Raw genomic sequence first — 57671 nt, 5'->3', positions numbered from 1 at the left:
TGTTTTTCAGTGCTTCCTTGATCGTATCAAGGTTGCGGTCGTCGATGAGTTTTTCAGTGACCACCGTGACGGATTGCGGAATGTCCCGCAACTCCTGGTTGCCCTTGCCGATGGTGGAGCGGTTCACCCGCAGCGAGTCCTTGCCGTTGTCGTCAGCTTTTTCCCGCACCACGACAGGCGTCAGGGTATCGGTTGGCGAGACCTTGGCTGCGGGAGCGGTAGCGGGGGCGGTGCTGGTTTGTGCCCAGCTGGAAAAGGAAGCGGCCAGCATGAGCGCGCCCAAGGGCAGCAGGGCTTTGCCAGTGGGGGCTGACGCGGCGGGTGTTTGCACAGCAGCATTGGCGAAGCGTTTTTTTTTGTGACGCGCTGAACGTGCGGCGCGTGTAGAAGGGTTTGCCACGATGGCCTCCAAGCGTGGTCCGGCCGGTTTCGGCAGCGGACCTGGTTTTCATGAAATGGCTTGGCTGTGCTCGGGGCTGCCCGGAGGGGTGCGAGTTGGCTGGCTGACTGGGTAAGTTACCGAGTGTATGTCAAATGATAATGATTCGTAATAACGTGTGAGGGCGCCGGCCAGAAATTTTGAAAAACAGGGCGTTGCTGTGGCGTAAAAGCCATGCGCCAATGAAAAGCGCTTCAGCCTGGTGGTGAGCGGCGTTTTTTTGCCCAGTGAACCTGGTGTTCTTGTGCTGGCGGACGGGCGCCTGCGCTGGCGCAATTGCCGCAGGCCGAGCCGCAACCGGCGGGGTCCCGGGTTGCGGCCTGCAGGGTGCTCCATGCTTGCAGGCGCGGGAAGCGGCGCAGCAGGGCATTGGCCATCCAGCGTTTCATGGTCGCCGGCATGAACAGCCAGACACAGTAGACCGCGCAGAAGGCGACTACCGTATAAACCACCACGGCTTCCAGTTGCGTTGGCATCATGTGGTCAACCCCAGCACGGCGCGGTAGGTGACAAAAGACGCGGCGTAGGCCAGCGCAAACAGGTAGGCGGCCATCAACAGCGGGTAACGCCAGGAATTGGTTTCGCGTTTGACCACGGCCAGCGTCGAGATGCACTGGGGCGCAAAGACATACCAGGCCAGCAGCGAATAAGCAGTGGCGACCGACCAGCTCTGCGCAATCAGCGGACTCAGCGCTTCGGCCGCATCGTCACCGGCGGCGGACAGCGAATACACCGTGCCAAGTGCGCCCACCGCCACCTCGCGCGCCGCCATGCCAGGCACAAGCGCAATCGAGATCTGCCAGTTGAATCCGATCGGTGCAAACACCACCTCGAGCGCCTTGCCAATCATGCCGGCAAAGCTGTACTGGATGGCCGCGCCGGTGGCGCCGTCGGGTGGGCTGGGGAAGGTCGAGAGAAACCACAGGACCACCATCAGCGAGAAAATAATCGTGCCCACGCGGTGCATGAAAATTTCCACCCGTTGCCACAGTCCCAGCAACAGGTTTCGCAGGTTGGGCAAACGGTAGGGCGGCAGTTCCAGCATCAGCGGCTGGTAGCTGCTCTTGGCCCAGGTGCGCTTGAAGACCCAGGCCACGGCCATGGCCGACACGATGCCGAGCAGGTAAAGCGCAAACAGGGTCAGGCCCTGCAGGTTGAAGAAGCCGACTTCGCGGTTTGGAATGAAGGCGCCTATCAGCAGCGCATACAGCGGCAGCCGGGCCGAGCAGGTCATCAGCGGGGCGATCATGATGGTGGCGAGCCGGTCGCGCCAGTGCGGAATGGTGCGTGTGGCCATGATGCCGGGAATCGCGCAGGCAAAACTCGATAGCAGTGGAATGAAGGCGCGGCCTGAGAGCCCGACCTTGCCCATGAGGTTGTCGAGCAGGAAGGCGGCTCGCGGCAGGTAGCCCGAGTCTTCCAGCAGCAGGATGAAGAAAAACAGAATCACGATCTGCGGCAGGAAGACCAGCACACCGCCCACACCGGCAACGATGCCGTCAACCAGCAGGCTTTGCAGCAGGCCGGGTGCGACGTTCGCCTGGACCAACGCGCCAGTGGTGGCAACGGCCTCCTTGATCAGGTCCATCGGCAGGTTGGCCCAGGCAAACACCGCCTGAAAAATCAGGAAGAGCACAGTGGCCAGCAGCAGCAGGCCAGCCACCGGGTGCATCACGACAGCATCGATGCGGTGGTTGAAACGTTTGACCTGGCCGGCATTGGGCACGGCCACAGCCAGGATGGCCCGTACCCGCGCCTGCAGGGCGATCGGGTCTTGTGCTTCAATTGCTATGTTTTTAGTAGCTGATTGCGCCCGTGGAATATGGGCTGAGGCCGAAAATGATGCATTACCCGATGCTGAAATGGCCTTTTGGGCGGCTTGCAGCAGCGCCTCCCGTCCGCTTTGCCCGGCCTTGCCGCGCAAGGCAGCAAACCAGGGGTTGTGCACCGCCACGGTTTCCACCACAGGCATGCCCAGTTCCGCCGAGAGCCGCGGGATGTCGATCTGCAGGCCGCGTGCGCGAGCCACATCCATCATGTTGAGCGCCAGCACCATGGGCCGGCCCAATGCGCGCAGTTGCAGTACCAGGCGCAGATTCATGCGCAGGTTGGTGGCGTCCACCACGGCGATGATGCCGTCGGGCGGGCTTTCACCTTCGCGCAGGCCCATCACCATGTCGTGCGTGACCGCTTCATCGGTGGTGGCCGGGTTCAGGCTGTAGGCGCCGGGCAGGTCCATCACCGCCAGCTCGCGGCCATCGGGCAGGCGGGTGCGGCCTTCCTTGCGCTCAACGGTGACGCCGGCGTAGTTGGCAACCTTCTGCCGCGCGCCGGTGAGCAGGTTGAAGAGGGCGGTTTTGCCGCAGTTGGGGTTGCCGACCAGGGCAATGCGCAGGGGGCGCAGGGAGGCGGCGTTCATTGCGGTGCCTTCACCTGGACGAAGCCGGCCTCATGGTGACGCAGCGCAAACACCGTGTCGCCGACCTGCACCGCGATGGGCTCGCGCCCGCCCGGGCCGCGCTGCAGCACGCAAATGCTTTCGCCGGCCATGAAACCCAACTCGGCCAGCCGGTGCAGTACAACAGCACCGGCCTCGCCGCCACGGGCAGCAAGGCCGGTGATGGTGGTAGGCCGGTGCGCCGCCAGCTCGGCCAGACAGATGCCGCCTGCGTTGTCTTGAGGGTGGAGGGGAAGGGGGGCGGCGTCAGTGGTCAGGCCGTTCGCGGCGCGCGCAGAAGACAAGAGGGTCATGCACTGGGCTCCTTGCAATGCCCATTCTTGATGAGAATCATTGTTATTTGCATTGTATGACAGTGGAGCCAAGCCGGAAAGGACTCCTGTCCCCTTTTTGAGCCCTCCTCAGCCTTTTGCACTGGCGTCTGATGTATATCAATTGCCTGTGCCGCTCTATGGGCGCCCAGAGCGTCAAAGGGCCGGTCTGTACCGGCTGGGATGGGTGCCCGCCTTGCGCATCAGGCGGCGCAGCGCGGTGGCGTCCCCATAGCCCACTTGCTCGGCCACCCGCTCGATGGTCATCCGGCTCGACTCAATCAGCATGCGGGCGCGATTGAGCCGCACGCTTTGCACCAGGGCCATCGTGCTTTTGCCGGTGGCTTCGCGCACATGGCGTGAAAGCGTTCGCTGGGACATTGCGAATTCCTGGGCCAGAGCTTCCACGCTGGGCGGCTGCGGCAAGGCTGATTCAATCCGCGCCACCAGGCGGGCCACCAGCTCGTTTCCGTTGGACAGCATTCTCGGCACCACGAAAGGCGATTGCGCCTGCCGCCCGTCGATCAGCAGGATCCGCCCGATGGCGTCGGCCAGGGCGGCACCGAACTGGACCCGCAGCAGATGAAGCATCAAGTCAGTTTGCGCAAATGCAGCGCCTGCCGTGCTCACGGCACCGTCGGCGCAAACCATCCGGTCGGCGTCGACGATGCAGCGAGGCTCTAGTCGCCGCAACTCTGCTGCCAGCCACCACGAGGTGGTGACCCGGCGCCCGGGCAGCAGCCCGGCGGCCTGAAGCAGGAATACTGCAGAGCAGGAAGCAGCCACCCGGCCGCCCGAAGCCGCATGCGCGGCAACAGCGGCGATCGCCCGCTGCGCGCCCGCGCTCGCCAGGCCGGTTGCGAGCGCCTGGGCATTGTCCAGTCCCAGTCCCGGCACGATCCAGGTGGATGTGTCGGGCCGATGCCGTTTGGGCAATGCCGTGGTTGCCAGGTGCATGCTGCTGCTTAAAGGTACGGAGCCGCCGGATGGCGACATGACACGCCATGTTGGGCGCGCCAGCTTCAGGCGCGGCGCCAGGGCCGACGCTGCATGCAGGACATCCAGCGTGATGGCTACGCTGGCGGCGTAGGCCCCAGGCAGGACCAGAACGGTGAAATCTGTCATTGGCTGAAAACGCATCAAACATGTCGAAATAGACACTCGCAGTTTAGCGGCAAGCTGCATCTAATTCAGGTATCCCATCACCCAAGGAACCCGATGACCCACCGCAGCATGAAAGATGACGATGCCCTCGAAGATTTCAAAGTCCGCGAGATCACCCTCGACAGTGTGACGAAGAAGGTCTACGTGGGCGGAAATGCCGGCTTGGGCCCGGCGGTGATTGTGATGACTGAAATGCCGGGCATCAGCCCGCACGTCGCGCGGTTTGCCCGATGGGTGCGCGATGCGGGTTTCACCGTCTACATGCCCTCGCTCTTCGGGCGTGACGGCGCGGTTCCCGGCGCGGAGGAGGGTGCGGCGATCTTTCAGCGCGCCTGTGTCAGCGCCGAGTTCCGTGCTTTTGCGGGCAAGGGGGGCGTCAATGCCTCAAGTCCGGTGACGAGATGGCTCAGGGCGCTGGCAAGGCTGGCACACCAGGAATGTGGCGGCCCCGGCGTCGGCGCCATCGGCATGTGCTGGACCGGTAATTTCGCGCTTTCCATGATGCTGGAGCCCGCCATGCTCGCGCCCGTGCTGTGTCAGCCTTCGCTGCCGTTCGACAACCCGGGTGGCATCGAGATATCGCCGGAGGAAGTCAAGATGGTGCGCCAGCGGCTTGACCAGGAAAACCTCACGGTGTTGGCTTACCGGTTTGAAGGCGACAAGTTCTGCAGGGCCCAGCGTTTTGCGGCTTATGCCGAGGCGTTGGGCGACCGCTTCGAGCCGCGGGTGCTGCCGGACCAGGCTGCCAACCCTGATGTACCGCCTTTCTTTGCACAACATGTGACGACACCTCACAGCGTTGTGACAGCCCACCTGATTGATGAGGCAGGCCAACCCACATTGGCTGCAAGGGACGAGATTCTCGGGTTCTTCAGCCGGCGTCTGGTCGGGCAGACGCCGGCGCCCGACTGAAGCGCTGGCAGCAATCCGCGGTGGCAGGCAAAGAAAAAGCGGGGCCAGGCCCCGCTTTTTGCTTAAATGAATGCGCCAGCTTCAGCTCAGCTCGCCCATCTGGCTTTGCAGGTAGTTCTGCAGGCCGACTTTGCCCACCAGCTCGATCTGGGTTTCCAGGAAGTCGATGTGCTCTTCGGTGTCGTCCAGGATGCCTTGCAGCAGGTCGCGCGACACGTAGTCGCGCACGCTTTCACAGTGGGCAATGCCGTCCTTGATGGTCGCCTGGGCGCCGGTTTCGGCTTTCAGGTCACAGGCCAGCGCTTCCGGAACGTCTTCGCCGATCATGAGTTTGCCGAGGTCCTGCAGGTTGGGCAGGCCGTCGAGCGTGAAGATACGGTCCATCAGCTTGTCGGCGTGTTTCATCTCGCCGATGGATTCTTCGTATTCCTTCTTGGCCAGCTTGTCCAGGCCCCAGTGCTTGTACATGCGGTAGTGCACGAAGTACTGGTTGATGGCGGTCAGCTCATTTTTGAGTTGAGCCTGCAGGTGTTTGATGACTTGTGCGTCGCCTTTCATTGCTTATCCTTTTTTTGTTTTGAATGCGCTGATTGTCCGCACGGAACTCCCATTGGGCAAGAAGAAATGCATAACCCTTGTACGCGGTCTGAGCACGAATGGGATTGATAGGCGTTCTTCTTTGCCGGCATGAAGCGGTGCCCTGCACACCGCTTCATGCACTGTCAGGCCACCGGTGCCGAGGTCCGGATCAAATGATCGAAAGCGCCCAGCGCCGCCTTTGCGCCGTCACCGGCCGCAATGATGATCTGCTTGAAGGGCACCGTGGTGGCGTCGCCCGCTGCAAACACGCCGGGCAGCGAGGTCTGGCCCCTGGCATCCACAATGATTTCGCCGTGCCTGGACAGCTCGACCACACCCTTGAGCCAGTCGGTGTTGGGCACCAGGCCGATCTGGATGAACACGCCTTCCAGCGGCACGGTTTTCAGCTCGCCGGTCGCGCGGTCCTTGTAGATCAGGCCATTGACCTTCTGGTCGCCGGTGATCTCAGTGGTCTGTGCGTTGGTGAACACATCAACGTTTTTCAGGCTCAAAAGCTTGCGCTGCAGCACAGCATCGGCGCGCAGCGCGGTGTCGAACTCGATTAGCGTCACGTGGCCAACGATGCCCGCCAGGTCAATCGCCGCTTCGACACCCGAGTTGCCGCCGCCGATCACCGCCACGCGCTTGCCCTTGAACAGCGGCCCGTCGCAGTGCGGGCAATAGGCCACGCCCTTGTTCTTGAACTCCTGCTCACCGGGCACGTTGATGTTGCGCCAGCGCGCGCCGGTCGAGATGATCACCGACCTGCTTTTCAGCGAGGCGCCGCTTTCCAGCTGGATCTCGATCATGTCTTTGCCCGGGCCGCTGTTGGGCACCAGTGCCTTGGCACGCTGCAGGTTCATGATGTCCACGTCGTAGTTGCGCACGTGTTCTTCCAGCGCGTGGGCGAATTTCGGGCCTTCGGTTTCCTTGATCGAGATGAAGTTCTCGATGCCCAGCGTGTCCAGCACCTGGCCGCCGAAACGCTCGGAGGCCACGCCGGTGCGTATGCCTTTGCGCGCCGCGTACACGGCCGCTGCCGCTCCGGCCGGGCCGCCGCCGACGATCAGCACGTCAAACGGTGTCTTTTCAGTGATCTTCTTCGCTTCGCGCTCGACGCCGCTGGTGTCGATCTTGGCAAGGATTTCTTCCAGACTCATGCGGCCATTGCCAAACATGGTGCCGTTCAGGAAGACCGTGGGCACGCCCATGATCTCGCGCTCCTTGACCTCATCCTGGAAGGTGCCGCCTTCGATCATGGTGGTCTTGATGCGCGGGTTCTGCACCGCCATCAGGTTCAGGGCCTGAACCACGTCGGGGCAGTTGTGGCAGGTCAGCGAGACGTAGATTTCGAAGTCGAGGTCGCGGTCGAGCGCACGGATCTGCTCGAGGATGGCCTGCTCGACCTTGGGCGGGTAGCCGCCGATCTGCAGCAGCGCCAGGATCAGCGAGGTGAATTCATGGCCCATGGGCAGGCCGGCAAAACGCGGGCCGTGGTTTTCGCCCGGGCGGTTAATCGAGAAAGACGGCTTGCGATGTGGGTCGTCCCGGCTTTCGGTCAGCTTGACCAGCGGCGACGACTCGGCCACGTCTTTCAGCAGCGACAGCACTTCGCCAGAGGCTTCGCTGTCGTCCAGTGAAGCGACGATTTCGATGGGCGCGGTGGCGCGTTCGAGGTAACTTTTCAGTTGGGCTTTGGTGGCGTCGTCGAGCATGGCGGACTCACTTTCGGTATCAATATCGTGTCAAAAGGGAACAAAAAAGCCCGGGTCGCACACCGAGGTGTGCATCGCCCGGGCTTGGACCGCGGGGGCTTAGATCTTGCCGACGAGGTCGATGGACGGGGCGATTGTCTTGGCGCCTTCGTTCCACTTCGCAGGGCAGACCTGGCCGGGGTGCGCGGCGGTGTATTGGGCGGCCTTCAACTTGCGCAGGGTTTCCTTGACGTCACGTGCGATCTCGTTGGAGTGCACTTCAGCGGTCTTGATGATGCCGTCCGGGTTGATCACGAAGGTGCCGCGCAGTGCCAGGCCTTCTTCGGGAATGAACACGTCAAATGCCTTGGTCAGCGTGTGGGTCGGGTCGCCCACCAGCGGGAACTTGGCCTTGCCGACGGCGGGGGAGGTTTCGTGCCACACCTTGTGCGAGAAATGGGTGTCGGTGGTCACGATATAAACCTCTGCGCCGGCCTTCTGGAATTCGGCGTAGTTGTCGGCGGCATCTTCGACTTCCGTGGGACAGTTGAAAGTGAATGCGGCCGGCATGAAGATCAGGACCGACCATTTGCCCTTCAACGATTCGTCAGAAACGTCGATGAACTTGCCATTGAGAAAGGCTTGAGTTTTGAAAGGCTGGACTGGGGTATTGATCAGGGACATCTAGATAGCTTCCTATAGGCTGGTTAAAAATACTTGCGAAACGATAGTATAACTCTTGAAGTTGATGTAAGTCGATAGTCGTTGGCTATTTGTGAAATAGACATCACGCACCGGGCCCGGCCATTCGGCTTCTGTACCCGTCAGCGGTGCTGCGACGGCGCATACGACTGCAACCCCCGTTCTATAAGAGAAAATGGCCGGTAGCCCTTGTCGGGCGGGCGCAAACAGCTATAAAAAGAAGAGCGGCGAGTGCTGTCAGTACTCCAGCCGCTCGGGCCGGATTTCCTGCAGGATGGTGGTGGCGATTTCCTCAATCGACTTGGTGGTGGTCGACAGCCAGCGAATGCCTTCGCGCCGCATCATGGCTTCGGCTTCGTGGATTTCCTCGCGGCAGTTCTCAAGGCTGGCGTACCTGGAGTTGGGCCGGCGTTCGTTGCGGATCTGCGCCAGGCGCTCGGGCGCAATCGTCAGGCCGAAGATTTTTTTGCGATGCGGCACCAGCGCCGGCGGCAGCTGGCGGCGCTCGAAGTCTTCCGGAATCAGGGGGTAATTGGATGCCTTCAGGCCGTATTGCATGGCCAGGTAAAGCGTGGTCGGCGTTTTGCCGCTGCGGCTCACGCCCACCAGGATCACGTCGGAGCCCGCCAGGTCCTTGTTGCTCTGGCCATCGTCGTGCGCCAGCGAGAAGTTGATGGCCTCGATGCGGTCGTCATATTCCTTGCTTTTGGAGGCATCCGAAAAGCGGCCTACCCGGTGGTTGGACTTGATGCCCAGCTCGATTTCCAGGGGCGCCACAAAGGTGCCGAACATGTCCAGCAGCATGCCGTGGCAATGCGCCTTGATGACCGCCAGAATCTCCATGTTGACCAGCGTGGTGAACACAATCGGCCGCGTGCCCTCCACCGTGGCCGCATGATTGATCTGGCGGATGACCTGATGCGCCTTGTCGACACTGTCGATAAAAGGCAGGCGAACATGGCGTGCCTTGAACTCGAATTGCGCCAGGATGGCGTTACCAAAGGTTTCGGCGGTGATGCCGGTGCCGTCGGAAATGAAAAATACGGTGCGGTTTGGCATGTCTGGGCTTCAGGGTTATGAAAGGTGGGGGCGGCTGCCAGAGGCGGCAGGCCCCTACAATCGAGGCAATTATCCAGATTCTCAAGCCATGCCCCGCACCAACCCCCTAGAACAACAACAAGGTTGCCCGCCGCGCATGCGCCACGTCCCGGTTTTTAAACCTCCCGGAGTATTTTCATGTCCAAGCTATTTGAGGCGACCGCCCTGGTCGTGCCGTTTGAAAACCTGAGGATGACAGACGTCGAGGCTGTCGGCGGTAAAAACGCCAGCCTCGGCGAAATGATCTCGCAATTGCCTACCGGGCCCAAGGGCGTGCAAGTACCCACCGGTTTTGCCACCACCGCCCACGCTTTCCGCATTTTCCTGGCCCACGATGGCCTGGACAAAAAAATCAACGCAGTGCTCGATGCACTCAACACTGATGACGTGCGTGCGCTTGCCGTCGCCGGCGCCCAGATTCGCGGTCTGGTCGAAGCCCAGCCTTTCCCGAAAGAACTTGAAAAAACTGTCCGCGACAGTTTTGCGGCGCTGAGCGCAGGCAACCCCCAGGCCAGCTTTGCCGTGCGTTCCTCCGCCACGGCCGAAGACCTGCCCGACGCCTCATTTGCAGGGCAGCAGGAGACCTTTCTGAACGTGGTGGGCATCGAGGACGTGCTGCACAAGATGAAGGAGGTATTTGCCTCTCTCTACAACGACCGCGCCATCAGCTACCGCGTGCACCAGGGCTTTGCCCATTCCGACGTGGCCCTGTCGGCCGGCGTGCAGCGCATGGTGCGCAGCGACATCGGCGCGGCCGGCGTGATGTTCACCATCGACACCGAAAGCGGCTTTGAAGACGTGGTCTTCATCACCTCCAGCTACGGCCTGGGTGAAACCGTGGTGCAGGGCGCTGTGAACCCCGACGAGTTTTACGTGCACAAGCCCATGCTCAAGGCCGGCAAGCGCTGCGTGATTCGCCGCAACCTGGGCAGCAAGCTGTTGCAGATGGAGTTCACTTCGGCTGAAGAAAAGAAAGCCGGCGGCAAGCTGGTCAAGACCACCGATGTGCCGGCCGAGCTGCGCAACCGTTATTCGCTGACCGATGCCGACGTCGAGCAACTGGCGCGTTACGCGGTGATTATCGAAGACCACTACGGCCGTCCCATGGACATTGAATGGGGCAAAGACGGTACCGACGGTCAGCTGTACATCCTGCAGGCGCGGCCCGAGACGGTGAAGAGCCAGTCCAAGGGCAAGGCCGAACAGCGCTACAAGCTCAAGGGCACCGGCACCGTGCTAGCCGAGGGCAGGGCAATTGGCCAGAAAATCGGCACCGGCCCGGTCCGCATCGTGCGCGACATCAAGGACATGGACCAGGTCCAGCCTGGCGACATTCTGGTCACCGACATGACCGACCCGAACTGGGAGCCGGTCATGAAACGCGCCAGCGCCATCGTGACCAACCGCGGCGGGCGCACCTGCCACGCGGCCATCATTGCGCGCGAGCTGGGCATTCCGGCCGTGGTCGGCTGCGGCGACGCCACCGAGTCGCTCAAGGACGGCATGCTGGTGACTGTCAGCTGCGCTGAAGGCGATACCGGCAACATCTATGACGGCCTGCTCGAGACCGAAGTGACCGAAGTGCAGCGCGGCACCATGCCGCCCATCGACATCAAGATCACGATGAACGTCGGCAACCCGCAGCTGGCTTTTGATTTTTGCCAGATTCCCAACCACGGCGTCGGCCTGGCGCGGCTGGAGTTCGTCATCAACAACAATATTGGCGTGCATCCCAAGGCCATCCTTGACTACCCGAATGTTGATGCCGACCTGAAAAAGGCAGTTGAAAGCGTGGCGCGCGGCCATGCCTCGCCGCGTGCTTTTTATGTCGACAAGGTGGCCGAAGGTGTAGCGACGATTGCTGCAGCTTTTTGGCCCAAGCCGGTGATCGTGCGTTTGTCGGACTTCAAGTCCAACGAGTACCGCAAACTCATTGGCGGCTCGCGTTACGAGCCCGAAGAAGAAAACCCGATGCTCGGCTTTCGCGGTGCATCGCGTTACCTCAGCCCCGATTTTGGCGAAGCCTTTGCGATGGAGTGCGAGGCGCTGCGCCGCGTGCGCGACGACATGGGCCTGGTCAATGTCGAGGTCATGGTGCCGTTTGTCCGCACCCTCGGGCAAGCAAAAAAGGTCACCGACCTGCTGGCCCAGCATGGCCTGAAGCGCGGCGAAAAAGACCTGCGCGTGATCATGATGTGCGAGGTGCCGAGCAACGCCATCCTGGCCGATGAGTTCCTTGAATTCTTCGATGGGTTCTCGATCGGTTCGAACGACCTGACCCAGCTCACCCTCGGCCTGGACCGCGACTCCGGGCTGGCCATTCTGGCGGAAGACTTCGACGAACGCGACCCGGCTGTCAAGGCCATGCTGAGCCGCGCCATCCAGGCCTGCAACCGTCAGGGCAAGTACGTTGGCATCTGCGGTCAGGGGCCCAGCGATCACCCCGACTTTGCGTTGTGGCTCAAGGAGCAGGGCATTGGTTCGATCTCGCTCAATCCCGACACCGTGATCGACACCTGGAAGCAACTCGCCTCCTGAACCGGCTAAGCACCCTCCGCATCGCCCCGGCGAACCCGCGCGAGCACAGACCGCAGGGGATTTGCGGAGGTCCTTAAGCCCTTGGTTTTACAGCCGGCCGCTTCAGCGGTGTGAATCGGCTGAAACCAAGGGAAAGTCCTAGGAGGGTTTGAACGGGGGCTGTCAGCCTCTGCGTCAATTTGTAAGAAGTCGGTAAGGACCGGGGCAACAATCAAGCCATTGTTGCCAAAGGCCCTATGCTTTTCTTCGCATCCACTCTCAAATTGATAGCTGAGATTGCCCTGTTGGCGTTGCTCGGGCAATGGATACTTGGGTTGCTCGCAGGCGCCAGGAAAGACACCAATCTCTTCTACCAAATCCTGCAGATCGTTGGCAAACCCTTTGTGGTGGCCTCCCGCTTCATCACTCCCAAACAGATCATTGACCGCCACGTACCGCTCGTGGCGTTTTTGTTGCTGCTCTTCATCTGGATCGCTGCAACCCTCATGAAAATCCGCATTTGCCTGGAAATCGGCGTGGAGCTGTGCAAATGAACGCCGTTGCCGCTTATTGGTATCTCAAACTCCAGGCGCTTGTCCTGCTGGTATTCGGCAGGCAGGCGGCAGCCCTGGAGAAGTTCACCCAGATGCTGCTGGTGCGCCCCGGCGACCGTTACGCGCTGGCGAGTCGTGCCCATGTGCTCGCGCAGCTGGGCGACAAGCACGGTGCCATTGAAGCCCTGCGCGAGCTGGCGGCACGCTTTCCCGATACCGCCGCGGCTTGGTTCAACCTGGCCTACATGCTGGAAGACATAGGCGGCCATCCGGACGCTGAACCCGCTTTTCGCCGCGCGCTGGATATCGAGCCCAAGATGGACCGGGCCTGGTACGGCCTGGCACTGCTCCTCATTCGCGACCGCCGCTTTGACGAAGCGGTGCAGGCGCTCAAGAAAAACACAGAACTGCAGCCCATGAGCCCGTTCGGCTGGTATCAGCTGGCGCGGGTTCATGTTGACAGGCAAGACCCTGAAGAGGCGGTGAAAGTCATTCGCCACCTCAAAAGGTTTGAGCCTAAAGTGGCCGCCCAGCTGGAGCGCGAGACGGGGCTGAGCATCGCTCAGCCTTCCTGAACGCAAACCAACTGGGCGGGTATTTGAAGGCCAGGGTCCTGCCCAGGCTTATAAGACGCGATCCGGCTTGCAGGCCACGCCGGGACTGGTGGTGATCGCGATGTGCCCGAAAGGGCGTTGTTGATGGAGGCAAGTGTTATGCAGTTGACTGACAACCATCGCCGTTATTGGCGGAAGAACCTCAACGTCACGGGCATCCTGCTCGTGATCTGGTTCGTCGTGACGTTCGTCGTGAGTTATTACGCACGTGAATTGAACTTCAATTTCTTTGGCTGGCCCTTTAGCTTCTGGATGGGAGCACAAGGGGCTTTGGTGATTTACGTGGCGATCATCGGGTATTACGCCTGGTACATGGGCAAGCTCGATATTGAGCACGGCGTCCAAGAGAGCGAGGAATAATCATGGCTGGAATGTTTGGTTCTGATAACGGCGGCGGTAACACCAAGGCCTCCAACGCCGCGTTCAAGTCTGGCTTGAACAAGGTTTACAAGTGGTACACCGGGGGCTTTCTCGCCTTCGTGGTGGTACTGGCCGTCCTCGAGCAGATGGGCTTGTCCCGTCAATGGATCGGCTTGATCTTCCTGCTGGCCACCATTGGCCTGTATGCCGGCATCGGCATCATGAGCCGTACAACGGACGCTGCCGAGTATTACGTGGCAGGCCGCCGCGTACCGGCTGTGTACAACGGCATGGCCACGGGTGCTGACTGGATGTCTGCCGCCTCCTTCATCGGTATGGCCGGTACGCTCTACCTGACAGGTTACAGCGGCCTGGCCTTCATCATGGGGTGGACGGGCGGTTACTGCCTGGTGGCCCTGTTTCTTGCGCCCTACCTGCGTAAGTTCGGCCAGTTCACGATTCCCGACTTTCTGGGTGAACGCTACGGCGGCAACCTGCCGCGATTCATCGGTATCGTCGCTGCGATTCTGTGCTCCTTCACCTATGTGGTTGCGCAGATTTATGGCGTCGGCATCATCACGGCCCGCTTGACGGGTGTGGCTTTTGAGCTGGGGATTTTCCTGGGCCTGGGCGGTATTCTGGTTTGCTCTTTCCTGGGCGGCATGCGTGCTGTGACCTGGACACAGGTGGCCCAGTACATCATCTTGATCGTGGCCTACATGATTCCTGTGGTGTGGTTGTCGGTCAAACAGACCAGCGTGCCGGTTCCGCAGGCCATCTACGGCTTCCAGCTGCAAAAAGTGACGGCCAAAGAAAAAGAGCTGACCACCAACGCCAAAGAAGTGGAAGTTCGCGAGATCTTCAAACAGCGTTCGGCAGCCCTGGCCGCCAAGCTGAAAGATCCTGCTGCGGCGCTGGCTGCAGACAAGGCAGCGGCGGAGAAAACCGTGGCTGATCTGAAGGCTGCCAATGGCGCGCTGTCGGAGATTTCTGCCGCTGAAAAAGCGCTTGCTGCTGTGCCGAAAGATGCTGCCGCTGCCACGAAAACCTGGACGGCCGCCAAGGCTGGGGCTGACGCTAAAGCCAAGCCGCTCAACGGCATGCCACCGCACGCCCAGCAGTTTGCTGGTGATCCGAACGGCGATGCGGCTGCCCAGAAGGCTTACGACGTGTCACGCCGTAACTTCCTGGCGCTGATCTTCTGCCTGATGGTGGGCACTGCCGCGTTGCCGCACATCCTGATGCGCTACTACACCGTTCCAAGCGTGAAAGAAGCACGGCAGTCGGTCACCTGGTCGCTGTTCTTCATTTTCCTGCTGTACTTCACTGCGCCGGCCCTGGCCGTGCTGGTGAAATACGAGGTCTTCACCCTGGTGGTGGGAACACCGTTCAACGCACTGCCGGAATGGATTACCGCCTGGAACAAGGTTGACCCGACCCTGCTGTCGGTGGTGGACATCAACAAGGACGGCTTGCTGCAACTCAACGAAATGTCCATCGGTGGTGACATCATCGTGCTGGCGGCTCCCGCGATTGGCGGCCTGCCTTACGTGGTGTCCGGCTTGGTGGCTGCCGGTGGTCTGGCCGCTGCTCTGTCTACTGCTGACGGCCTGCTGCTGACGATTGCCAACGCGTTGAGCCATGACCTGTACTACAAAATGATCGACCCGAACGCCTCCACCGCACGCCGCGTGACCATCTCCAAGGTCTTGCTGCTGGTGGTAGCCCTGTGTGTCGCTTATGTGGCGGCGCAGAAACCGGCCGACATTCTGTTCCTGGTCTCTGCGGCGTTCTCGTTCGCTGCGGCTGCGTTCTTCCCGGCCCTGACATTGGGGATCTTCTGGAAACGCGCCAGTGGCATTGCTGCCTCCCTGGGCATGGCAGCCGGTCTGGGTACCACGTTCTATTACATGATCACCACCCAGCCATGGATGCGCGGCCTGTTCGGCATCACCTCCCCGATCCAGCTCTGGTGGGACATTCAGCCGATCTCGGCCGGCGTGTTCGGCGTGCCGATCGGCTTCGCTGTGATCATCCTGGTCAGCTTTGTGACCCCTGCGCCCAGCCGCAAGGTCCAGGAGCTGGTTGAGCATGTACGCTACCCAACCCTGCGCGCGGCCTGATATGGCCCCGCATATGACCTGAACCGAAGCTGTTCAGGTTCAAAAGCCCGGCAACGCAAGTTGCCGGGCTTTTTTATTGGGGCTTGGGAGTTTGGGCCGCAGGCGCAGCGCCCCCTAGGGGACACCTTTCGACAAGCTCAGGACGATCGGTAAAAAGGCAACCTCCGCAAGGGCTCTCCAGCCAAGCAGGGGCCGCGGGTCCGGCTTTGCCGGCCCGCAGGCGCAGCGGCCCCCTCGGGGGGGGCAGGGAGCTACACGCAGTGAGCGACCGTGGGGGCAATATTCCGGTGGTATATAATCATGGGCTTCGCCTTGCTGCACCCTTAACGACGCTGGGGCAGCTTTCATTAACCACAAGGAGAGTTTATGCGTCACTACGAGATCGTCTTGCTGATCCACCCGGATCAAAGCGAGCAAGTCCCAGCCATGCTGGAACGTTACAAGGGCATGATCACTGCCGGCGGTGGAAAAATCCATCGTGTTGAAGATTGGGGCCGCCGCCAGCTGGTGTACCTGATCCAGAAACTGGCCAAAGCCCATTACCTGTGCATCAACATTGAAGCCAGCCAGGCCGTCATGGACGAAATTGAACACGCGTTCAAGTTCAACGACGCCGTGCTGCGCCACCTGACTGTTGTGAAGAAAAAGGCCGAAACCGGTCCTTCCCTCATGATGCGCAATGTCGAGCGTGAAGAGGCCCGCAAGGCCCAGCAGCAGGAGTATGCGGCGTCGTAATACGCCAATGCTGTTGAACGACTCGTTGCTGCCGAATAATCTGCAGTGAACCGCGTTGAATTGACCGCCTGTATCGCCGAGGTTAGTCCTCTTCGCTACACGCCCGCTGGAATCCCCGCCGCCAACTTCGTTCTCGAACACGAGTCTGAAATGGAGGAAGCAGGTTCCACCCGGCAGGTCAAATTGACAATGAAGGCGGTGGCTTTTGGAACGCTGGCTGAACAAACAGGCCGGCTGACTTTAGGCAAACCCTTCAGGTTTACCGGATTTCTGGTTAACGCCCGTGGCAGCAAAAGTGTCGTGTTTCACATCCAAGCTTTTCAACCAGTTTCTGAACAAGTACTGAACCCTATTTAAGGAGTCCATCATGCCCGGACCAAAACGTTTCAATAAAGACAAGCGCCCCAAGCGCAATACCCAATCCCTGCTGTTCAAACGCAAGCGTTTTTGCCGTTTCACAGCTGCTGGCGTTGAAGAAATCGACTACAAAGACATCGACACCCTGCGCGATTTCGTAGCCGAAAACGGAAAAATCATCCCCGCACGCCTGACCGGCACGCGCGCGATTTTCCAGCGCCAGATCAACACCGCCGTCAAGCGCGCTCGTTTCCTCGCGATGCTGCCTTACAGCGACCAGCACCGTAGCCTGTAAGGAGCACGAACATGCAAATTATTCTGCTCGACAAAGTCGTCAACCTGGGCAACCTGGGTGAAGTCGTCAAGGTCAAAGACGGTTACGCACGCAACTTCCTGATCCCTTCCGGCCGCGCCCGTCGCGCAACCGCAGCGGCCATCAAGGAATTTGAAGTCAAACGCGCTGAACTTGAAAAAGCCGCCGCTGCCAAGCTGGCCGCATCGCAAGCCCAAGGCGAAAAGCTCGGCGGTACCACCGTCAAGCTCACGCAAAAAGCTGGCGTTGACGGTCGTCTGTTTGGCTCCGTGACCAACCACGACATTTCTGCCGAACTGACCAAACAGGGCTTCCCTGTGGCCAAGTCGCAGATCCGCATGCCAAACGGTCCGTTGAAGACTGTGGGCGACCATGCCGTCAGCGTGGCACTGCACACCGACGTGACAGTCGACATCACCGTGACTGTGTACGGCGAATCCGCTTAAAACATTCGCTCTCCCGAAAAAGCCGCTCGCTGAGCGGCTTTTTTCTTTGCGATTGCATTTTTCGGGTTGTGCACACGCCCAGTCACGATTTACACCGTATTTCCCACGTTTATTCACAACCTTGTCCACAGCCGTTCAGGCCGTGGCGGCGTAGTATTTAGCACCTCTCAGGAAACCCATGTCCGCCGTACTTTCCACCATCGACGACTCCCGCTACAGCGCTGACAAGCAAATCGCACAGTTGCGCATTCCCCCGCATTCCATCGAAGGCGAATCCAGCGTGCTGGGTGGCCTGCTGCTCGACAACGGCGCTTGGGACCGGGTGGGCGACCTGCTGGTGGACGAGGACTTCTACCGTTACGAACACAAGCTGATCTACGCGGCCGTGGGCGCCCTGATCAACGCGACCAAGCCGGCCGACGTGATCACGGTGTACGAGCATCTGCAGAACCAGGGCAAGGCCGAAGAAATAGGCGGTCTGGGCTACCTGAATTCGCTGGCCCAGTACGTACCCAGCGCCGGCAACATCCGCCGTTATGCCGAGATAGTGCGTGAGCGCTCCATCCTGCGCAAGCTGGTAGCCGCCAGCGACGAGATTGCCACCCAGGCCTTCAACCCGCAGGGCAAGGCCGTGGCCATGATCCTCGACGAGGCCGAGCAGAAGATCTTCAAGATCGGCGAGCAGGGCTCGCGCATGAAGCAGGGCTTCCAGAGCATGGACACCCTGGTGGTCAGCCTGCTGGACCGCGTGACTGAAATGTCGGAAAACCCGAACGACGTCACCGGCGTGCCCACGGGTTTTTATGACCTCGACAAGATGACCTCCGGCTTTCAGGCTGGCGATTTGGTCATCCTGGCAGCACGCCCGTCCATGGGCAAAACCGCACTGGCCATCAACATTGCCGAACACGTGGCGCTCAACGAAGGCCTGCCGGTGGCGGTGTTCTCCATGGAAATGGGCGCCTCACAACTGGCCGTGCGTATCGTCGGCTCCATCGGCCGCATCGACCAGACCCATCTGCGTACCGGCGCCCTGACCGACGAAGAGTGGCCGCGCCTGACCGAAGCGATTGAGAAGCTGCGCAACATCTCGCTGCACATCGACGAAACCCCGGGCCTCACCGTTAGCGAACTGCGCGCCAACGCCCGGCGCCTGGCCCGCCAATGCGGCAAGCTCGGCCTGATCGTGGTCGACTATTTACAGCTCATGAGCGTGTCTTCCAGCATGAGCGAAGAAAACCGCGCCACCGCCGTCGGCGAAATCTCGCGCGGCCTGAAGATGCTGGCCAAGGAACTGCAGTGCCCCGTGATTGCCCTGTCACAGCTGAGCCGGGGGGTGGAGTCCCGCACCGACAAGCGTCCCATGATGAGCGATCTGCGTGAGTCCGGCGCCATCGAGCAGGACGCCGACATCATCATGTTCATCTACCGCGACGAGTACTACACCAAAGACGCCTGCAAGGAACCTGGGGTAGCCGAGGTCATCATCAGCAAACAGCGTAACGGCCCGACCGGCACAGTGAAGCTCGCATTCATTAATCGGATCACAAAGTTTGAATCGCTTGCGCATGGCGGTGGTGGCGATTTCTGACACTCCGTCATTACAAGCAGGCCGTCTTGCGGCCGACTTTTCCAGAGGGAAAATGAGTTTCGAGCCTTCTCATCTACAGGGATAGCTTCTTCAGCTCAGCGACCTTCAAAATTGCGCAGCCGGTGAAGACGCCGCCGTGGAATTCGCGCAGTTCTTCATCAATCATGAGAAAGCGAGGAGCTCATTTTCTTTACTGCGGAGCTGTTCCCACTCGCGCTTTAGCCTCTGTTTTCGAAGCACGTCTTCATTGTATTTTCAGAAAATTTGAAATGAAAAATAGAAGACACTCCTTGGAAAACTTTTCTGAGCGTTTTGAAAGTGGCTGGCTCAAGCTTGGAATGAACCGGCAACTGGGGTGAAAAGTTCCCGATAAAAAGAGGGTGTGCCGGCTCGTGTGCCAGTCGGTTTCAGAGGGGAAAGCGGGTAGGCACTAAAAGAATTCATACCAATAAAAAGATATAAAAGCATCTGTGCCAGTTATTTTTTTGTTGCCAGTTCTCGGTTACCACACATTTCCATCCGGTCCCTCTTTTTTCAGGTGCTGCACACCTCATCTTGAAGATCTCCCCCAATGGGATCGCGAAGAATTTTCTTTTTGGCCTAGACCTTTCTGGCTATTGCCAGATAGGTTGGCGAATGACGGCCAGAAAGTTTGATAGGGGGTTCTGAGACCTGCGCAGGGGGGGGGGCTTGGCCCTTACCCGTGGCTGCTAGGCTCGGTTTGAGATCAGGCTTGGGTCAAAGGGCATGGCCCATTTTTTGCGGGAGGTTGCTACCCTGGCGCCAAAGCTGGCCAAATCGGATTTTGAAATGGGCACCTGAAGCGACCCGTCGATGGTCGGATACGCAAAGCGGCAATCTGATGAGATGAGTGTAGGATTCCCGTAGTGGCATCAAGAATGGTCTGCTGCCGGAGTAGGCGCCACAGGTCATTGAGGCGGGATATGTAAGATCGGCTGATTATGTCGAATTGGGCCGGTTGCTAAGGAGCATTGATGTGTTTTAGTTATGCTAGGAGACCTACGGCCTGTTAGGGCTTGTCCCAATTATTCCCTTATATAGAGGCTATCGTGGCACATAATCTTGATCGGCTTGACGCGGAGGAACTCTTTTCTCTGGCTTTGGAAAGAGTAAACAGCAATGCCCACGGCGAAGCAATTGACTATCTCAAACGTGCTCTGGATTTGAATCCTTCCGATGCCGGGGCTTGCTATTTGCTCGGCGCTGAATACGCTCAGATCGGCATGATGGATCGTGGGCTGGAATTTATGGCCAAGGCAGTCAAGCTGGATCCTCAATTACATACAGGGGTTTTCCAATTGGGGTTGTTATATCTCTCATCGGGGCGGCAAGCTGAAGCGGCGATTACCTGGCAAGGCCTGGATGGTCTGGGAGAAGATCACCCGTTGGTATTGTTTAAATCCGGTCTTGAAGCCCTGGAACGGAGTGAATTTGATATCTGCCGCCAAATGCTGGAGCGCGGCATCAAAGGTAATATGGTAAATCCTGCGTTGAATGTTGATATGACTCGGGTACTTGAGAAGCTGAGCACAATGCTTGGTAACCAAGCTGTCGTTGGCGACAACGAAGCTTCCATTCCCGGCGCGAAACCTGAAGCGGCGGTCCCGGGCGAGCATTTCTTTATCTCTGCCTATCGTGATAAAGAGTCTCACTGAGCTAGCAGGGTACATTAATCAGGCTAACCCTGCTTAAACGCGTCTACGTGTATCTATGTGCCTCGCATAAATAACGCAAATTTATGACTATAAATTCTGTTTCACATGTTGCCCAGTTAATCGAAGTCCTGCGGCGCGAGATGGGTTCCGTCAAAGAATCCCAGAAGGCTGCACCAACCGAGCAGATTGCGCGTCAAATGCTGGCGCTGGGAAACCCCCGCTTTGACCTGGAGGCTCTTGAAAAGAAGATGCGAGCACGCATCCAGAAGCTGTCGCCCGATGTGGATCGATCTCTTGATGCCTCAGTGCGGGTATTCATCGAAGGTGTGTTGTTGTGGGAGTTCGGTGACGATCTGAATCAGGATCCACATTTTTATCAAATGCTGGATGAAATTGTGCCCAAAATTTGTGAGAACAAGGACTTGGCGAATAAATTCCATCAGCTATTTTCTGACATGCAATCCAGGCAACGCTGAAGCCAAAAGCCCGCAGAGGGGTTAGAAGAACTTCCTGAAAATCCATAAGGGTTATTCAGGGGATGGAGTGATTGGACCAAGGGAGTTCCCTTATTTCGTCGGTATGTCTACTTGGGTACACTAATCGCCTCTGTTAGATCGTGAGACTTTGGCGAAAGGGCTTAGCGGTTTATCAAGAATAATTAGTGTAACGATACAGATGCCGGGCCATATAAGAAATACCGTTGCAACGGTATTTTGAAAAACTTACGAGGAGGAGCGAGCTATGGGAAGTGATCTAGCGCTTCAACTCATGGGAGAAATGCTGTGGACGGCGGTGCTCGTATCCGCGCCGATGCTGTTGGGTACTTTGCTCATAGGCCTCTTTATCAGCATATTCCAGGTTGTGACCCAGATTCAGGAAATGTCTTTGGCGTTTGTTCCAAAGCTCATTACAGCGGTAATAACGCTTGTGGTATTTGGGCCATGGATGCTGCGGAGGATGATTCAGTTCTCCACCTCTGTCATTAGCAACATTCCCCAGTACTTCTGATACCTGATACGCGCCGTGCATCTAACAGTCGCACTGTCGGTCGTCTTAGCAACACTTCTGGTTAGTGTCAGACTTTCTCCGCTTTTTATTCTCGCGCCCGTGTTCGGGAGCATGCAGGTTCCAGCACACCTGCGGGTTTTCCTGATATTGGCTTTGTCATTGCTGATGGCATTGGCCCTGCAGTTGCAGCCGGTAAGTTTTCCGCTGACTCCGGGAGCATTGATAATCGCAATGGCCGGTGAACTCCTGGTTGGAGCAGCACTTGCTGCGGGAGTGATGATTCCTTTCGCCGCTTTTTCCTTCGGGGGACGCCTGCTCGATTTACAAATTGGTTTCGGGGTGGCTTCGCTGCTCGACCAAGCGACTCGCGCTGCCACACCTTTGATTGGTACAGCCTTGCAGATGATGGCTGTGGCAATGTTCTATCTGCTGGATGCGCACCATGTCCTGATTCGTGGGGTCGCATTTTCATTTGAACGCATTCCGCTCGCCAGCGGAATTGCACATCTGGATATCGGTTTTCTCGTTGCATATGGTGGGACGCTTTTTTCGCTGGGCTTTATCCTGATTGCACCTGTAGTTGCGGTACTGTTTTTTGTGGATGTGGGAATGGCCGTGATGTCCAGAACCATGCCACAAATGAATATTTTCGCTTTGGGTATTTCGGTCAAGGTCTTGGTCGGCATGATCCTTCTTGCCATGAGCATCCGATATATGGGGGGCGTTGCGATGAAGATATTCATGGCGACATTTCAGTTCTTTGACCGGGTATTGCAGTAATGGCCGAACAAGAACAAAACCCTAGCGAAAGCGCCACGCCCTACAAGCTTGAGCAGGCACGCAAGCGCGGCTCTGTCTCGCGCAGTCCGGAAATCACTACTGTGGCCATCATGTTGTGGGTAGCTGCGAGTACGCTGTTCATGGGCCACATACTTGTGCGCAACTCCCTGGATATCTCAAGTCAACTATTCAATCAAGCTGGCCGGCTCAGTTTTGCGGAAACGCAGGTTGGACACTGGTTTCCAGGCGTCATACGAGATGGAGCCATGCTGATCATTCCCTTTCTTTTGGGTACCGTGATTGTCGGGATACTCATTAATTTCATCCAATCCGGTCCCGTCTTTACTACCTATCCGCTGAAACCTGATTTCAACCGCATTAACCCCATAGCCGGATTTAAAAAAATTCTTACCGTCCGGATATTTGTGGAGGCATTCAAAACCACGCTTAAAGCCGTCCTGATGGGGACGGTGCTCTACTTTTTCATTCTGGGGATTTTGCCTTTGGTTACCCGCATGTTTCAGGCGGAGATTGTGCAGTATCCGGCTTTCCTGATCGACAAAAGTAGCGGATTGCTATTCAGATTGGTTGCCATACTTGCGGTTATTGCCCTGCTTGATTTGATTTACACGCGCTGGGATTTCGCCAAGCGCATGCGAATGAGTCGCAGAGAAGTACGCGATGAGCACAAGCAGCGTGAGGGAGATCCGCGCATTCGCCAGAAAATTCGCGAGTTGCAGCGTGAAATGCTCAAACGCGCATCAGGACTTGGAAAAGTAAAGGACGCAGATGTTCTGATTACCAATCCAAGACGTCTTGCCATTGCATTGCAATACAAGCGTGGTGAAATGGCTGCTCCCAGAATTGTTGCCAAGGGAGCAGGTGAATTGGCGGATCATATCCGGTCGATGGCAAGGCGGCATCGAATTCCCATCGTTGAAAACAGAAAGCTGGCGCGTGCCCTTTTTCGGGATAGTGGAATTGAACAACCATTGAAGGAAAAATATTTCTCGGAGGTTGCCCGGATTCTGGTCTGGGCAGAAACCCTGCGTAAGCAACGTAATGCTTCCGCTCTTGAGGTCACGGCATGATCGACGCATTGAAAAAGGGGTTCGGGCGAAACACCGACATGATTCTGGTCGCGATTCTGATCGGGATCATTGTGGTTTTGTTTGTACCGATCCCGACATATCTTCTAGATATTCTGCTGATCGCAAATATCAGCTTTGCGCTGCTCATCCTTCTGCTGACGTTCTACATGGAACGGCCGGTGGAATTCTCCACATTCCCATCACTGTTGCTGGTAGCCACTTTATTCCGGCTGTCGCTGAACATTGCCGCTACGAGATTGATTCTGGGCGGTGCTGATGCGGGGAAAGTTATTGAGACAATTGGCAGCTTTGTTGTTGGCGGTAATTACGTTATCGGTCTTATCGTTTTCTTGATTCTCGTTGTCGTGCAATACGTGGTTGTTACGAGCGGTGCGCAAAGGGTCGCTGAAGTTGCCGCGCGATTTACGCTGGACAGCATGCCGGGCCAGCAAATGAGTATTGATGCCGACTTGAACATGGGTTTCATCGATCAGGTTGAGGCCCAGAGACGCCGCAAGAACATCATGAAGGAAGCGAACTTCTATGGCTCCATGGATGGAGCCAGCAAATTTGTAAAAGGCGATGCGATCGCCGGCATCATCATTCTGTTGATCAATATCGTGGCTGGTCTGGCAGTTGGTGTTGCGCAAATGGGCATGCCATGGCTTGAGGCACTGCAGACATTTACATTGCTGACGATCGGTGACGGAATCGTGACCCAGATACCGGCTTTGATTATTTCCATCGGTACAGGGATCATAGTGACCCGATCGGGAGCCGATACCCATCTGGGTCAGGAGGCGCTTGATCAGGTCACACATTTTCCAAAGACGCTGTTTATTGTCATGGGCATGCTGTGCATTCTGGCTGTGTTGCCGGGAATTCCAGTCCTCCCCATTCTTGTTCTGTTACCCATTTTTGGTGGCCTGGCCTGGTATGCAACCAATCGGGCCACGGAGCACGCGCTGGAAGATGAAACAGAATCAGAAGCCATCATCAAGGCAGATGAAGCCTCAATCGAGGAGCATTTGCTGGTTGAGCCAATTGAAATCGAGGTTGGACAGTCATTGATTACGATAGCGGCCGGCGAGGATTCGGCGCTCATGGAGAGAATCGCGACCCTGCGCAAACAGCATGCGCTTGATTCCGGTTTCATTATTCCCAAAGTGCGTGTGCGCGACAATAAAAAATTGGCTCCGGAAAAATATCAGATTGCGATTTATGGCGCACCTGTTGCAGAGGGGACCATCCATCTTGGTTTCCTGCTGGCCATTCACCCAGGTGGACAGAGAGTGAAGCTGGAGGGTGTAGAGACCAAGGATCCGACATTCGGACTTGCAGCCACCTGGATTTCAGAGGATCAACGCGAAACGGCAAAAGCCGGTAATTACACATTGGTTGACCCGCTGACGGTATTCATGACGCATCTGGGGGAAGTCATACGCAAGAACGCTGCAAACCTCCTTACGCGTACCGAAACAGAACGGATGGTTGAGCGCATGCGCAAAAAACAGCCCGGGCTGGTGGAGGAACTAATCCCTGGGATTCTTTCATTAAGTGAGGTGCAAAAGGTACTGCAGAATTTGCTGCGTGAAGCAGTTTCCATACGTAATCTTGAGGCCATTCTGGAAGTCTTGGTAGATGCAGGTCGTTCGAACAAGGACCCGGAGCTACTTACAGAACTTGTGAGACAGCGGCTTGCGACAACGATCTGCCGAGGTCTTCAGGGCAACGCTCCACAATTTAATGTTTTGACACTGGATCCAGCCATTGAGCAATCCATCGCAAGCAGTATAAAAAGTGTTGACTCGAAGACCCGGCTGATACTTGAGCCTCGTTTTGCAGAACAGGTACTGACGGGACTGGCGGCTCAAGTGGAAACGATGGCAAAAAACAATCTGATGCCGGTTCTGCTTTGCGCCCCGGAACTGCGACGTCATCTGAAAAGAATCACGGAAAGGGTGTTGCCCCATCTGGCAGTCATATCCATGTCGGAAATTCCGCAAGACATGGACATCAAGTCGTTTGGCGTTGTTACCCTCTGATTCGTCGGCATTGCACCGGTGCGCGGAGCAAGACGGGGCGCAACCGGTAACGCGGCGGGTTTGCAACCACGGCGGGCTCCATCCCCCACGCGCAACTTGCAGGCGCGCAATCACGTCCGCGGCTTGCTTTGCTCGATGACCCACTGCTCGAACCGATCGGCAGCCATGTGCGGGCCGAGCGACCGCCGCCGGCAAAGGTAATAACCGCGTCCAGTGGATGTCCTGATGGGCAAGGGCGCGACCAGGAGTCCGGAGCGCAGCTCGTCCTCGATCATGCAGCGCTGGACAAGGGCCACGCCTAAACCCGCCAAACCGCCAATCACGAGATTCATGACCGAATCGAATCCCGTGGTGAGGGAGCCGTTGCGCAAAACGATACGCGCCTTGCGCGCCCAGACGGACCAATTCTCGGGATGGCTCGAGTGATACAGAAGCGGTTGCGATAGGAGATCCTCCGCAAATCGGATCCTCGCCGCGATTTCCGGCGTGCAAACCGGAATCACCTCGCGCCCGATTAAATACCGTGCGGAAATCTGTCGAGGCCAGGTGCCTTGCTGAAGGAACCCGCCCTCGCGACGGCCAGGAAAGCCTGGAGTTCGATCAAGGACGGGGTGCGAAGACGCGCCATGGCTGTATTACCGCGCCATGGCTGTATTACATCATGACATAAGCCTTGTGTAAGAAGTTGTTTGTCCCTTCGCGTCCCGCAGCATACATTTTGCTACTCCATACACAAAAGATACCAACATGACAAATCGTCGAACATTGGTCCATGAGTCTGGACGACGCCAGGGTAAAGATCGAAGCAATCAAACCGCCGGAATTTCTACCTTCTGACTGGTACTGACTTGGGGTCAGGGGCACCCCCATATAAGCCAACTCCGCGCACCATTGCTCTGCCAAATTTTTCTAAACCACATCACATCAACGCACGCAGTAAGCCCCTAAGCCGTCAGCCTGCCGTCAGGTACTGCAATGGAAATCCCTATGCTTGTTATGGTGCTATTGTAATACGATTGAGTATACCAGGTAGCGTGAATAGCACACAGGCATAAGGTGAATAACACACAGACATGAGTCCACAGTCAACAAACATTCATAAAAAAAACCCCCAGATACAGAGAATCTCCAAGAGCTCGGATAGGCCCGTCCGGCCGGCCAAGGTTTGTTCCCTTTAGCCAAATCCCGCTCCATAAATTTAAGAGTGAAAGCCCGGCGATTAGCAGTGGCTTAACTGAGGCTTTCAGACGACATCGCGGGGATCTCGCAACCGACAGGTATAAAAAAATGAATCATGGAGATAAGAAATGAACGAAGTGATGGCGATTGCAGCGGAGAGCATGACTCTGGACACCGCCAGATTGCAAAGCATTGCGCAAAATCTTGCCAATGTCACGACTACCGGCTTCAAGCGTTTGGCCGTATCGAGAAGTCCTTTTATTGTGGCATTTGATGACGCCCTATCCGCAGTTTCGATTTCTGCAGCGGAAGAGAGATCGTCGATGGATTCCAAGGCCGGCGCTATGCGCAGGACGGACAATCCGCTTGATCTTGCTATTGAAGGCGGGGGATTTTTTGAGGTACAGACACCTCAAGGCACCCGGTATACCCGTGCGGGCATGATGCAGATCGATCATGATGGCGCTCTTGTTACACAGGCGGGTGATGTAGTCGGTGGAACACAGGGAAAAATTATGCTTTCCTCGGCGAATCCCATCATTGACAAATTGGGCCGAATTTTTGAGAAAGACAAACAGATCGGCCAGATCAAGATCGTGCAGTTTTCCGATGCACGGCCTCCCGACTACTTGGGCGAAGGTCTTTATTCCGCAAGTGAATCCTCAATTGCCAGCGAACAGGGGCTGCCTAGCCTACGCCAGGGTTTTCTTGAGGCGTCAAATGTCTCGTCAACACATGAAATGATCAAAATCATCGAGACGATGCGACATTTTGAATCCATGCAAAAGGTGGTTCAGGGCTTTGATGATTTTTCTGACACAACATTACGCCGTTTAGGCGAATTCTAGGAGGCAGCATGAATGACGCACTCTATATCGGCGCAACTGGCATGGCCGCTCAGCAAAAGGCCGTCGATGTTGTTTCAAACAATATCGCCAACGTCAATACCACGGGTTACAAGAAAGATCGAGTCTCCTTTCAGGATCTCATGTACCGAACTGTTGTTCCGAAAAATGTACTGGACAGCGTAGGGGCGGCCGGTGACAGATTCGGCACGGGCGTAGCCGTCGCAGGCATCGGTAAAGCTTTCTCGCCTGGTGAACTTAAAAGTACCGGTAATGCGCTGGATGTCGCAATCAACGGCCAAGGTTTTCTGGAAGTGATCATGCCCGATGGCAATACGGCGTATACCCGCGCCGGCACGCTGGAAGTAACGTCCGATGGATTGCTGGCAGTGACCGGTGGCTTGCCACTGAAGCAAATGTTGCACATACCCCCGGATGCCCAAAATCTGAAAATTGGTCCGGATGGTGTTATGAAAGTAACCGTTCCGAATACAACAACTCCAATCGAGATCGGCAAACTTGACTTGAGTCTCTTCACCAACCCGGTTGGACTCAATCCCATCGGCAGCAATCTGTATCTGGCCACCGAGCGATCGGGCGAGGTGATTGCAGCGCGGCCGGGTGAATCAGGTGCAGGGTTGTTTGCACAGGGCTTTACTGAATCCTCGAATGTTAGTCTCGTGGAGGAAATCGTCAATTTGATGCTGGCACAACGCGCATACGAAGTGAATTCGAAGGTGATTCAGGCGGCCGATGAAATGATGGGTATGAGCAACAACCTGCGGCGATGATAAATGTTTTCAAGACTTGCACTTGTCGGTTTGATGTTTCTGGGATTGAGTAGCCCGTGCAGGGCAGCGATCGTGCTGTCCTTCATGGAATTTTCCGAAGTCAGCGCGGAGCGTATTCGTGTTTCCGATATTGCAACGGTGAAGGGAGACATGCCTGGCGTAACCGAGCTGCTCAATCTTGATCTGGGACAGGCGCCTTATCCTGGAAGGGTCGATCGCGTGAAGGTAGCTAGCGTCATTGCCTGGATTAAACGCCGATTGCCCCAGTTTGAACAGTTGCAGTGGGAGGGGCCTGCGGAAGTTGCATTGCGCACGAAGGAACATACGATCCCATTTGTTGAAGTGGCAGACCTGACTCATAAGACCCTCATCGCGCGACTGGGTATTGCGGGAAAAATAATTGAACTGGATTCAATGGCACGCAGAAAAGATCTTGTGGTCCCTGATCGGGCATACCAACTGACTGTGGCGCGCATTGAAATGGATAGAAAATGTCAGCGACTGACAACTGTGACGCAGGCAGTTGCAAATAGTCGTATTGTTGCTTCATTGCCTTTGCAGTTCGCGCTGGTTGCCGAACCGAAGGATGCGCAGCTTAACGAGATGGCTGATTCTGAAGAAAGCAATTTGTCATCGCAATCGGATGAAGCATGCAACAAAATCAGGAAAGCCATACTGGAGCAGCAACAGCAAGGCAATGGATATGCAATCAGGCAACTTTCGCCCATAACGGTTGAGCTGCGTACCGCCGGACTGACACTTGAGACTTCCGGCATAGCACTGGGTAATGCGAGCGTAGGCGATTTGGTCAGAGTTCGTCCGACAGAAGGTCCAGGACAGTATTTGGCAAAAGTAATAGCACCCGGACGCGTTTTCGTAACGACAGGGATATCGCGATGAGCCCATATCGATTCATGGTTGCCTGTAGTGTCTGCTTGGCTGGAATTGCATCACCAGCAATTGCAGATTCTCTGTTCGACCAATCGGCCTATCGTTCTGCAGCAGCGGACCGGAAGGCCTATCAGGTGGGTGATGCTTTAACCATACTGATCCTGGAGAACACAAGCGCGCAGACCTCGGCACAAACTGTCACCACAAAAAGTGGTGGCCCTTCATTCAAACTCTCACTGCCCAGCGTTTCCGGGATAGGTCTTAAAGAGACCAGCAAAAATGCGTCCATCGGGATGCAGGAAGATTTCAGCGGGCAAGGGAATATTGCAAGATCCGGAAAGCTGTTGGGCACGATTACTGTAATCGTGCAGTCGGTTGAAGCTAACGGTGACCTGAACGTCAAGGGCGAGCAACTGATAGAAATCAATGAAGACAAGCAGGCGATCAAGCTGGAAGGTCGGGTGAGGACGTCAGACATACGGGAAAACAATACGCTTGACTCAACGCGCATCGCGAGCGCGAAGATCAGCTATGTTGGCGATGGCGTTCTTGCGACGCGTCAACGTCCCGGCTTTTTGAGTACCTTGCTGACGATGCTGGGACTGCTATGAAAGCAGTTTTATTTTTTGTGCTTTTTATGTTGGAGGTATGTGTGGCATTGCCCGCGCATGCGGTAGGCGAATACTTGCGCATCAAGGATATTGCTCGCCTGCAGGAGTGGAGGAGTAACCAGCTTGTTGGCTATGGCCTGGTAAGTGGTTTGGCGGGTACGGGCGACTCTATGCGCAATCCCGCGACCCGGCAATCGCTGGCCAATATGCTCAAGCAGTTTGACCTGACGGTGCCTGTAGATCAGATTCAGAGCCGTAACGTAGCGATCGTGATGATCATGGCAGATTTGCCGGCTTTCGCTCAAAAGGGTGATCGTGTTGACGTGACGGTTACCTCTGCAGGAGATGCGCGCAGCCTCGTAGGCGCTAGCCTGATGATGGCCCCGCTCAAGGGAGCAGATAACAAGGTACATGCACTGGCTCAGGGGGCTGTCTCGGTTGGGGGATACAAGTACGATGCCAATGGCAACGTGTTGCAAAAAAATCATCCGACGGTCGGCATGATCCCCGCCGGGGCAATCATCGAGGTGCCAGTCAATACATCGATGCTTGATGCACCAACTTCTGTGCGCCTGAAACTTTCAGAACCTGATTACACCACGGCAAGCCGTGTGGCGCGTGCAATCAATAGTGCCTTTGCTCGCCCCATTGCTATAGCGCGTGATGCGGGAATGGTCGAGGTCGCGGTTGACGAAGGCGAAAGCCAGCGCTTCGTGGAGTTCATGACCAAGCTTGAAAACGTGATGATCGAGCCGGATTCGCGTGCGCGGGTTGTCGTTAATGAACGTACCGGTACGGTCGTTGCCGGCGCTGGCATCAAATTGTCCCGCGTCACTATTGCGCATGGCGATATCAAGTTATCGATTGTTACCGAAAATCAAGTTTCGCAGCCGACCTTTATAGGTAGAGCCGGGTCTGGTGTGCACACGGTAGTCGTACCCAGTTCCCGAATTGAAGTAGCTGAGGCAAATCAGTCGATTACGCAATCAGGTACTTCTGTCGGTGATCTGGTGCAGGCGTTGAATAAGGTCAAGGTCAGTACGCGAGACATCATTGCAATTTTGCAAAGCATCAAGGCGGCAGGCGCATTGCATGCCGATCTGATCATTCAGTAGATTGATTGCGGTACCTGTGAATGCGTAGGTACAAAAGGAGAATAGATATGGCCGACAGTTTATTTGGAAGCGGATTCGCACTGGCAAGGGTAGCACTGGATGCAGCAACGATGCGCCATGAAACGATCGCTGCCAATATTGCAAATATCAATACTGAGGGCTACACGCCACTCAAGGTTGGTTTTGAGGAGTATCTCGATAGGGCTGATATTGCCCGCGCTGACTGGTCGTTGAGCCGAAACGCGGTGACGCCGGTAGTCGAACCGGATTTATCGACTGCAAGCATATCGCCCCAAGTGGCATTGAGTACCGAAATTGTGAAGTTGAATGCAAACACAATTCAGTATCAGGTGCTCGTGAAGGCCATGTCTCGCGCAGCCTCCGTACTGCAAATCGCTATCTCGGAGGGAAAGTAAAATGGATTATCGAACAGCTTTTGCAATTAGTGCAGCAGGCATGCAGGTTGAACAGACGCGCTTTAACATTTCGGCCCTGAACCTCGCGAACGCCAATTCGACGATGGGCGCGGACGGCCGCGTTTATCGCGCTCAGCGAGTTATCACGAGCGCCGGGTCTGGAAATATTGGAGGTTTCAATCAGGTCTACACCGCATGGAAAAATGCAAATGCGGGGCTTGCAGGTCCTCACGTAGAAGACGTGGTTGAGCAAAATTTGGCTCCGCGTCGTGTGCTTGATCCGGGACATCCCGCTGCAGATGAAAAAGGATTCGTCGAACTGCCTGGTGTAAACCCCGCGACGGAAATGGTGACACTCATGAATTCATTGCGCGCTTACGAGGCTAATGTCGTTGCGATGAATGCAGCCAAGAGCATGACCCTGAAGGCACTCGAAATTGGAGGCAAATGATGATTGATATTGTAAGTGCGATTCAAAGCCCGAATGCCTCGCTTGCTGTGCAGCAACCGACACAGAGTGATTTCTCAACATGGTTCAGCAATGAGATTGCTCGGGCAAATCAGGCGCTTGGTACGGCAGACAGTCAGCTGAAACAATTGGCAGCAGGCGATCCGATTCCCGTACATGAGGTGATGCTTTCACTGGAAGAAGCTCAACTGACATTTCAGCTTGTAACTCAGGTGAGAAACCGCCTTCTTGAAGCCTATCAAGACATTCTCAAAATGCAGATATAAGAAATATCGTGTTTCAACAGCTTAAGCTTCGCTGGGAATCCAGCACAACGCGATCTAAAACTTTCCTGCTAGGCGGGGTGGTGGCGATTTTCCTGCTTTTCTGCAGCCTGACCTATTGGGCAATCAGGGACGATTATCAGGTTCTGTTCTCCAACATGGAGCCACAAGATGCCGCGCAGATGGTCGCGGAACTCGACAAACAGAAAATCCCCTATCGTCTGGCAAACGATGCGACAACTATCCTTGTAGACAAGGACGTTGTACATAAAACCCGTCTGAAACTGATGGGGAAGGGGATGACCCTGAAAGGAAATGTCGGATTCGAGCTATTCAACAATACCGATTATGGGACCACCGAGTTTGCGCAGAAGGTCAATTTTCAGCGTGCACTGCAAGGTGAATTGTCGCGCACCATCTCGGCAATGGACGAGATCAAGTCCGCACGCATTCATCTGGTCTTGCCGGAGTCCGGTTTGCTACGCCGTCAGGGCAGCAAGGCAAAGGCATCTGTCAGCCTGCTGATGAAGGGGGATGCGCAGTTGTCTGCCGAGCAGATTGCTGGAATACAGCGGCTAGTTGCGGCAGCTGTTCCAGAGATGGATTCCGGCGCAGTCACTATTCTGGATCAGCGTGGTGTCGCGTTGACACCTCTCAATGGTACGGATAGTGCAGCGGCATCAACCAGCGGCAAGCTAGAAGTTAAAAAGGAAATCGAATCCTATCTCACCAGAAAGGTGGTGGGGTTGCTGGACAAGGCATTGGGTCCGGGAAAGGCCTTGGTCAGTATAGATGTCACATTGAATTATGACCAGATCAAGATCACGACGGAAGACGTTTTTCCGGAGGGCGGTGGAGTGATCCTGAGGCGAAAACAATCACAGCAATCACAGCAATCACAGCAGGGTTCGTCGCTTCGGCTTGGGAATGTCACAGATCCAAAAAACCATTCGACCGACCGGCCGATACCAGACAGAAGCTCTCCTTCGTCCAGCATGGTGGATGTTGAGTATCAAAACAGTCGGCGTGTCGAACAAATCGTTGGCGATCCGGGAAACGTAAAGCGAATCAGCGTTGGCTTGCTGTTACCGGGCGGCGTCAGCAAAGGTCAGGTCGTGCAGATCAAGGAAGTTGTTGAAATGGCTGTTGGATTGAATTCATCGAGAGGCGATGCAATTGCGGTGCATTCGGTTGATCAAATCATGTCTGCTCCGAGCGTGGCCGTCGAGCGAACAGACAATGCGCCGATGGTGGACAAAAATGTTCCGAAAAAAGTCATGCATCCGGATGCTGGGTATACCGTCATATGGCTTCTGGCGCTTTTTATGGTGTGTCTCCTCATAGCTGGTGGAGTAATTGCGACAAGCAGATTGCGCAAATCGAAAAAGAAAGGATCGCTATCGCCGACAGAACGCGAGCGCGCCTTGCAAAAAATCATGGAATGGGCCGACAGTGAACTTTCTGAAATACGGACGGTGGACTCAAGATGAGCGGCGCAATTAAAAAAGCGGCGCTGCTGCTGCACGGGCTCTCCGATGCGGATCAACGCTGGATACTCAGTCGCTTGCCGCTGGACATACGCGGGAGAATGACGCCATTGCTGATTGAACTTAATGAATTGGGTTTTGACATGACCGAATTCCGGGACATCAGTGCAGACGCTGTTGTGCAACAGCTTTCAGTTTCTGATCCGGATAAGTGGAATGAGGGGCTGAAAAACTACAGGCGGGCCGTCGATCGCGTCGACAGTTGTTTACCGCGGACAATAATTCACTGGGCTTCGGGCGAAACAGACTGGGTTATCAGCCAGATACTGACGCATCGTGAATGGTCCTGGACCATTCACTTCACGAATGCACTACCGCCCTATCGGCGAAAACGGATCGAAAAACTATACAAGGAAGTTACTCGGCTCCCCCAAAAACTGGGGGAACGGCTTATACAGCAGCTGGATCTTACACTTCAACAAATTGAACCGCTTGCTTCGCATTCCGATTTGGGATGGAAACTGAATTCCGGGGCAAGAAACGGAGGAGTTGGGCAATGGCTTCGATCATTCGTGCTACGCACATAAGTACTGACGCCGTTACGCTGGGTGTTCCGTTGCCTTTTGGTCCCGGTGGCAGAAAGATGCGCCCGGTATCAATGAAAGACCGCGCAGCGGAAATGCGCAGTTTTGACGGGGGCGACGATGAAGTTATTGCTGTCGAAGCGCGCAGTGAAGAATTTCGCCTTGGCGAAGAGAAAGCCGACGGAGGTTTTGAAGAGTTAGAACACGCTCCAGCTGTAGATCCTATGGAAGGAACGGGTGAGGGGGTAGGGGAGGCATATGGCCATCCTGAAGAACCTGAAGATAGTGCCCCAAATGAATACGAAGAAGAGTCGCTACGGCATGTCGCGGAGATTGAGGAACTGCAGCAGCGATTGATCGCCTCAGAAGAAATGCTCGCGGATGTCCGTGCGCAGATTGAGTCGGAATCTGAAGAGATTCAGAGCGAGGCGAGAAAAACCGGATTTGAGCAAGGTCTTGCGGAAGGGATGGACGCTGCGCAAGAGCAGATAGAAATGGAAATTCAACAGCTGCGGAGTATCGCGGAACAACTTTCTGGACTTGAGCAACAGGCCATTGAAGTTGCAGAAGATAGCCTGATCGAAATGACCTATATGGCTGTATGCAAGCTGCTTGGAAACGCAATTATTGATGGCGATGCCATCAAGGGTGTCGTGTCCCAGCTGATTGAACGAACAAGAGGAATGCGAGTAACCAGAATCCGCTTGCGTTCGGAAGATTGCAAGAAAATCCTTGATCTTGTGGCGTCCGGCGCATTGGGCGGAGATTGCAAAAGAATCGAATTCCAGCCAGATGATTCGATCGAGATCGGCGGCTGCATATTGGAAGGGGACGCAGGGACTCTGGACGGGCGTCTTGAGAGCCAGTTGGAAAATCTGAAAGCTACGCTGCTTGCAGCGCGTGCAAGCAGTATTTGAGAGTGCACATGATGCGCATGGAAAATCTTGGTCGATATACCGATATTGTTCGAGATACAGACCTCGTAACTCGATCAGGGCGGGTGAGCGATTGCCATGGGTTGATTATTGAATCCGTGGGCCCGCTTGCGCACATCGGCGAGATTTGTGAAATTCAGCCTCAATTCACCGATCTTCCAGTACAGGCGGAAGTCGTTGGCCTGAGAGCAGGCAAAGTGCTGCTCATGCCATATAGCGATCTTCGAGGCGTAGGTGGGGGCAGTGAAGTTGTTGCCAGGGGACAATCGCCCGGAATTTGCGTGGGGGATGGGCTGCTGGGGCGTGTAATAGATGCGTTCGGCAAGCCGATGGACTCAAAAGGGCCTATTGCTTCGGAGAAAAACTATCCGATTCGACCGCATCCCATCAACCCGCTGTCAAGATTGCCCATCAAGGATGTTGTACATACCGGTGTCAAGGCGGTTGACGGTTTTTTGACGATCGGCAAAGGGCAAAGAATAGGTATTTTTTCCGGAAGCGGGGTTGGCAAGAGCACCTTGCTCGGCATGATTGCTCGTAATGTTGATTGTGATCTTGCAGTTATTGCCCTGGTGGGCGAGCGTGGAAGAGAGGTGCCGGAGTTCATCGAGAAGAATCTCGGGGAACGCGGGTTGCAGCGATCTGTAGTCGTTGTGGCAACGTCGGATCAGCCGGCCTTGACTCGAACAAGAGCTGCCTTTGCTGCTACCGCAATCGCTGAATACTTCCGTGATCGCGGTAAGAATGTTCTGTTGATCATGGATTCAGTGACGCGTTTTGCCATGGCGCAACGTGAGATTGGTCTGGCCATTGGGGAGCCGCCAACCGCGCGGGGTTACACGCCCTCTGTTTTCAGCTTGTTGCCGGCGTTGCTTGAGCGATGCGGCACTTCAATTTCCGGCGGTTCGATTACTGCCTTATATACAGTATTGATGGAGGGCGACGACCCGCATGACATCATGGTTGATACTCTGCGATCGATTCTTGACGGACATATTGTTCTTTCCCGTGAACAAGCCAATCACGGCCAATATCCGGCGATAGATTTGCTTGCCAGTATTAGCCGACTAATGCCAGTCATTATTAGCGGTGAAGAATATCAACTAGTTCAGCGCGCGCTTAGCCTGCTTGGTACGTATCAGAGAAATAGGGATATGGTTGAACTTGGCGCGTATAAAGCCGGAACGAACGTCGAAATTGACAGGGCGATTCAGTTCTTCCCAAAAATACAGGAATTGCTGTGTCAGGGACGAGACGTAGCAGTATCCCGCCAGCAGGTCATCGCAAATCTGAGCAGCATATTAGCTTAGGGATTTAGAAAATGACTGTACCCGCTTTTAAGTATGGACTTGCCGCACTGCGGCGCCTGGAGACTTGGCGGCGCGATGAATTGTCAAATGAGCTGACCGGCTTGAAAGGGCAGCACAAGCAACAAATTGATGAACAGAGGCAACTTGAAGCGTTGATTCTTGAGCTTGAAGGCTGGCTAATCAGCTTGCTTGAAGAGCAACCCATGTTCTGGATCGAAACGCGAGAGGCGGTAACCAGCTATCTGGTTGAGCAGCGTGATAACAAGGAACGCCTACTTGATGAAATTCAGCGTCTGTCCGATGCAATTACGGAGGTCACGGAAAAGGTCGTTGAAAAACGGCAGTCTGAGCGCATTCTTGAGAAGCATTACGAGCGAGGGCTGGAGCGGTTCCACAGGGAGGGGCAACGTCAGGAAGCAAAGATACTGGATGACCTCTGGCTGAATAAATTTGTGCGTTTCCAGGCCGGAATGAAACATGGAAATTAGTAAGGCAATTCGGGGACTTTTGGGTGAAGTTGCGCGCATGCCAAGTCAGGAAAGACTTGCCAGCGAGCGGTGGCAGCGGGAATTCGAACGCATGAATGCAGAGGCGCTGGCTAAAACCAAGGTTATTCATCACGCACCGGTTGTTGGTACCTCGGAAGTGAATACTGCAGTTGATTTAAGCGGCGTAGAAAAACTGATGCGGCGCGATGTCCATGTTCATCCTGATCCATATGGAGAGACATCGCCGATTGAGCGCTCCAACGATACGGTTCAACTGGCTAGTGAGCAGGGCGCTACAGGCGCTGGAAACAGCATTTTCAATGCGTCAACGGATTTTCCGTCTGCCGTACAGAAAGATAATGTTGCAGGCGTGATCGAGTCCAAGGTTGCAGAGTCGATAGCTGAAGAAAAGCTTCGCGCAATCCTGAAAAACATGGAAGCGCTTCCAGCGTTGTGGAAAAAAAAGAACATTCATTGCGAATTGACCAAGGATGGCCTTGTTGTCTGGGTCCGTAACGCGGGCATCAATAAAAGTATGGGATATCAGCTTGCCAGGAAACTGAGCAATGAGCTTGAATCCAGCGGATTGCATCCGATCCGGATTTATCTTAACGGCAGACTTTCGTATTCAGGCGGAACCGTCTATCAAACCACTACGCCAATTAATGATTTAACAAATGGAGGCTTGAAATGACAGTCGCATTGCTCGGTAGTTCGGCATCACAGGCGCCATCGACGGCACTGCAGTCCAGCAGCATCAACCAGGAAGATTTCCTCAAGCTGCTGTTGACGCAATTGAAGTTTCAGGATCCGCTGAAACCTGTAGACAACACGGCATTTCTCGCGCAACTGGCGCAATTTTCCTCTCTGGCACAGACCAAGGCTCTCGATGACAAGATAGGCCAGCTTCTGAGTATCCAGTCCGCCACGCAGTCGATCGGACTGCTTGGGAAAACGGTAGAGGTGACTACTTCGACGGGCAACGTGGTTGGCCAGGTGACAACATTAAGTCTGCCCGATGGCGTGCCGTCATTGACAGTAACGGATTCCACGGGAGCCGTCCTGACAGGAATCTCTCTGAGCCAGATCACGGTTGTACGTTAGGAGAAAAAATGCTTGATTCAATTTATGTCGCGTTGACCGGCTTGTCGACCTTTCAAAAAGGGCTGAACACCATCAGCAATAACGTCGCCAATCTGAATACGCCCGGATACAAGGGACGAGAGCTTCTTTTCTCGGATCTCTATTACCGTTATGAAGCTGGTTCAGATGGTGGAAACACGACGACACCCTATACAAAGGGGAGCGGCGTCACGTCGGGTGGCGAGCATCTTCTGCTGGCACAGGGCACGATCAATTCCACCGGCAACGATCTGGATCTTGCAATCAATGGCAATGGTTTTTTTGTGCTGAACCAGAACGGGGAGCAGGTTTATACGCGTGATGGACAGTTTGAGTTCAATAGTCAGGGGATACTGAAATCCAGGGGCACGGATAACTCTGTGCTGTTTTTGAACGGCAGTGGCGGATTGAACGAACTGGACATTAACACTTTCCGGACGAGCCCAGGAAAAGCAACAACGACCGTTACGTTCAAGAATGGCCTGTCGACCCTTACGACCCCAACATATACAACCACTGCCAGCGTATTTGATTCCGCAGGTGGAGCACATACGATTTCCCTGACATTTACAAACAATACGGGAGTAACCGCAGGAAGCTGGCTTGTCGATGTTGCGGAAAACAGCGTACCGCTGACGCCGCAGCAAGAAATACGATTTAACGGTGTGGGCTTGCCAATTGCAGGTTTTGATCAATTCTCCTTTGCATATCAGCCTTCAATTTCGGTAGCCAGCACAACACTGAATCTGAATTTCAGTGGTACGGCCGGTCTTACTTCGGGCGCATCGAGTCTGGCATTGAATTCGCAGAATGGCTTTGGGCCCGGTGCGTTGTTGAAGGCAACTTTTGATACAAAAGGCACTGTCAAATTTGCCTATTCCAACGGTCAGACTGTCAACGGGCCGCGCATAGCATTGGCGGCATTCAATTCGATTTCGGCACTGCAGCCACTCGGCGGAAATCTGTTTAAAAATGCAAACGATCAACCCATAGTTCTGGGAAATCCCGGCGACTCACTGTTCGGTACAACGACCGGAGGGAGCCTCGAATCTTCAAACGTGGACCTTGCCGGGCAGTTCAGCCAGCTGATTGTCGCGCAGCGTGGTTATCAGGCTGCATCGGAAGTGATTACCGCTGCCAATGAAATGCTGCAGCAGCTGCTTCAGGCTCGCAGTGGGAAATAATGATGTCAACCTATCCTTTCAGGCTTCACGGGCATTCTGCTCTGCAGAAAGTGGTCGTCGTTCTGGAGACACTTCTAGGTACATGGACAGAAAACTGGTTCGGCAAGAAAGAAGTAGCTGCAATTACTCTGGAGCCAGCCGGTCAATCCATTGACATGGCGGTTCTTTCTGCGCTCGACTGGTACGAGTATCGGCATGAAAAGCATACTGTTTTTTATGCAATGAGTGCCGGCTTCGCGAGCAATCTGGCAGCGATTAATGGGTGGGGCGGAACAAGAGCCCAAAACGATGAATCCACGGTGTGGAAAGAGGTCGTAGTTAGCGCTGTGGAATCGCTAGCGTCCATGATGATTACTTCTGCAGTGTCTCAGTCAACAGATCCAGCCGGCAATACGTCGCCTTCAATTGTGTTGCAAACCAAATGGTTCTCGCGTGGTTCAGGCTATCTTGTTGCCCGGATAACGCTGGATGCCGGATATCTCTGTTTTATTGTCGCACCCGCCCTGGCATCTGCATTGATTGGACCTAGAAATTTTGCCCGGCCTATTTCGAGGATGGAATCCAGAATAAGTGCATTGAAAGCACAGCACGTTGGCATTGATGTTGTCGCCGAGACCATGGAAGTGTCGTTGGGCGAAATTCAGAATCTAGCGAAGGGAAATGTGATTCGACTGAATATCCCTGTTAACCAATCATTTGATTTAAGGAACGGGAATGGCGTATTGGTTGGCAAGGGTTATCTTGCCGACGTAGACGGATACAAGGCAGTTCAGCTTGCACACATGGAATGAATTTAATTAACGAGGGCTATCAGGAATGAATAAAAGACTATCTATTGCACAGGCGCAGGATGATGAACCAAACGTCAGTCCAGTGCACTTACAGAAAATAGAAGGAAGTCCCGGGAGCGGGGCCGCGCTATTCGGCGGCGATATTTCTCTGATCAAGGATGTCAAGGTGAAGCTGGAGGTATTTGTAGGTCATGCAGACATCACCGTTGGCGAATTATTTGCGCTCAAAGAGCATTCGGTTGTAAAGCTGGATGCCTCGACGGATGCCTCCGTTGAAATCAGGCTGGATGGAAAAATCATTGCGCGCGGTTCCCTGGTTGTCGTTGACGACAATTTAGGCGTGAATATCGAGGAAATCCTCTCCGCATCCAATTAACAAGTTGGTTAGGGAAAATGGTGCAAATCCGCTTAAGAAAAGCCATCTTTTCGTGCATGTGGCCCGCGCTGCTTGCTTTGACATTATTGCCCTTGCAGGTTTTTTCGGCGGGACAGGTGTCTCCATCCGTCGAGAAACATCCCTTGCCATTCAAAGTCGATGCAACCGGAACGGGAACTGACGAATGGAGAGTTCTTGGAACTTTGCTGGTGCTTGTCGGGGGAGCGGCAGCAGTTCTCTTTTTCTTGCGAAAACGCTTTCCGGGAATCAGCAGTTTTTCAACAACCGGAAAAATAATCAAGATCGTTGAATCCAGGCATATATCGCCTCGGCTTGCGTTGTATCTCGTGGAAGTAGGGCGCGATCGAATTTTACTAGCGCAATCCGGCGATCGTATTACCCCATTACCTCTCTCAAAAGAGGCAGCGGTGCCAGACGAAGAGAATTTTTGTGGCTAATTCGCTGTCCTTTTTTTGTGGACAAAAAGGCCTGCGTATTGCCGTCGGCGCGGCATTCGTTCTGCTATTCGCTTCAACAGGCGCCATAGCTGCAATAGAGATAGTGCCCGGAATTTCGCTTGACGTCATTTCATCAAAAGCTGGACCTGGCCTGGCGACACCGCTAAAAATACTACTGGGACTCACGCTGCTGAGCCTGATCCCGGCTCTGCTTATTGCAGTCACTTCGTTCTCCCGCATTATCATCGTTCTATCAATGTTGCGACACGCGCTCGGAACGCAGGAAACCCCTCCAAATACTGTTCTGATGAGCTTGGCGCTTTTCCTGACATTGTTCACGATGACTCCTGTGCTGGAAGAGATCGACAAAACGGCATGGCAACCTTATCAAGCCGGGAAATTTACCGAGCAGCAGGCGCTGACGGCAGGCATCGACCCGCTTCGTCAATTCATGCTGCGCCAAACACGTGAACAGGATCTTGGCCTGATGGTCGAGATAGCGCGCGCCGAGATTCCAACAACTATTTCCGAAGTCAAGTTGCTGCATTTGATCCCGGCTTTCATGCTGAGTGAATTGCGAACCGCATTTCAGATCGGGTTCGTCATTTTTCTGCCTTTTTTGTTGATCGATCTCGTGGTTTCCAGCGTGCTTATGGCATTAGGGATGATGATGGTGCCGCCGATGACAGTATCCCTGCCGTTGAAAATCCTGATGTTCATCCTGATTGATGGCTGGGGTTTATTGATCAGAGCTCTGGTGGGAAGCATAAATTGACTTCGTTGCGGGAACAGCTGTCCAAAGGCGCACAGAGAGATCCCCTCGAACTCAATGCGCTGTGGCATTCGTTTGCTGGAAGCCGAGACGGCCATAGCCGCGAAATGTTGATTGAAACGTACGCCGAATTTGCGCGAATGTTGACTGCGCAGCTCTATGCCAATCGCCATGTCAGGGAATTGGAGTTTGATGATTTCTTTCAGTATGCACTGGTTGGTTTGATGGAAGCCGTTGACCGTTTTGATCCGATTTTCGGTGTGGATTTCAAGGCATATGCGAGCGCCAGAATCAGTGGCGCGGTACTGAGCGGCGTAGACAAGCTCTGCGAGCAGCAGCAGCAAATATCATTGCAGAGTCGGATAAAAAGGGAACGCATTCAGTCTCTGACCGAAATAGGAGAAGACGCAGGTATCAACGGATCTCTTTTCCAACAACTTGCGGAAACTACCATCGGACTTGCGATTGGCTATTTTTTGGGTGAATCCGGCATGTATCGGGCCCATGAGCAGCAAACCGACTGTCCAGGCTATCAGAGATTCGAGCTGAAGAAGTTGTGCGAAACTATGTCCGCACTTGTGGAAAAATTACCTGTTCAGCAAGCGCATGTCATCAAGGGCCATTATTTTCATGGCCATGCTTTTGTGGATATTGGCCGCAGTCTTGGTATTTCAAAAGGGAGAGTTTCCCAGATTCATAAAAGGGCCTTGATAGAACTTCGGCTCTTATACGAAAAGGGCGCGCGACTAAATAAGCTGTTGTGATTGCCTTGCCGCTGTAATGCTTAATCCGCAAGATTTACCAATCAGACTAAATAGATGCGATTGCATTATCAGTGGATATTTATACAAAAAGCCCTGTAATTGGAGAGCAACCGCTTGAGGGTGGCGTACTCAATCTTCGAATCTCAGGATTTTCCAGTCAAGCGATTGTCTCAATTGCCGATATTGTTTCTGCGGTAGATGCGCTTCCGGGCCATCATCTGAAAGGTTTGCGCGAAATTGTCTACGCACCTTATCTATCGTCTACATTACGCAGCCTTTATACCGGCCGTCCAGGCTACTCTCCGAAGGCCGAATTTATTCAACGCGAACGCAAGATTATTTTTTACGACCTATGCGGCTACGATCTTTTTCATCACATTCTTTACCACGAGATAGGGCATTTTGTTTTTTTTCTAGCGCTCAATAGCCAGGTGAAAAAGCGCTGGGTAACTAAAATTTTTCCGCAGTCCCCATGCATCACGGATTACGGCGCACTTAATGCCTGTGAAGATTTTTCGGAAACCTATGCCAGTTATATGTGTAATGCTGAGGCACTCAAAAAATTTCCTCGAAAATATGAATTCATGCGAGAGTTTGTTTTTTCTGGGCGACGGGAAACTTTCAAGGAAAAAAATTGTTCCCCTTGACGGAGCTATTCAGAATTCAGGAATTTTTACTAACTTTACTGAAGTACTTACCACGTGAGCCGTATTCTGTTCGCATGGGAGCTCGGCGCTAACCTTGGCCATATACGCCCGCTTGTCAGCATCGCCAATGCTTTACGCCAGAATGGCCATGAGATAGTCTTTGTGCTGCAAGACATTCGCGGTTGTGGCGAATTTTTGCGCCAGCACGAATTCGCTTATTTTCAGACCCCCACACTGCCTGGGCGTCTTCTGCCTGGAATGTCGCCTGAGCAGGTCAGTTATCCAGAAATTTTGCTTTTACATGGTTTTGGTAATGAGAAGGAACTGGCCAGCGTCCTGCAGGCATGGCGTAACCTCTATAGCGTGTTGAAACCTGAAGTGATGGTATTCGACTACGCGCCAACGGCATTGCTCGCGGCGCGTGATCTCGGAATTCCGAGAGTCGCGTTCAGTACGGGTTTCACGTCGCCGCCGCGTGTCACGCCGCTTCCTTGCTTTCGTCCTTGGGAGTACGTTCCTTCGGAGCGTCTACTAGCGGCTGAAGCTCGTGTTCTCGACGCCGTTAATGGTGCGTGTGAAACGCTGGCAATTTCAACTCTGAGCGCCCTCCATGAAATGTTCGGCGTAGAGGAAGACATATTGGCCACGCTGTCTGAGCTCGATCACTATCCAGGTCGGCAAGGTGCAGAGTATTGGGGACCGATCCATGAGGCGACAGAAGGAGAAGTACCGATTTGGCCCGAGGGAACGGGTAAAAGGATATTTGTTTATTTGCGTCCAAAATCCCCCGCATTCAAACCGCTGGTCTCTATTCTTGCTGGAACGGAGTTGCGTATTCTCTGGTTTGCGCCGGGACTGGCGACGCAGACCATGGAGAGTCTACAGACGAAGAATATGTGTTTTTCGTCTAAGCCCTTCGCTATGACACAGGTGGCCGATTCGGCCGAGGCCGCGGTTTTGCATGGTGGGCATGGCACTGTGGCAACCCTTTTGCTCGGCGGAGTACCCATGCTGCTCCTACCTGCAAACGCAGAACAACTGCTAGTGGCCCGCAATGTATCAACCCTTGGTGCAGGTCTCATTGCCGCTCCACGCGTAGTCGGCGATTTTTTGCCGCTAGTCACGCAACTTGTACAAAGCAAGGTACTGAGCGAACGTGCAAAGGCTGTCGCCAAAAAATATCAGGGTTTTGATCCAGTCAAACAAATACAAATTGTCGTTGCTCGCATAGAGCAGTTAATGCTCTGACCATCGCTCTGAAATGCCTTGAAGGAAAATACTGGAATAACTAAACATCTGGAAAGGCAGACGAGCATGCCGGCTTGACTCGGAGGAGTTGTATGCGCTTGCGCTTACGGATTTTGAAAAGAGCAATTTGGAGGGTGCCCTAGAAAGTTGAAGCCTGTTCTCGCAGCAGAACCATTGCCGGAGGCCTTCGCACTGGGGAAAGCGGCAATGTTAATGAAGCCCTGGAGTTCAAAGTACGCCCCAGTTATCCGCCAGCCCCTTTTTTTACTGGACTCGCTCTGGCAAGGAGAACAAAATCCAGGAGGAAACGCTTGCCGGACATATTATTGCAATCTACCGCGATGGATAACCTGTATTTCAACAAGGCTGAGCAGTTGCAGGGAGACCATTGGAAATGTTTTCCAGCAACTGCTCAGATGGCTAACTCCGACGTGCGGAATAGCGTACCGCTTGACAAGCTGTATGGTGGCAAGCACTGAACATATCTCTCACGCTATTACTGTCGATGCCGAGAACATCGCACATTACACATAACACTGGAAACTAGGAGAATAGGTCATGGCTACCCAAAGTGATACCCATGCATGGTTTGATTCCTTCGAATCTGACGAATTGTTTGCTCTCGCCCAACTCGATCTTGAAAAGGGCAATACGGGCGAGGCGCTGTGGAAACTCAAACGACTGACAGATGCGGCAGATACGCCGCCGGGCGTTTTCAGCGTATGCGGTCAAATTTATGTGCAACTCGGGCTTTGGGACCGGGCCCAGCAGATGTTCCAGAAACATCTTGTGCTTCATCCTGAATCAGTAGGCGAAATGTTCCAGATGGGTTTGGCCCACAGCAATGCAGGTCGTGGGTCCGAAGCTATGAAGATCTGGGACAACCTGCTGCAAAAATATCCTACCTATCCGCCAGCGCTGTTTTATCGCGCTTTGATGCGGGCGAATCAGGGGCAGATCGCAGCGGCGAGAAACGATCTCGATGTGCTGGTCAAGTATGCAGCGGTAGACAATCCTTTCTTCAAGCAAGCCAAGGAACTGCTGCAGAATCTTGATTTCCAGATGCGCTCCGCAAATGCCAGTGCGGCGGCGGCTCCCGCTGCGGCAATCGCTACAACAAAACCGGATGCGCCTGCCAAACCGGCGGCCCCCGCAAAACCCGCGGCGCCAGATGTATTGACTGCGCGTGCGAGAAATGCATACAAGACTGAACCCAAGGAATGAAGATCCAGGCAATGCTGGTTAAGGCGCTTGAACTGCGTTGCCTTTTGGGGGCTGCTACTGGCCAGCAAGCAGGCTAGACAGTTGGGCGAAGGCATTGGCAGGCAGATCAGGCTGATGGTTGCCGTCCGTGGTGTGTAGGCACTGCCTATACAAGCACTGCTTCAACAACAGAGGGCGGGGTAAGCGTTCAGCCGAACTCTCTGGAACTTCCCCCTCGCGCGAATCCTGTCAGAAAATCGCAATCGTCCGGTGCATCATGATCAGGTTTTTTTCTTTTTCGGCGGCCCCTTGGGCTTCGCAGGCTGCGTTGGCTTCGCGTTTTTATTCGGCGATTGCATGGCCTGTTTTAGTCGCGGCGTAGGCTTTGGCGCTTCCGGCGCCTGGACTTCTCCATTCTTGGTTGCGTAAACACGTAGCTGTTCGATCAACGGCAGCATGCCTCCCGGGGGAGAGCGCTGAAGCATCCGCTCAAACAGATCCGTAGCTCCTTTTGTTTGCCCCTGAACAGCAAGAATGGTGGTTTCTGCGAATTCGGCACCAAAACCGTTGGGGTCGAGACGTCGCGCAAGCTTAATTTCCTGTTCGGCGCGTTCAAATTTTCGCTGAAATGCAAGCGCGGAAGCAAGACCGCCATGCGATTCGGAGAACGTGCGATTCACGCGCAGCGCCTGCTCAAATACCTCTTCTGCGCCGGCGGGATCTTTTGCGGCCAGCTTGGCCCAGCCGAGTGAAACAATAATGCCGGGGTTATCGGGGAAGACGCGTACTGCGTGTCCGAGTGATTCGATGGCCTTAGCGTGTTCCTGTTGATAAAGCTGTACAAGGCCCAGTCCGAGCCAGGCGCGCCCGTTTTCCTTGTCCTGCCGCAATGCAGTTTCAAAATGCAGCCGGGCCGGTCCGACATCCTGCTCACCTGCGGACACCATGCCGGCGACTACATTTGCATCAATATCATCGGGACTTTCCGCTAGCACTTCACGTGCCAGTCTGCTGCTATTTTCAGCATCGTTGTTATCCATGTACAGCAATGAGAGATAGCTTTTGCTTTTGCTGTCCTGAGCTAGTTCGCTCCAGCGTTGGCCGGCCTCAATTGCCTCTGTCATCATGCCCAGATGGTGCAAAGTGCGTGCCAAATAGGCAAAGGCATCCGGTGTGGCAATGCCTCGCTCAATGGTGTCAGTAAAGCATTTGCGCGCTTCCTCCCAGCGTTGCTGGTAATACAGCGTAAGTCCCAAATTGTGAAGCAGCGAGGTGTCTGAATCGCCACCTTCAATGAGGGCCCGCAAGGATTGCTCCGCTTCGGAGAAGCGATGTTGCGAAATCATGACCGAGGCCAGTCGCCCGCGCGCAATGGCGTCGCCTGGCGCCTGGAGAAGACGGTAGTCGTAACAGGCATTTGCCTCGTCCATGCGACCAGCCTGATGGTACAAATCCCCGAGCGTCAATCTCAATAAAAGATTGTCTGGATCGACCTTGACGTAACTTTCATGCCGCTGGATGGCGTGCTGTAACTCTTCTAGAGTTTGCATTGAACTAATCCTGCTAAATAATTTTAAGTAAGTCTTGCAATTGAGGCTGTAGCCAGTGGTCTTCTGGCATGCGCTGTGCAGCTATATCAAACAGGGACCGTGCCTCATCTGAACGCCCTAGTTGCAATAATGCCAGACCGCTATAAAAGTTCAGCAGAAAATCGTTGGGATCTTCAAGGCAAGTTTTCCAAGAATTGAGCGCGTCTTGTGGCTGTTGATTCGAGAACTGTAGCAAACCCATTTGGACATGTGCCAGCGGATTTTCCGGATTAATCGCAAGAACGCGCTGAAAATATTCTGCTGCGCGCGCTGTCATCTTGAGGTCGGAATAGAGCGCGGCCAGCATGCCGGTGGCAATTTCGTGTTGAGGATTGTGATCCAGAACAACTTTCAGGTGCGCCATCGCATTGCCGAAATCGCAATCTTCAATGCATGTGATCGCGAGTCCGAGGGTTTCGTTCTCGTCGAAGCTGGTTTCGGTTGTGGGCTTATTTTTCATATAAATAGTTAACAGGCCTTAGCCGGCAGTCCGCTGTTTGGTAGCGGCAACGTGGCGCCCGTACCCCATCCCATCGATTCTGAATATCGGTTTTAGATTTAAACACGCGACTGTGCGCCATGACGATGCACGTTTGTAAATCGATTTTTGACTTCTTTAGGGTGACATGCACTGAACAACGCCAGCAGCATGATGGGGTGACGGCATTTACTCAATGCGATGGGCCTTGCTCTCATAAAGTAATCGGCCCTACAACCGCAAGAATAAGCCAAGCGCTATATTTTTAGGGGCTGATGGCGCTCTATTTACTTGGCCTACGAGCCTTTTCTATTTTAAAAGCGCCTCCAGAAAATAGCCAGCCCATTTAAAACGGCCTGCCCGTGCATTGCGGTGTGTCGCCCGCCGCGATGTAACCCTTAACTTTGATCTCGCCAGCGCTGAGAGCTCAGTCCTTATTAATCACGCGTCTTCCCAGGGTCTAGGGTAAACACTTACCTTAAAAGCTAAACCCTTTCAGAAATGTCTGGATGTATTGCTGAGATAGGGTTTCTTGCACGAAATAGGCGCAAGCTGCCGAGCGAATAAGTATTCGCGAGCAGATAAAGACTCTAAAAACGCGAGCACACCGAAAGACTAAGCATGACAAGCATCATCACTGGAAGCGGATTGGGACTGATCAACACCTCGGCGGATTTGCTGGGGACGGGCGGAAATCCGCTGGTTGGTCGAGCGGGTCAATCGGACGGGGTGTACATCAACGGTGCGACGGGCAATGTGGTGATCCGCGCTCAGGACGAGTTTGTCGCTGGTCTGGGGATCGATACCAACCTCTTGCGGACCTACAACTCGCTGGGTCTGACTGATGGTGATAACAATGACGGTTGGCGTGCGGGCGTGTACCGCAAGGTCTACAACGTCCAGGGCACGCTGGGCAATGCGGGCTCGACGGTGATGAAGGTATTCCAGGATGGCGCCGAGCTTGTCTACAGTTTTGTAAGCAAAGTGGGAACGGTATCGACGTACAGCAGTTTTGACGGAAGCGGCGCGACGGACACGCTGGTGTACGACAGCGCGGCGGCCGCGGACAAAAAATGGGTGTGGACCGACGGCAGCAGCCGGATGACCGAGAGTTACGACTGGAGCGGGACCGCCGGCAATATTCGAAGTGAAGCTGACAAAGACGGGAACAGCAGCCGTTACAGCTATACGGGGAGTCTGCTCACCCAGGTTGTCGATCCCTCTGGTCAAACGACCAAGCTCATCTATACAGGCAACAATCTGCAAAGGATAGAGGTTTACCAACCGGATGGCACCACCAAACAGACAGTGGTGCACTACACCTACGATGGCTCGAACAGGTTAGATACGGTCAAGGTTGATTTATCGCCGGAAGACAATTCGATCACAGACAACAAGGTCTACACCACCACCTACAAGTATGACGGCGCCAGCAAACGCGTGGCCTCGATCACGCAGGGTGATGGCACCACGATTAGTTTTGCTTACTACACCACAGCGCCGGATATCGGCAAACTCAAGACCTGCACCGATGGCGCGGGCAAGATCACCACGCTGACGTACACCGCAACCTCGGTGACGGTACCCGTGAGCGCGGCGCCCACGGCAGGCCTGACCACCGTCACACCCGGCTGGGATGCTGCGACGTTGATTGATCCCAACTCCGTCATTCTTGGTTTCGAAGACGTCAATGGATGGTCCTCATCCATGGGCTCGCTGACGGAAAGCAGCGTTCATGACCAAGGCACAACAGCCGTCGCATATAACGGCGGCGGCTACGTGCGCATTACCAGTTCGTCTCTTAGTTCCCTGGGTACAGTGGGATCACAACTCAGTTATCGGCTTTTTGTGCCGGCTGCCCAACCGAACCCGTATTGGTTGGGCCAAACGCAGTTGTTCATTAATGCCCCTTCGTTGGGCATCAATGACCAATTTATTGGACAGGTCGAACTGACTAACAACGTTCAACTGGGTGCCTTCAACACGATATCGTTTACCTTGCCTAATGACGTGAGGAACAAACTGTCCACCCTCAGCTACTCAGATTTACAGATCACGCTGTCTCTGAACGTTCCCACCGACGCGCCTGGCCCCTACATTCTTGACGGTTTGAAGACAGGGACAAATCAAGATGGTGCTTCTACTCTAGGGACCAACCCCAAGACCGAATTTGATAGCAAGGGCAACGGCATCGCCGTGTTTGATCGCGGCGCGGATCTCATGGTGAGCTTTTACACCAAGGTCACAGACAGTTGGACAACGCCCGTAGCCATTGATGGCAGCAATTCGGGCAACCCCGGTATCCCCAGCCTGTCAGTGAGCGCCAACGGCAACGCATTTGTGAGCTGGGTGCAGGGCAACAATTTGTACGGACGGCGCTACATCAATGGAGCATGGGCGGATGCCAGTCCGGTTTTGCTAGAAAACGTTGCGGCTGCGGTGACAACCCCGGTCGGTGCCATCAACGACAACGGCACAGTGGTTGTGGGGTTTGTGCAAGACGGCAACCTCATGCTGCGCACGTATGACGGCAGCGTCTGGACGGCTGCGGTGGCGGTGGACGATCTTGGTGGGGCCAACACCAATGCGGTCACAAGTCCCGGCATTGGGATGGATGGCTCAGGTAACGCGATCGTGGTGTGGGCGCAAAAGGTAGCCTCCAACGATGCGGGTGAGAGTTTGTATTACGCCAGGTACGACGCCATAGCGGGAAGTTGGAGCACGCCAAACAGCTCCGCTTTAGAAAACGTCACCACTGCGATCACTGCCCCCCAAATCGCCATGGACGCCAATGGTGATGCCAGTCTGGCTTTCATCACCAACGGCACCTTGTACGCCAACTTTTATTCGCTGGCCAATGACACGTGGGAAGGACCGCAATCTTTGGGGGCGGGGGCCACGGGTACGCCGAGTGTGAGCATCAATAACACGGGCCAAACGTTATTTACCTGGATCAGCTCCAACCTTGTCGTGGCGCGCATTTGGAATGGGGTTTGGGGTGCACAACGCACAGTCAGTAACGTGACGGGTGCGGTGTACGACCCGATTGGCAGCATCAATGATGCGGGGCAAGCGGCGGTGACCTTTGTGCAGAACAATGGTACGGCCGACCACGTCTACGTCAACCGCTACGTCAATGGCGCGTGGCAGAGTACGCCCACGGCGGTGGAGGCCAACCCGGTTGCCGCGCCCAACAGCCAGCAACCCTGGGTGGCCATTGATGCGATGGGCGACATCCACGCCATGTGGGCGCAAAAGACGGCCTCGGGCGAGGCGGGCGAGAGCGTGTACAGCGCCCGCTACAACAACGACAGCGGCAAGACCTACAAGCTGACCAGCACCCCGGCGAGCTGGGCGGCCTTGGCCGGCACCTTGTACGGCAGCAGCCACAACAATACAGACGCGGGAGCGGCGCTGCAGGCGGCGCTGGGCAACATTGCATTGCCCACCTCGGGCAAAACAATCATCGTCCCGACGCAGTTGGACTACAGCGCATCGGTTGCGGGCACTCGGCTGAATGTAGTCGATCCCCTTGGGCTCACGACCACCTATTTCTCCGACACCAAAGGCTTGCTGCGCCAGGTTCTGAGCCCCACCGTAGGTGGGGGGCGTCTGAGCACCAGCTACGTGTACGACAGCAATAACAACGTCATCGAAGTGATTGACGGCAATGGCAACATCACCGCCTTCACCTATGACACCACCAACAACAATCTGTTGACCCGTCGTGACGCGGTGGGTAACACGGTGGCGTACACCTATGACACCAGCACGAACCAAATTCTTTCTGAAACACATTACTTGAGCCCGGACATTGACGGTGCGGGCGCAGCACAGGCAACACTGCCGGTAACCACGCGTTATGTCTACGACAGTGAGAGCCACCTGCGCTTTGTGATCTCTGCGACAGGGCGTGTGACTGAATCGCAGTACAACAACGCCAATGGCACGTTGGCCGCGACCTTGCAGTACACCGACAGCACCTACACCGCTGCCGGCTCCAGCGAAGCGAACCTATCCACCTGGACCCAGGGTCAGACCAGCGTGGAGCGCACCGACTACGACTACGACTTTCGTGGCAACGTCCTGAAAACCACCGTGTGGGACAAGATCAAACTGGAGCCCGACAACTCCACCGGCAAGCCAGTAGGTGATGCTAGCGGTGGCAACGCGACCGTCACCTGGTTCGTCTACGACCAGCGTGGGCAGTTATTGCAAACCGTAGACGGCCGCGGGACGGGCGCCAATGGCACGGACACCAGCATAGCCTATGCGACCACCTATACCTACGACGGTCTGGGTCGACTGCGGACACAAAGCCAGTGGATCCAAGGCGGCGAGGTGCGTTCAGTTCTGAATACCGTCTATGACGACGCCAACAACAAGGTCACGACCACCTTGGCCAATGGTTTGGCCACGACCAACGTGTACGACAAGCGTGGCTTGCTGATCAGCACCGCACAGGCTGACGGCACCAAAGCACTGGGCACCACGACCTACGCCTACGACGCCGATGGGCGGCTGTGCATCACCACCGACCCACTGGGCTACAAGAGCTACGTCATCTATGACGCGGCAGGTCGCGTGGTGGCCACGGTAGACGCCATGGGCGCGCTCACAGAGCTGCGTTACGACCAGGACAGCAAGGTCGTGCAGACCATTGGTTATGCGACGCTGCTGACCACGGCGCAGCTGGCCTTGCTGGTCAGTGGGAGTGTGCCGCTCAACCCGGCGGTATCGACCCTGCTGACCACCAACGGCACGACCGGCAGCACGGCCGATGCGAGCAAAGACCGTGTGGTGCGCAAGGTCTATGACGCAGCGAACCAACTGGTGATGATGATCACCACCACCGACACGGACGCCACGCAAGGCTATGTCACGCAGAATTTCTACGACGGTGCGGGGCGTCTGACCGACACCATGGCGTATGCCACGGCCATTGCCATCCCGGCCACGCCCACGCCGGCGAACATCACCGCGCTGATCCGGGTCTCGGGCGATGACCGGCACAGCCGCCTTTTTTACGACAACGCGGGCTTGGTTGTAGGTTCGCTGGACGCCGAAGGGTATTTGACAGAAAACCAGTACAACGCTGCGGCGGAGTTGACGCACACAATTCGCTATGCAAACGCCGTTGCGGGGTACCTGCGCGATAGCGGGAGTTTTGCAGCGCTCAAAGGTGCGACCACGGCGGGCGGGGTGGGTACGAATGCTCTCAACGACCAACACGAATACTACTTTTACGACACCAAAGGTCAGCTCGACGCCAGCGTGGACGCCGAGGGCTATTACACCAAGTACGGCTACGACTCAGCGGGCAACCAGACCAGCGTCAAGCGATTCTTCACCCCGAGCACGACGCCTTCCACGAATACGGCGCCGACGACGGTGCATCCCAACGACGACGTGACGGTGACCACCTACACCGGTGCGAACGAAGTCAAGACAGTGACGTCGAGTCTTTCGGGTACGACGAACTACTACATCTACAACAATGTAGGCCAGTTGATCCAAAGCGAGCTGGGCTGGGAGAGTACTGGCCGTATGGATGCAGGTGATGTGCGCTACTACCTGACACGGTACGACACACAAGGTCGGGTCATCCAAAAACTCACGGCCAAGGGCGGCGATTTGATTGCGACGATGGCCTCGCCAACGCAGACAAAGATTGACGCGGTATGGGCGCAAAACAGCACGCTGTACACCTACGATCTGGACGGGCGCATGACGTCGGCCACGGATGAGAACGGCAACAAGACGCTGTACTACTACGACGCCGATGGGCGCTTGCGTTACACGGTCAACAGCATCGGCGAGGTGAGCGAGACACGTTACAACGCGTTTGGGCAGGTGAGCGATACCTTGAGCTACACCAACCGCATCGCTGTGCAGGGGGCCTGGGGCACGCAAAGCCAGCTCAACTTGGACACAGCCACGAGCACGACCAACGCCACAGCCACGAGCACGGCGTTTGACAAATACGGCAACGGCCTGGCGGTGTATGTACAGAATGGCACGCTGTACGGCAGCATCTATTCGGTAGCTACCAACAGCTGGAGCACAGCGCAGCAGCTCGATACTGCCGTCAGCGGTACCCCCAGCCTGTCGGTCAGCGCCAACGGCAACGGCCTGGTGACGTATCTGCGCAATGGCGGCGCCAACAATCTGGCGGCGGCTGTGGTGTACTCGCTGGCCACAGGCTGGGGAATCGCCAAGAAGGTGTCGCCGGACAGCACAGCCGTGTACAACCCCGTGGGCAGCATCAATGATGCGGGGCAGGCGGTGGTGGCCTTTGTGCAGAGCGACGACACGCGCAACAACCTGCTGACCAACATCTGGAGCGGCACGGCATGGGGGACCGCGAAGAATGTCGATGATTCTGTCTTGATAGGTAACAACGATCCCATCGCAACAACGATGGTGCCTAGTGTGTCCATCGACGCCGTGGGCAACGCGGTGGTAGTGTGGCTACAAAAGGGCATTGGCGAGACGGTCAATAGCCTGTGCTACTCACGCTACAGCGTGGCAGACGGGACGTGGGATGTTCTTGCAAGCAGCACAACGTTCGAAAGCGACACCACGGTGGCGGTCACAGCCGCGCAGATCAAGTTCGATGGCAACGGCAACGGTGTGGCCGTGTTCATTCAAAATGGCAAACTCTACGGTAGTACATACTCTCAGGTCGGTGGTGGCAGCTGGAGCGCGCCCAAGCAGCTTTATGCCGAAGCAGTCAACGCCACACCCCTGAACCTGGCCATCAGCAGCAACGGCAACGCCGTGGTGACCTGCCTGACCCAAGTCTCTGGCATCAATGCGGCCATCGCGGTGGTTTATACCCCCGCGACGGGCTGGGGTCTTGGTGGCGTCATCTCCAGCACGGCGAATGCGGCGGTGAGCAGTCCTGTGGTCAGCATCAACGACGCGGGTCAAGTGGCTATAGCGTTTGTCAAGATCAACAACCTGTACGTGAGCCGTTACACCAACGGCGCTTGGGTGGCCGCTGCGCTGGTCGAATCCAGCGCCAATGCGATTGACCCCGCCATGGTGCCGGGGATCGACATCAGCGCTGCGGGCGAGGTGACGACGCTCTGGCTGCAAAAGGCCTTAAACACCGACTCTGGCAACGCCGTCTACAGCAACAAATACGCCATCAACGGCGGCGTGGCGACGGCCGCGCTGACCACCGCGGTCAATGCCATAGCTAACCAGGCTGTGGACTACCACAGCAGCTTCAACTACACCCTGCGCGGCGCGATCAAGGATGCGCTTGAGACGTTGAGCGCGAGCGCGACCTACACCACCAGCAGCACCTACAACGCCTTCGGCAACCTGATCGGGCGCGACCGCCCGGTGGTCAATGTAGCGGGCGCGAGCAACACCTCTACCCGCAGCCTCGATGCGTTCACCTACGACCGCCGCGGCCAGCTGGTCAAGAGCGTGCTTGACACCGACAACGGCGCCTACACCGGCATCAAGCAGACCAGCAGCACGGTCTACGACGCGTTCGGGCGTGTGACGCAGACCACGGATGCCAACGGCAATACCCGAAGCGCCACCTACGACCGGCTGGGGCGCACGCTCACCAGCATCGACCCCAGCGGCACGACCACGATGACGTACGACGCGCTGGGGCGCGTGCTCACGCAAGAGGATGCGCTGACCAATCAGGTGGCGACCTACGTCTACAACGACACGAGCCGGCAGTTCACCATGACCAGCGCCGAGGGTGTTCAGGTCACCACCAGCATGAACCGCCACGGCCAGAGCGTCTCGGTGGTGGACGGCAGCGGCAACACGAGCACCTACGAGTACGACAAAGACGGCAACCTGACCAGCACGGTCGAGGGTGCGGGCAGTCTGAACCTCACGACCACGCAGGCGTATGACAATGCAGACCGGCTGATCAGCACGACCAACGCCAAGGGCACGGTCACAACGTTCCAGTACGACGCGGCCAGCCGGGTGATCACGCAGACCGTGGACCCGTTCACGGACGCCAACTTCAAGGGGCTGAACCTCACCAGCCGTGCCAGCTACGACGGCCAGGGCCGCGTGCTGACCACGACCAACGCCCAGGGCGTGGTCACGCAGACGACTTACGACGCCAAAGGACAGGTCACGCAGATCGCGGTAGACCCGACCGGGCTGAACCTCAGAACCACCTACAGCTACAACGCCGATGGCCAGACCATCTCGGCCACCGAGGCCTTCGGCACCACCGCGGCGCACACGGTGAGCTATGTGTACGACAACCTGGGGCGGCGCATCGAGGAGCACGTCGATCCGGCCGGCCTGAACCTCACCACCAAGTACAGCTTTGACGCCAACGGCAACGTCAGCACCCGGACCGACGAGCTGGGCAATGTAACGCGCTACTACTACGACGGCTCGAACCGGCAGACCTATGTGCTGGATGCTACCGGCGGCTTGATGCAGACGGAGTACGACGCCAATGGGCGCGTCATCAAGCAGGTGGTGTATGCGAACTCCCTGACGGGTGGGGTCTTCCCGGCCTTCCCAGCGGTACCGACCGAGGCAGATATCACTGCACGCCTTGCAGTGGCCTTGGTCAAGGACAGCACGCGCGACCATGTGGTGCAGTACCTGTACGACAAGGACGGGCGGCGTACCTACAGCGTCAACGCGCTGGGCGAGGTGAGCAAGTTCGTCTACAACGGCGACGGCACGCTGGCTGTGAGCGTCGAGTTCTTGTCCACCGTCAGTGTGGGCGACCTCAATACCGCCACCCAGGATGCGGTGCGTACCGCGGTCGAGGCGCTGACGGTGGACATGACCCGCGACCATGTCAGCTTCAACGTCTATGACGCGGCCGGGCGGCTCACGCGCAGCGCCAACGGCCTGGGCGAGCAGGTCAGGCGCGCCTACAACGCGGACGGCACGGTGGCCTACAGCGTCCAGTTGGTCGATCGGATCAGTGGCCTGAACAATATGACTGGCCAGACGCTCTCGTCACAGGACTTTGCGACGCTGACGACCGACATGATGATAGCCATGAAGACAGGCTCCCTGCTGCTGGACATGACCCGTGACAAGGTCGTCTTCAACGTCTATGACGCGGCGGGTCGCCAGACCTTCAGCATCAACGGCCTGGGCGAGGTCAGCCAGAACATCTACAACGCCGACAGCACGCTGGCCGCGAGTGTTCAGTACGCCAGCCGCCCCTCCAGCATCACCGATACTGCCAATATGGGCAGCACGTCCATCTCCGCATCAGGGTTGCGGGCGCTGGGCAATGCATTGAGCACGGCCGCGGCCAGTTTGACGGTGGACCTCACCAAAGACCACGTCGTCTTCAACGGCTACGACGCCGTGGGACGCCAGACATCGAGCGTGAACAACCTGGGCGAAGTAAGCGAGATCGTCTACAACGCCGACGGCTCGGTGGCGCAGACGATAGGCTACGGCACACGCCCGAGCAGCATCACGGACGTGATCACGGGCAGCGCGCTCACGGCCAGCGAACTGGCCACGATGAGCGCCACAGTGGGCACCAAGGTAGCGGCGCTGCCGGTGCCCAACCTGGCCAACAACGACCACCTCACCTTCAACCTGTACGACGCTGCTGGAAGACAGACCTACACAATCAACGGCCTGGGGTCAGTGAGCCAGGCGATCTACAACGCCGACGGGACGGTGGCGGCGAGCGTGCAGTACATGACGCCGATGAACGGCATCAGCGGCACAACGACGGCGGAGGACATTGCCGGCACACTGGTAACCACACCCCTGACGGTGGATGTCACCAAAGACCACGTCGTCTTCAACGGCTACGACGCCGTGGGACGCCAGACATCGAGCGTGAACAACCTGGGCGAAGTAAGCGAGATCGTCTACAACGCCGACGGCTCGGTGGCGCAGACGATAGGCTACGGCACACGCCCGAGCAGCATCACGGACGTGATCACGGGCAGCGCGCTCACGGCCAGCGAACTGGCCACGATGAGCGCCACAGTGGGCACCAAGGTAGCGGCGCTGCCGGTGCCCAACCTGGCCAACAACGACCACCTCACCTTCAACCTGTACGACGCTGCTGGAAGACAGACCTACACAATCAACGGCCTGGG

Annotated in this window: 54 protein-coding genes (1 of these 54 running past the window's edge); 42 read left to right on the top strand and 12 right to left on the bottom strand. The window is 55.7% G+C overall.

Annotated features, from left to right (window positions below):
• The 5 genes from B0B52_RS06925 to B0B52_RS06905 all read right to left on the bottom strand — a co-directional run.
• Positions 1 to 271, bottom strand: the 5' end (the start) of a protein-coding gene (locus B0B52_RS06925) for a TonB-dependent siderophore receptor (RefSeq protein ID WP_077592905.1). The gene continues 1931 nt to the left of window position 1, outside the view; only the first 271 of its 2202 coding nucleotides appear in the window; its start codon is at positions 269 to 271; its stop codon lies beyond the left edge, outside the window.
• A gap of 362 nt (positions 272 to 633) precedes the next feature.
• Positions 634 to 918 (bottom strand): DUF6587 family protein, encoded by a 285-nt coding sequence (locus B0B52_RS06920; RefSeq protein ID WP_139351847.1) that lies wholly within the window; start codon positions 916 to 918, stop codon positions 634 to 636.
• Entirely contained in the window at positions 915 to 2858 is a 1944-nt protein-coding gene (gene feoB, locus B0B52_RS06915; protein WP_077592898.1) for a ferrous iron transport protein B, read from the bottom strand. The genes B0B52_RS06920 and feoB overlap by 4 nt, the downstream gene beginning before the upstream one ends.
• The gene (locus B0B52_RS06910; RefSeq protein WP_077592897.1) at positions 2855 to 3190 is read right to left on the bottom strand and encodes a FeoA family protein; all 336 of its coding nucleotides are present in this window, start codon (positions 3188 to 3190) and stop codon (positions 2855 to 2857) included. Before B0B52_RS06910 ends, feoB begins: the two co-directional genes overlap by 4 nt.
• A gap of 174 nt (positions 3191 to 3364) precedes the next feature.
• Positions 3365 to 4333, bottom strand: coding sequence for a GlxA family transcriptional regulator (locus tag B0B52_RS06905; protein WP_077592896.1), 969 nt, complete (start codon positions 4331 to 4333; stop codon positions 3365 to 3367).
• 93 nt (positions 4334 to 4426) lie between these two features.
• Between B0B52_RS06905 and B0B52_RS06900 the strand changes: the two genes are divergently transcribed.
• Positions 4427 to 5284: a dienelactone hydrolase family protein gene (locus B0B52_RS06900; RefSeq protein WP_077592895.1), complete on the top strand. Its 858-nt coding sequence runs from the start codon at positions 4427 to 4429 to the stop codon at positions 5282 to 5284.
• 81 nt (positions 5285 to 5365) lie between these two features.
• Here B0B52_RS06900 and bfr read toward each other — a convergent pair whose 3' ends face one another.
• The 4 genes from bfr to B0B52_RS06880 form a co-directional block, all read right to left on the bottom strand.
• The gene (bfr, locus tag B0B52_RS06895) at positions 5366 to 5842 is read right to left on the bottom strand and encodes a bacterioferritin (protein WP_077592894.1); all 477 of its coding nucleotides are present in this window, start codon (positions 5840 to 5842) and stop codon (positions 5366 to 5368) included.
• Positions 5843 to 6006: 164 nt separating this feature from the next.
• Positions 6007 to 7578: an alkyl hydroperoxide reductase subunit F gene (gene ahpF, locus B0B52_RS06890; RefSeq protein WP_077592893.1), complete on the bottom strand. Its 1572-nt coding sequence runs from the start codon at positions 7576 to 7578 to the stop codon at positions 6007 to 6009.
• 99 nt (positions 7579 to 7677) lie between these two features.
• Positions 7678 to 8241 (bottom strand): alkyl hydroperoxide reductase subunit C, encoded by a 564-nt coding sequence (gene ahpC, locus B0B52_RS06885; RefSeq protein WP_077592892.1) that lies wholly within the window; start codon positions 8239 to 8241, stop codon positions 7678 to 7680.
• A gap of 255 nt (positions 8242 to 8496) precedes the next feature.
• Positions 8497 to 9318: a pyruvate, water dikinase regulatory protein gene (locus B0B52_RS06880; protein WP_077592891.1), complete on the bottom strand. Its 822-nt coding sequence runs from the start codon at positions 9316 to 9318 to the stop codon at positions 8497 to 8499.
• Positions 9319 to 9495: 177 nt separating this feature from the next.
• Here B0B52_RS06880 and ppsA point away from each other — a divergent pair, with 177 nt between their 5' ends.
• The 16 genes from ppsA (at position 9496) to flhA (ending at position 25567) form a co-directional block, all read left to right on the top strand.
• On the top strand, positions 9496 to 11895 hold the full coding sequence (ppsA, locus tag B0B52_RS06875; RefSeq protein WP_077592890.1) for a phosphoenolpyruvate synthase: 2400 nt from the start codon (positions 9496 to 9498) through the stop codon (positions 11893 to 11895).
• Between the two features lie 263 nt (positions 11896 to 12158).
• Positions 12159 to 12428, top strand: a complete 270-nt coding sequence (locus tag B0B52_RS06870; protein ID WP_254425659.1) for a hypothetical protein — start codon at positions 12159 to 12161, stop codon at positions 12426 to 12428.
• Positions 12425 to 13003, top strand: coding sequence for a tetratricopeptide repeat protein (locus B0B52_RS06865; protein ID WP_077592888.1), 579 nt, complete (start codon positions 12425 to 12427; stop codon positions 13001 to 13003). The genes B0B52_RS06870 and B0B52_RS06865 overlap by 4 nt, the downstream gene beginning before the upstream one ends.
• A gap of 138 nt (positions 13004 to 13141) precedes the next feature.
• Positions 13142 to 13402 (top strand): DUF4212 domain-containing protein, encoded by a 261-nt coding sequence (locus tag B0B52_RS06860; RefSeq protein ID WP_077592887.1) that lies wholly within the window; start codon positions 13142 to 13144, stop codon positions 13400 to 13402.
• A gap of 2 nt (positions 13403 to 13404) precedes the next feature.
• A complete protein-coding gene (locus B0B52_RS06855; protein WP_077592886.1) occupies positions 13405 to 15525 on the top strand; it encodes a sodium:solute symporter family protein in 2121 nt (706 codons plus the stop codon).
• Positions 15526 to 15891: 366 nt separating this feature from the next.
• Complete coding sequence (gene rpsF, locus B0B52_RS06850; RefSeq protein ID WP_077592885.1) at positions 15892 to 16260, top strand: 30S ribosomal protein S6; 369 nt, start codon at positions 15892 to 15894, stop codon at positions 16258 to 16260.
• A gap of 45 nt (positions 16261 to 16305) precedes the next feature.
• Entirely contained in the window at positions 16306 to 16617 is a 312-nt protein-coding gene (gene priB / locus B0B52_RS06845; RefSeq protein WP_077592884.1) for a primosomal replication protein N, read from the top strand.
• 10 nt (positions 16618 to 16627) lie between these two features.
• Positions 16628 to 16912, top strand: coding sequence for a 30S ribosomal protein S18 (gene rpsR, locus B0B52_RS06840; RefSeq protein WP_077592883.1), 285 nt, complete (start codon positions 16628 to 16630; stop codon positions 16910 to 16912).
• Positions 16913 to 16923: 11 nt separating this feature from the next.
• Positions 16924 to 17376, top strand: coding sequence for a 50S ribosomal protein L9 (gene rplI, locus B0B52_RS06835; RefSeq protein WP_077592882.1), 453 nt, complete (start codon positions 16924 to 16926; stop codon positions 17374 to 17376).
• Positions 17377 to 17554: 178 nt separating this feature from the next.
• Complete coding sequence (dnaB, locus tag B0B52_RS06830; protein ID WP_077592881.1) at positions 17555 to 18967, top strand: replicative DNA helicase; 1413 nt, start codon at positions 17555 to 17557, stop codon at positions 18965 to 18967.
• A gap of 1070 nt (positions 18968 to 20037) precedes the next feature.
• Positions 20038 to 20643, top strand: coding sequence for a hypothetical protein (locus B0B52_RS06825; protein ID WP_168173492.1), 606 nt, complete (start codon positions 20038 to 20040; stop codon positions 20641 to 20643).
• An 83-nt stretch (positions 20644 to 20726) separates the two neighbouring features.
• Complete coding sequence (locus B0B52_RS06820) at positions 20727 to 21119, top strand: hypothetical protein (protein ID WP_139351846.1); 393 nt, start codon at positions 20727 to 20729, stop codon at positions 21117 to 21119.
• 265 nt (positions 21120 to 21384) lie between these two features.
• A complete protein-coding gene (fliQ, locus tag B0B52_RS06815) occupies positions 21385 to 21651 on the top strand; it encodes a flagellar biosynthesis protein FliQ (protein ID WP_077592878.1) in 267 nt (88 codons plus the stop codon).
• Between the two features lie 15 nt (positions 21652 to 21666).
• Positions 21667 to 22431: a flagellar biosynthetic protein FliR gene (locus tag B0B52_RS06810; protein WP_168173491.1), complete on the top strand. Its 765-nt coding sequence runs from the start codon at positions 21667 to 21669 to the stop codon at positions 22429 to 22431.
• Positions 22431 to 23522 (top strand): flagellar biosynthesis protein FlhB, encoded by a 1092-nt coding sequence (locus tag B0B52_RS06805; protein WP_077592876.1) that lies wholly within the window; start codon positions 22431 to 22433, stop codon positions 23520 to 23522. The genes B0B52_RS06810 and B0B52_RS06805 overlap by 1 nt, the downstream gene beginning before the upstream one ends.
• A complete protein-coding gene (gene flhA / locus B0B52_RS06800) occupies positions 23519 to 25567 on the top strand; it encodes a flagellar biosynthesis protein FlhA (protein ID WP_077592875.1) in 2049 nt (682 codons plus the stop codon). The genes B0B52_RS06805 and flhA overlap by 4 nt, the downstream gene beginning before the upstream one ends.
• Positions 25568 to 25677: 110 nt before the next feature.
• On the opposite strand, the gene B0B52_RS06795 is transcribed toward flhA, so the two are convergent.
• A complete protein-coding gene (locus B0B52_RS06795; RefSeq protein WP_077592874.1) occupies positions 25678 to 26100 on the bottom strand; it encodes a LysR substrate-binding domain-containing protein in 423 nt (140 codons plus the stop codon).
• 774 nt (positions 26101 to 26874) lie between these two features.
• Between B0B52_RS06795 and B0B52_RS06790 the strand changes: the two genes are divergently transcribed.
• The 24 genes from B0B52_RS06790 to B0B52_RS06690 all read left to right on the top strand — a co-directional run bounded on the left by B0B52_RS06790 (position 26875) and on the right by B0B52_RS06690 (position 45537).
• Positions 26875 to 27594 carry a flagellar hook-basal body protein gene (locus B0B52_RS06790; protein ID WP_077592873.1) on the top strand — a complete coding sequence of 240 codons (720 nt, stop codon included), beginning with the start codon at positions 26875 to 26877 and terminating at the stop codon, positions 27592 to 27594.
• A gap of 8 nt (positions 27595 to 27602) precedes the next feature.
• On the top strand, positions 27603 to 28382 hold the full coding sequence (flgG, locus tag B0B52_RS06785) for a flagellar basal-body rod protein FlgG (RefSeq protein WP_077592872.1): 780 nt from the start codon (positions 27603 to 27605) through the stop codon (positions 28380 to 28382).
• A gap of 3 nt (positions 28383 to 28385) precedes the next feature.
• Positions 28386 to 29282, top strand: coding sequence for a flagella basal body P-ring formation protein FlgA (locus B0B52_RS06780; protein ID WP_139351845.1), 897 nt, complete (start codon positions 28386 to 28388; stop codon positions 29280 to 29282).
• A complete protein-coding gene (locus B0B52_RS06775; protein WP_077592870.1) occupies positions 29279 to 29884 on the top strand; it encodes a flagellar basal body L-ring protein FlgH in 606 nt (201 codons plus the stop codon). Before B0B52_RS06780 ends, B0B52_RS06775 begins: the two co-directional genes overlap by 4 nt.
• On the top strand, positions 29881 to 30999 hold the full coding sequence (locus B0B52_RS06770; RefSeq protein WP_077592869.1) for a flagellar basal body P-ring protein FlgI: 1119 nt from the start codon (positions 29881 to 29883) through the stop codon (positions 30997 to 30999). Before B0B52_RS06775 ends, B0B52_RS06770 begins: the two co-directional genes overlap by 4 nt.
• A gap of 47 nt (positions 31000 to 31046) precedes the next feature.
• On the top strand, positions 31047 to 31415 hold the full coding sequence (locus B0B52_RS06765) for a flagellar basal body protein (protein ID WP_168173489.1): 369 nt from the start codon (positions 31047 to 31049) through the stop codon (positions 31413 to 31415).
• A 1-nt stretch (position 31416) separates the two neighbouring features.
• Positions 31417 to 31866: a flagellar basal body rod protein FlgC gene (gene flgC / locus B0B52_RS06760; RefSeq protein WP_077592867.1), complete on the top strand. Its 450-nt coding sequence runs from the start codon at positions 31417 to 31419 to the stop codon at positions 31864 to 31866.
• A complete protein-coding gene (fliE, locus tag B0B52_RS06755) occupies positions 31863 to 32150 on the top strand; it encodes a flagellar hook-basal body complex protein FliE (protein ID WP_077592866.1) in 288 nt (95 codons plus the stop codon). Before flgC ends, fliE begins: the two co-directional genes overlap by 4 nt.
• 8 nt (positions 32151 to 32158) lie before the next feature.
• Positions 32159 to 33637, top strand: a complete 1479-nt coding sequence (gene fliF, locus B0B52_RS06750; RefSeq protein ID WP_168173487.1) for a flagellar basal-body MS-ring/collar protein FliF — start codon at positions 32159 to 32161, stop codon at positions 33635 to 33637.
• Positions 33634 to 34221 carry a hypothetical protein gene (locus tag B0B52_RS22055; RefSeq protein WP_139351844.1) on the top strand — a complete coding sequence of 196 codons (588 nt, stop codon included), beginning with the start codon at positions 33634 to 33636 and terminating at the stop codon, positions 34219 to 34221. The genes fliF and B0B52_RS22055 overlap by 4 nt, the downstream gene beginning before the upstream one ends.
• Positions 34191 to 35135, top strand: coding sequence for a FliH/SctL family protein (locus B0B52_RS06745; protein WP_168173486.1), 945 nt, complete (start codon positions 34191 to 34193; stop codon positions 35133 to 35135). The genes B0B52_RS22055 and B0B52_RS06745 overlap by 31 nt, the downstream gene beginning before the upstream one ends.
• A gap of 8 nt (positions 35136 to 35143) precedes the next feature.
• The gene (locus B0B52_RS06740) at positions 35144 to 36463 is read left to right on the top strand and encodes a FliI/YscN family ATPase (RefSeq protein WP_254425658.1); all 1320 of its coding nucleotides are present in this window, start codon (positions 35144 to 35146) and stop codon (positions 36461 to 36463) included.
• 11 nt (positions 36464 to 36474) lie between these two features.
• The gene (locus B0B52_RS06735; RefSeq protein ID WP_077592863.1) at positions 36475 to 36951 is read left to right on the top strand and encodes a hypothetical protein; all 477 of its coding nucleotides are present in this window, start codon (positions 36475 to 36477) and stop codon (positions 36949 to 36951) included.
• A complete protein-coding gene (locus tag B0B52_RS06730) occupies positions 36941 to 37645 on the top strand; it encodes a hypothetical protein (protein ID WP_077592862.1) in 705 nt (234 codons plus the stop codon). The genes B0B52_RS06735 and B0B52_RS06730 overlap by 11 nt, the downstream gene beginning before the upstream one ends.
• Complete coding sequence (locus B0B52_RS06725) at positions 37642 to 38055, top strand: flagellar hook assembly protein FlgD (RefSeq protein WP_077592861.1); 414 nt, start codon at positions 37642 to 37644, stop codon at positions 38053 to 38055. The genes B0B52_RS06730 and B0B52_RS06725 overlap by 4 nt, the downstream gene beginning before the upstream one ends.
• A gap of 8 nt (positions 38056 to 38063) precedes the next feature.
• Positions 38064 to 39257 (top strand): flagellar basal-body rod protein FlgF, encoded by a 1194-nt coding sequence (gene flgF, locus B0B52_RS06720; protein WP_077592860.1) that lies wholly within the window; start codon positions 38064 to 38066, stop codon positions 39255 to 39257.
• Positions 39258 to 39259: 2 nt separating this feature from the next.
• A complete protein-coding gene (locus B0B52_RS06715) occupies positions 39260 to 40048 on the top strand; it encodes a FliM/FliN family flagellar motor C-terminal domain-containing protein (RefSeq protein ID WP_168173485.1) in 789 nt (262 codons plus the stop codon).
• Between the two features lie 25 nt (positions 40049 to 40073).
• The gene (locus B0B52_RS06710; RefSeq protein WP_077592858.1) at positions 40074 to 40424 is read left to right on the top strand and encodes a FliM/FliN family flagellar motor switch protein; all 351 of its coding nucleotides are present in this window, start codon (positions 40074 to 40076) and stop codon (positions 40422 to 40424) included.
• 17 nt (positions 40425 to 40441) lie between these two features.
• Positions 40442 to 40882 (top strand): flagellar biosynthetic protein FliO, encoded by a 441-nt coding sequence (locus tag B0B52_RS22050; RefSeq protein ID WP_139351843.1) that lies wholly within the window; start codon positions 40442 to 40444, stop codon positions 40880 to 40882.
• Positions 40875 to 41657 carry a flagellar type III secretion system pore protein FliP gene (gene fliP, locus B0B52_RS06705; RefSeq protein ID WP_254425657.1) on the top strand — a complete coding sequence of 261 codons (783 nt, stop codon included), beginning with the start codon at positions 40875 to 40877 and terminating at the stop codon, positions 41655 to 41657. Before B0B52_RS22050 ends, fliP begins: the two co-directional genes overlap by 8 nt.
• Positions 41654 to 42418, top strand: a complete 765-nt coding sequence (locus tag B0B52_RS06700; protein WP_139351842.1) for a sigma-70 family RNA polymerase sigma factor — start codon at positions 41654 to 41656, stop codon at positions 42416 to 42418. The genes fliP and B0B52_RS06700 overlap by 4 nt, the downstream gene beginning before the upstream one ends.
• A gap of 71 nt (positions 42419 to 42489) precedes the next feature.
• Complete coding sequence (locus tag B0B52_RS22045; protein ID WP_139351841.1) at positions 42490 to 43065, top strand: hypothetical protein; 576 nt, start codon at positions 42490 to 42492, stop codon at positions 43063 to 43065.
• 54 nt (positions 43066 to 43119) lie between these two features.
• Positions 43120 to 44313 (top strand): nucleotide disphospho-sugar-binding domain-containing protein, encoded by a 1194-nt coding sequence (locus B0B52_RS06695; RefSeq protein WP_077592856.1) that lies wholly within the window; start codon positions 43120 to 43122, stop codon positions 44311 to 44313.
• Positions 44314 to 44871: 558 nt separating this feature from the next.
• Positions 44872 to 45537: a M48 family metallopeptidase gene (locus B0B52_RS06690; protein WP_077592855.1), complete on the top strand. Its 666-nt coding sequence runs from the start codon at positions 44872 to 44874 to the stop codon at positions 45535 to 45537.
• 260 nt (positions 45538 to 45797) lie between these two features.
• Here B0B52_RS06690 and B0B52_RS06685 read toward each other — a convergent pair whose 3' ends face one another.
• Together B0B52_RS06685 and B0B52_RS06680 are read right to left on the bottom strand one after the other, a co-directional pair.
• Positions 45798 to 47066: a tetratricopeptide repeat protein gene (locus B0B52_RS06685; RefSeq protein ID WP_077592854.1), complete on the bottom strand. Its 1269-nt coding sequence runs from the start codon at positions 47064 to 47066 to the stop codon at positions 45798 to 45800.
• 13 nt (positions 47067 to 47079) lie between these two features.
• Positions 47080 to 47565, bottom strand: a complete 486-nt coding sequence (locus tag B0B52_RS06680) for a tetratricopeptide repeat protein (RefSeq protein WP_077592853.1) — start codon at positions 47563 to 47565, stop codon at positions 47080 to 47082.
• A gap of 639 nt (positions 47566 to 48204) precedes the next feature.
• Here B0B52_RS06680 and B0B52_RS06675 point away from each other — a divergent pair.
• Positions 48205 to 57671, top strand: a 9467-nt coding sequence (locus tag B0B52_RS06675; RefSeq protein WP_139351840.1) for an RHS repeat protein, incomplete at its 3' end; no start/stop codon positions are given.

It is taken from the genome of Polaromonas sp. A23 (assembly GCF_002001015.1).
Taxonomy (GTDB): Bacteria; Pseudomonadota; Gammaproteobacteria; order Burkholderiales; family Burkholderiaceae_C; genus Polaromonas.
This window is presented reverse-complemented; position numbering and strand designations above follow the sequence as displayed.

Coding starts and splice junctions, on each gene's coding strand:
- B0B52_RS06920 (WP_139351847.1), bottom strand. CDS start 918: ATGATGCCAACGCAACTGGAAGCCGTGGTGGTTTATACGGTAGTCGCC.
- feoB (WP_077592898.1), bottom strand. CDS start 2,858: ATGAACGCCGCCTCCCTGCGCCCCCTGCGCATTGCCCTGGTCGGCAAC.
- B0B52_RS06910 (WP_077592897.1), bottom strand. CDS start 3,190: ATGACCCTCTTGTCTTCTGCGCGCGCCGCGAACGGCCTGACCACTGAC.
- B0B52_RS06905 (WP_077592896.1), bottom strand. CDS start 4,333: ATGACAGATTTCACCGTTCTGGTCCTGCCTGGGGCCTACGCCGCCAGC.
- B0B52_RS06900 (WP_077592895.1), top strand. CDS start 4,427: ATGACCCACCGCAGCATGAAAGATGACGATGCCCTCGAAGATTTCAAA.
- bfr (WP_077592894.1), bottom strand. CDS start 5,842: ATGAAAGGCGACGCACAAGTCATCAAACACCTGCAGGCTCAACTCAAA.
- ahpF (WP_077592893.1), bottom strand. CDS start 7,578: ATGCTCGACGACGCCACCAAAGCCCAACTGAAAAGTTACCTCGAACGC.
- ahpC (WP_077592892.1), bottom strand. CDS start 8,241: ATGTCCCTGATCAATACCCCAGTCCAGCCTTTCAAAACTCAAGCCTTT.
- B0B52_RS06880 (WP_077592891.1), bottom strand. CDS start 9,318: ATGCCAAACCGCACCGTATTTTTCATTTCCGACGGCACCGGCATCACC.
- ppsA (WP_077592890.1), top strand. CDS start 9,496: ATGTCCAAGCTATTTGAGGCGACCGCCCTGGTCGTGCCGTTTGAAAAC.
- B0B52_RS06865 (WP_077592888.1), top strand. CDS start 12,425: ATGAACGCCGTTGCCGCTTATTGGTATCTCAAACTCCAGGCGCTTGTC.
- B0B52_RS06860 (WP_077592887.1), top strand. CDS start 13,142: ATGCAGTTGACTGACAACCATCGCCGTTATTGGCGGAAGAACCTCAAC.
- B0B52_RS06855 (WP_077592886.1), top strand. CDS start 13,405: ATGGCTGGAATGTTTGGTTCTGATAACGGCGGCGGTAACACCAAGGCC.
- rpsF (WP_077592885.1), top strand. CDS start 15,892: ATGCGTCACTACGAGATCGTCTTGCTGATCCACCCGGATCAAAGCGAG.
- rpsR (WP_077592883.1), top strand. CDS start 16,628: ATGCCCGGACCAAAACGTTTCAATAAAGACAAGCGCCCCAAGCGCAAT.
- rplI (WP_077592882.1), top strand. CDS start 16,924: ATGCAAATTATTCTGCTCGACAAAGTCGTCAACCTGGGCAACCTGGGT.
- dnaB (WP_077592881.1), top strand. CDS start 17,555: ATGTCCGCCGTACTTTCCACCATCGACGACTCCCGCTACAGCGCTGAC.
- B0B52_RS06820 (WP_139351846.1), top strand. CDS start 20,727: ATGACTATAAATTCTGTTTCACATGTTGCCCAGTTAATCGAAGTCCTG.
- fliQ (WP_077592878.1), top strand. CDS start 21,385: ATGGGAAGTGATCTAGCGCTTCAACTCATGGGAGAAATGCTGTGGACG.
- B0B52_RS06805 (WP_077592876.1), top strand. CDS start 22,431: ATGGCCGAACAAGAACAAAACCCTAGCGAAAGCGCCACGCCCTACAAG.
- flhA (WP_077592875.1), top strand. CDS start 23,519: ATGATCGACGCATTGAAAAAGGGGTTCGGGCGAAACACCGACATGATT.
- B0B52_RS06790 (WP_077592873.1), top strand. CDS start 26,875: ATGAACGAAGTGATGGCGATTGCAGCGGAGAGCATGACTCTGGACACC.
- flgG (WP_077592872.1), top strand. CDS start 27,603: ATGAATGACGCACTCTATATCGGCGCAACTGGCATGGCCGCTCAGCAA.
- B0B52_RS06780 (WP_139351845.1), top strand. CDS start 28,386: ATGTTTTCAAGACTTGCACTTGTCGGTTTGATGTTTCTGGGATTGAGT.
- B0B52_RS06775 (WP_077592870.1), top strand. CDS start 29,279: ATGAGCCCATATCGATTCATGGTTGCCTGTAGTGTCTGCTTGGCTGGA.
- B0B52_RS06770 (WP_077592869.1), top strand. CDS start 29,881: ATGAAAGCAGTTTTATTTTTTGTGCTTTTTATGTTGGAGGTATGTGTG.
- B0B52_RS06765 (WP_168173489.1), top strand. CDS start 31,047: ATGGCCGACAGTTTATTTGGAAGCGGATTCGCACTGGCAAGGGTAGCA.
- flgC (WP_077592867.1), top strand. CDS start 31,417: ATGGATTATCGAACAGCTTTTGCAATTAGTGCAGCAGGCATGCAGGTT.
- fliE (WP_077592866.1), top strand. CDS start 31,863: ATGATGATTGATATTGTAAGTGCGATTCAAAGCCCGAATGCCTCGCTT.
- B0B52_RS22055 (WP_139351844.1), top strand. CDS start 33,634: ATGAGCGGCGCAATTAAAAAAGCGGCGCTGCTGCTGCACGGGCTCTCC.
- B0B52_RS06745 (WP_168173486.1), top strand. CDS start 34,191: ATGGCTTCGATCATTCGTGCTACGCACATAAGTACTGACGCCGTTACG.
- B0B52_RS06740 (WP_254425658.1), top strand. CDS start 35,144: ATGATGCGCATGGAAAATCTTGGTCGATATACCGATATTGTTCGAGAT.
- B0B52_RS06735 (WP_077592863.1), top strand. CDS start 36,475: ATGACTGTACCCGCTTTTAAGTATGGACTTGCCGCACTGCGGCGCCTG.
- B0B52_RS06730 (WP_077592862.1), top strand. CDS start 36,941: ATGGAAATTAGTAAGGCAATTCGGGGACTTTTGGGTGAAGTTGCGCGC.
- B0B52_RS06725 (WP_077592861.1), top strand. CDS start 37,642: ATGACAGTCGCATTGCTCGGTAGTTCGGCATCACAGGCGCCATCGACG.
- flgF (WP_077592860.1), top strand. CDS start 38,064: ATGCTTGATTCAATTTATGTCGCGTTGACCGGCTTGTCGACCTTTCAA.
- B0B52_RS06715 (WP_168173485.1), top strand. CDS start 39,260: ATGTCAACCTATCCTTTCAGGCTTCACGGGCATTCTGCTCTGCAGAAA.
- B0B52_RS06710 (WP_077592858.1), top strand. CDS start 40,074: ATGAATAAAAGACTATCTATTGCACAGGCGCAGGATGATGAACCAAAC.
- B0B52_RS22050 (WP_139351843.1), top strand. CDS start 40,442: ATGGTGCAAATCCGCTTAAGAAAAGCCATCTTTTCGTGCATGTGGCCC.
- B0B52_RS06690 (WP_077592855.1), top strand. CDS start 44,872: ATGGCTACCCAAAGTGATACCCATGCATGGTTTGATTCCTTCGAATCT.
- B0B52_RS06685 (WP_077592854.1), bottom strand. CDS start 47,066: ATGCAAACTCTAGAAGAGTTACAGCACGCCATCCAGCGGCATGAAAGT.
- B0B52_RS06680 (WP_077592853.1), bottom strand. CDS start 47,565: ATGAAAAATAAGCCCACAACCGAAACCAGCTTCGACGAGAACGAAACC.